Source organism: Gorillibacterium massiliense, assembly GCF_000455485.1.
GTDB lineage: Bacteria > Bacillota > Bacilli > Paenibacillales > NBRC-103111 > Gorillibacterium > Gorillibacterium massiliense.
On record NZ_CBQR020000128.1, the window covers coordinates 1 to 55,701 of the forward strand.

Below are 55,701 nucleotides of genomic sequence, written 5' to 3' on the forward strand. Positions count from 1 at the left end.
GCCCTTTCGCCTTCCTCTCCGTCCAGTAATCCGCTGACACGTTCAGAGTACGCCTTTTTGGTCAGCACATACCGCGATCCGCTGTCCGCTAACATGTAGCGAATCCGCTCCTCCGGATACTCCGGATCGACGGGTACATACACCCCGCCCGCTTTCAGCACGCCCAGTAGGGAGATGACCGTCTCGATACTGCGCTCCATGAGGATCGTAGCAAAGTCCCCCGGCTTCATCCCATGAGCTAACAGCATGTGGGCGACCCGGTTCGACGCTTCGTTCAACTCGGCATAGGTCAACCGCCTTTCTTCTGTTACCACAGCCATCCCGCCGGAAAAACGTTCGGCTGTTTCATAAAACGCTTCGGCCAGCGTCAACTCATCCCGGTAAGGCATGGCGGTAGCGTTCAGCGCTTCATACAGCGCCCGCTCCTCCGCTCCAAGTAAGATCAGCTCCGCCAGCGGCGTTTCCGGCGCCTCTACCATCGCCTCCAGAATCCGTTCATACTGATCGGCAAATTCGGTGATCTTTTCCGGGTTGAACAAAGCCGTTTTATACTCGAAAATGAGACTTAAACCGTCCTCATACTCAACGCCATGAATGGAAAAATCAAATTCGCTCGTCCTACGCTTGCTGTCCTCCCACCGAACCTGAATGCCCGGAAAGTTCATATCCATCGGGGCGTTTTGCAAAATAAACAGCGTTGAAAACAACGACGATCTGCGATTCGGCGAATCGGATTGCAGCTGGTGAAGCAGTTCATCGATGGGATACGACTGATGCTCGAAGGCTTCCAGGCATTGCTGTTTCACGGCTTGCAGCACGTCCCTGAGAGTTTCAGTCTTGGCAGGGTGAATGCGCAGAACGAGGGTGTTCACCAGAAAACCGATCAAGGACTCCGTCACTTGCGGATTCCGGTTGGCATGACCGGTGCCGATCAAGATGTCGTCTTCTCCCGTCAACCGCTGCATAAGCAAATAGTGCGCAGCTAGCAAAACCATATATAAGCTGACGTTCTCTTCCTGAGCCAAACGGTGAAGCTCATCCAAAGTCTGCTTAGACAGCATGCGGTAAACGGCACTTCCCGCAAAATCCGTTTCGTCTGTTTTTGGCAGGTCATAAGGAAGAATGAGCTCGGGAGCAGGCTCGGAAAGCTTGTCCAGCCAATACGATTGTTGACTTTTCAGCTGTCCCAGCCGAATGCGCTCGTTCTGCCAAGCCGCGTAATCGCGGAATTGGATCGCCATCGGCGCAATGTCTGCGCGCGTTCCGCTTGCAAGCGCGGAATAATAAGCCCCCAACTCTCGCGCGAATACGCCGCCGCTCCAACCGTCGGAAATAATATGATGAATGTTCAGGTACATTTTGTACCGATTCGATTCCAGCTTGAACAGCATGACCCGCAACAGCGGCCCCGTCGTCAGATCAAATGGCGTTTGGGCGTCTTTTTCCATAAGCTCCAGGCAATAAGCTTCCCGCTGGCCGGCTTCAACCTGAGTGGCGTCGATAAAGGCAAATTGGCAGTCTCCATGTTCGTGAACGAACTGACGCGGCAATCCGTCCATTTCCGTAAAAGTAGTTCTCAGCGTCTCATGGCGGTCGATCACCCGCTCCAACGCTTCTCGGAAAATGCGGACATCCAATTCACCGGTAAGATCAAAGGTGTTCGGAATGCTGTAAACGATGGAGCCCGGCGTCAATTTTTCGAAAAACCAGATCCTTTCCTGGCCGCGCGAGAGTGCATACGAGTTTTGCGGAGGGAGCACGGGTATGGTTTCTTGGCGCGCCGAGACGGATTGAACCGCCAGTTCGTCAACATACGCCGCCAATTCAGAAATGGTCGTGTAGTCGAAGATATCCTTCAGCTTCAAATCGACTCCAAGGGATTCTCTCAAACGCACAACAACCTGCATGGCGATTAGGGAGTGCCCACCCACCGCAAAGAAATGATCTTCGATCCCCGCACGATCCAGCTTCAAAACGTCCTGCCAAATCACGGCGATTTTTTGCTGCGTCGGCGTTACGGGTTCTATGTACTCGGACGCGTTTTTATGAATCAGATCATGACTTTTTTGTTGAAGCTGCGCTCGGTCCACTTTGCCGTTGGTGTTGAGCGGCAGCTGCTCCAATCGGATAAAGCGGGAAGGAATCATCGCGGCAGGCAGCCTATCCTTAAGAAAGTGGCGCATTTCACGTTCATGGCCGAGAATGGTTTTACTTGTATAAAAAGCGAATATACGGTACTCCCCTTCAGTATCTTGTGTATAGACGACGGCCGCTTCCTCAATAGATGGATGCTCGCAGAGCGCCCCCTCGATTTCGCCAGTTTCCACGCGCATCCCGCGGATTTTGATTTGAGTATCCTTGCGTCCGACAAACTCGACATTTCCGTCCGGGAGATAGTAGCCCAAATCGCCTGTCCGGTAAACCGGGTCATCGTATTCCTGATGGAGCGGGTTTTGCAAAAATACTTGAGCGGTCCATTCCGGTCTCTGATAATAACCTAACGTCATGTAGGGGGTACGGATATAGATTTCGCCCATTTCGCCGATGCCGCAAAGCTTTTGATTTTCATTCAGGATAAGCGCAGATGCGCCTTTCATGGCTTTTCCCACCGGAATCGACTGCTGGCCGTTAGCCAGTTCGCCAATACGGTAAAAAAGCTTCACCATCGTCGTTTCTGTCGGGCCATACAAATTAATAAGCGAAATGCGGTCCGCGAAAATTTTCTGCCACTGGGCTACCGGCTTGACGCCAAGGGCTTCGCCTGCCATCAGCACCAGACGTAGTTGAGGAAGTGCCTTCATGCGATCCGCTGAGTCGAGACTTTGCAGAGCGCTAAGTACATTCCGAAAAAGGCTTGGCACACAGTGCACGATGGTGACCCTCTCCGACTCCAGCCATTTCAGCAGCTTGCAGCGGTTGAGTACCGTGTCCGGATGCGGTAAGCAAACCGTCGCGCCTGCGCAAAGCGGTACCCATATATCGCGCAGCGAGGCATCGAACGTCATGGCCGCCAGCTGGCTGACGCGGTCCTCCGGACCGACACCGAATTCTCCGATTTCCCAGTCGATAAAATGGGCCAAGCTTTTGTGGCAGCCCATTACGCCTTTCGGCTGGCTGGTGGTTCCCGACGTATAGAAGATATAATTCATTTCCCGCTCATCTATGGCGATATCCGGGTTTGCCGAAGAACAGGCTTTGATCGCTTCATTTGTAAAAAGCTTTCCCGCGAAACTGGCTATCGTTTCAGCCTTTTCATCCATCACGACGAAATTTCGAGGGGGTTCCACCGGAAGAATCCGTTCCAATAAAGCACCGTGCTTCGCGGCGGTGATGATCCAATTAGGATCAACCTCGGCAAGGATCATCTTCGTTCGTTCGCATGGCCCGTTGGGATCCAGCGGCACGTAAGCGGCACCGGCTTTGAAGGTTGCCATCATCGCGATGACGGCTTCGATACCTTTTTCCAGGAAAATAACGGCAGGCTCGCCTGCGGAAATCCCGTGATCAAGCAAAAGGTTCGCCAGGCGGTTCGCACGCTCTTCCAGTTCCCCATACGTCATTTCGCTTCCTTCGAAGGAAATCGCCGTGCGAGAAGGAACTTCGGCTGCCATACGCGAAAATCGGTTATGCACCGCAGAATTGGACCCGCTCATGCAGCACCCCGCCCCCTTTCGTGTAGTTTTCTAATTGTTTCCAATTGTTCGCCAGCACCATCAGCGGGTCCACGATGTGGAATCTCCGCTTATCTTTCCGCGAGTATGCATAGCGGCTCAGCAAATGGAACTCCGTGCAGCCGCTTATCCAGCCGTCCGCTTTATAGAGCAGGACGAGTTCCTGTATGCGGGAGAACATATGGTTGATCATCGGATGCTGCTCACCTGCTGTCTTCAGAGAATAAGCAATCTGATGAATCTCATGCTGATGATGCTCGCTCGGATGGATGATATTCGGCCCGGTCAGCGATTTATTGCGGTAGCTCCCTTCCGTTGCCAGCAGCAAATACCGTTTGGAGGAAAGTTGTACCTCCGATTGGATGATGCTGATCAAATTGATCACCCGGGGCATAAGCGATGGCGGCAGCTCATCGAGGAAGGAATGAGCTGTGACGCAAGCCATAATCAAATAATCGACGTCGATTTTTTCCAGTTGACGGCAAATGCTCTCCAATTTGGCGACAAGTGCAGAGGATTCGCCGGATTGCAAGGTGGACGTCCGGTCCGGAAGACTCGGATCGGAGTAGAGGACAAGACGCGGACCTTCCTGTTCCTTGCATGAGATCAAATTTCGCTCGTACACCGTGTTGACGAATGCGGAGGAGGCGTAAGGGCCCATTCCCCCGATAATTCCTACCATCTTTTGTTCCACGATGCGGCCCCCCTTCTTAGCAATTGAATGGCTTCATGCACTTACTTTTGCAGGCTCGTTCGTTTTTTTCCAAATCACCTTTTGCAGCAAAATACCCAGAAATCCTATCGCCAGGACGGAGATGCCCGATACTCTAAAGGCAAACTGGGCACCGAACCGGGTGACCAGAACTCCTCCGAGTAAGGGACCAAGTATGAAAACGAGGCTTGACAGCGATGCGACGATACCCGCAACCCGGCCGATCATCTCTTTAGGCGTTTCCTTTTGCACCAAATAGTTGAAGACCATCATCACCGTGCCGATCCCCATGCCGCCAAGCATGGCGCCGGCTGCGTAGAGCCATTTATTCGTGCCTTCTTGGACCAGTCCCAGCCCAAAGAAGAACACGCCTCCAGCTATGCTGCCGCCTCCGAAAAACCAACCGTACAATCCGTTCAATTGCTTGACTTTCGTGAAAAATCCTCCGACAAGCACAATCCCGATGGATACGGACGCCATGATGATGCCGAGCAGCTCGGAGTGATGCGGTTCGACCTTCCGGAGCAGAACTCCGATCTGCGAGTCGGAAATCAGTAGCACGAAGAGACAGAGCATGTAGAAAATGGTGCTGATCCAGAGCATTTTTTTGACCAACAACACACTCCACCCTTTATGGATGGCTCCGAACAGGTTTTTATGGACGTTGGCCTGCTCTTTCGCTTCCGGCTTGTCATTTACGCGGCGAATTGTCATTAAGATCAAAGCGGATATCGTAAAGCTGACGGCATTGATAGCCAGACATACCTTGGGTGTTGTGATCGTAAGCAATGCGGAGCCGATGAGCGGACCGATGACCTTCGCCATCTGGTTGACCACCGTATTCAGCGTCGTCGCCTGCAGCAATTGCTCTTCCGGCACGACATGGCGGATGAGGGCTTGCTGGGCCGGTGTATTAAAGACGCTTGCCGTTGCGCGTAAGAACACGATCGGTAGAGCCCAATACACATTAGGCGCAAAAATCAGAAACAGAGTAAACAATGCCCGCACCCAGTCGCTGATCACCATGATTTTCTGCTTGGGCAACCGGTCGGCGAGCACACCCGTGTATTGGCTGAGCAAAATACTCGGAATCGCGTAGGTGATCGAAAGCGAGGAGACAATCAGTGGACTTGCGTTCCAGACATAAGTGAACAAGACGATCATCGCCATGACATCGAACCAATCACCGATGCTTGAGATGGAATAGGAAAGGAACATACGTGAAAATACACGACTGCTAAACACCGATGCCGGCTTGCTCGCCTTATGCAAAGTGATCGTTTCTTCTTTCATTTGTTTCCCTCCAGCTTGGGAATTTCGTTGAATTATTTACGTACCGGTATAACGGACTCATTGGCGACTGTCGTCCGAAGGATGCGGGACAAACATTCAGCAACAGGCTCTGTTTCTTCCAAAATAAACATATGGCCGCCATGAAACTGGTAGGAAACAATCGGAATCGTCGCGTAAAGGTCCCATTGCTTCACTTGATCGATCGAACAGAAGCGGTCGCCATCTCCGGCAAATACCGTCATCGGCGATGTCAGTAATCGGCCGTCCGTCGAACGAAAACTTTCCAATGCCCGGCAATCGGCCCGAAGGATCGGAAGAAGCAGACTCAACAGTTCTTTGTACTGCAGCAGTTCAGTAGGAATCCCCCCGAGTTGCTGAAAATGGCCCAAAAACTCCGGATCATCCAAATGCGCCACCTTATTCCGCATCAAATGGGGAGGATTGACGCCCGAGATGATAATCGCGGACGGACGCCGGCCGAGCTCCTCCAGCCGCTGGGCAAGGCGGAAAGCGGTCATTCCGCCCATGCTGTGTCCGAAAAGGACGAACTCATGCGCCAAGAGCGGCAGCATTTCATCCAAATACAGGTCGATCAAAGCATCGAAATCCTCGATCAACGGCAGCTCATTGGCGCCATGTCCCGGCGGATCGACAGCCATAACCTGCCACCCGGCGGGAATCCGTTTCGCCAGGCCGCGGTAAGAATTGGCATTGCCGCCTGCGAAAGGAAATAGGATGAGCTGTCTCCGTTCATCCTTTTGAGCCATTATTTTGAACAACTGCGTTTTCACTAACTCCCTCCTCGCCGCCGTTTACTGTCGTCCCATCCTTGTTATCCGGCTTAATCGCAAAGCTGAGCTCCGCTTTAGCCACCGTTACGCCGTCAACTGATGCCTTGCATTCCAGGATGCCTCCACTGCTAACCAGCTTAACGACGGTGCAGTCATAGATCACTTGATCCCCTGGAATCACGGGTTGCAGAAAGCGGCTTTTGACGGAAGATAGCAAAAATGTATGTCCCATCGCATTTGCCGGATCGGCGCTCAATTGAAAAAGCAGAATCCCGCATTGCGCCATGCCCTCCACGATCAAAACACCCGGAAATATCGCTTGATCGGGAAAATGACCGGGGAACATCCACTCATTTCCGCTCACGTTTTTGATGCAGCGAATGCGCTGACCGGCTTCAAACTCTGCGATGCGGTCCACGAAAATGAATGGATACTTTTGAGGCAGCAGATTGCGTATAGCATCGAACGAATAAGATAAGGTCAATGGAAAAACTCCTTTTTCCCTGATTAGGCGCGGCCGATCAGCACTGCGCTGGCGGAACCGCATAAATCTTGAGCGGTCAGAAGCGCGGCTGCTCCATGCGATAGCGACCATTCTTGCGGTTTGGCAGACAAATGCACCGCGCCGTGTTGATCCTCTACGCCTATTGTGGGCGGCAGCGTGTTGCGTTCCATAGCACCTAAAGCAGCGATGCATTGGAAAATCCCGCTGGCGCCATACATTTCGCCCAGCGTCCCCTTGACTGCCGTAGCCGGCACATCCGCTTTTCCGAGTAAAGCTGCAAAAGCTTCTGCTTCCGCGGCATCCTGCGGTATATAGCCGTTCGCTCCTGAGAAAATCCCCTGGATATCCGGAGTATCAAGGCCGCTAATCTGCAGCGATTGCCTGATCGCCCGGATCAACCCTTTGGCCTGCGGCGAGCCGTCAGCCGCCGGAGCGAAGGAACTGCCCCAGCCGATCAACTCCGCGCGGAGGGTTGCCCCTCGTTTCAGCGCATCGGAACGTCTCTCCAATACGACGACGGCTCCCCCTTCGCCGGGAATCCAGCCGGTACTTTGGCCATCGAAGGGTTTTCCTCCCGCTTCCCAGCATTCGGCGGGGAGCACACCTGAGTGCTCCTGTAGCCACAAAATACGTGGATTCAGTTCTTCCACCCCTCCGACTACAATGCAGTCGGCTCTGTGCTGCTTCAGCAGGTTCGCCGCATAGCCCAGTGCGTCCAAGCCTGCGCATTGGCCTGTCGCAATGGTGGAATTCGCCGCCTTCGATTGAATCCGAATCGCCAAATGGGAAGCCGGAGAATTCGCGAGGGTATTCGGCGCTTCCGCCGGGCTTACATTGCGCGGTCCTTCCGTGATCGCGATGCGATCGTACTCGGCGACCATCTCCATCCCCGCGAAATTGCTGCCTACTACTATTCCGAGGCGTTCCGGATGAGGCATCTCCTCCGCCAGCCCCGCGTCACGGAGGGCTAGTAATGCCGCGCCCATCAAATACTTGGTACTCGGACGTAAAAACTGCAAGCCGCGCTTGCCGAGGAGTTCCTGCGGCTGGTACGATTCCACGGGCGAGCCCCATACCTGCATGCCGCCGAGGTCCATTCTTTCATGCAAGCCAACCCGGCTGAATCGTCCCGACTCCAGCAGTTGAAGCAATTGCTCGGCTCCCATCCCCGCTGCTGAAATAGTGCCCATGCCTGTGATTACAATCGAATCGTCGTCATGTCTCATGATTCACTTCTCCCCAATAAAATGACGGACACGTTTCCTCCGAAAGCAAACGAATTGCTCAGCACGACCCGCACCGGCAGTTCCCTAGCTTGATCGGGAACCACGTCCCTTACGCAATCCGAATCCAAAGTGCCGATGTTGACCGTAGGCGGAATGCGGTTATGATGTACGGCCAAGGAGCTGGCGACGGCTTCGATCGCGCTGGCCGCCCCCATCGAATGCCCTAGCATCGATTTGATCGAACTGACCGGAATACGGTCGGCGTTCTCTCCGAAGACTCTGCGCAGCGCAATGGATTCCGTCAAATCGTTGGCTTTTGTTCCCGTGCCGTGAGCGCTGACGTAACTGACATCCTCACGAGGTAGATTTGCGCTATCCAGAGCGCGTTCGATAGCCAGTACCGCGCCTTCTCCCTCAAAGTGCGGGGCCGTCGGATGGTAGGCATCGCATGACAAGCCATAGCCTAAAAACTCGGCGTAAATAGTAGCTCCCCGTGCAGCGGCCTTCTCATAATCCTCAAGGACGAGACATGCCGCTCCTTCGCTGACCATCGTTCCTTGGCGGTCCTGATCGAAGGGCTTGCACACGTCCGGCGAAATCGCGCCCAAACGGAAAAACGTCGTATAGCAAGCGCGGGACAGCGCATCCGTCCCACCGACCAGAACGGCGTCCAAAATTCCCTCCTGCAGCAGGTCGCTCCCCCAACTTATGGCATAATTGCCTGCGGCGCATGCTGTCGGAACCATAAGGGAAGGGCCTTCTATTCCCAACTCTTCCGAAACTGCTGCCGGGATGCATGATTCCGGGTAATGGCGGATCAACTCTGCCGGCGCTCCCCGCTGCTCACGCAGCCAGAAGTTATGGTCATCCTCGATGACAGAAGCATTGCCCATGGTCGTGCCGAAGCACACGCCGATGCGTTCGGCGGGATACGCCAGATCTTCCCATCCCGCATCCGCTGCCGCCATCTTAGCCGCGGCTACCGCAAGCTGCGTCGTCCTGCCGTACTGCTCCGGATTCAGCACGCTGAAAAAGTCGGCCGGGTCGATATCCTTGACTTCACCGCCGTTGTGCACCTCGAAAATGGAAGTATCGAACGATTCTATCGGGCCAGTTCCTACTTTCCCCTGGCAAAGAGCGTCCCAGAACACATCGATCCGGGACCCGACGGGAGATAGAACACCAAGACCCGTGATAGCAATCCGCCGTTTCATCAACATTCACCTAGCCTTCCGAAGTAACGGCAGCTTGAAGAATATTCCCCACGATACGGTAAGCGTCGTTCAAGGAATGCATCTCGATCAAACCGCTTTCCGGTACGGAGATTTTCATCTTTTTCTCGATTCGTGCCAAAATTTCAATCGCCAGCATGGAGTCGATACCCAAATCATCATTGAAGTCCGCATCTTCCGGAATGTCGTCCATTTCAGCCACTTCTTCTACAATCGTGCGCAATGTCAATTTCCATTTTTCGTTCGTCATTTTCATATCCTCCCGGAAATTTTTATTATTTTGGACTCTCCATGCTTAGGCGCTAAGTCCGCCGTCAATGACTAAAGTGCTTCCCGTGATATAAGCCGCTTTGGGCGACAACAAAAACGAAATCGCATCCGCTACCTCTTGCGGAGACCCCGGGCGATGAACCGGAATCTCTTGAAGGAATCGGGTTCGTTCCTTTTCCGGAATCCGGTCCCACATTTCCGTAGCGATGAAGCCCGGGGCTACTGCATTCACCGTGATGCCGAACCTCGCCACTTCCTTGGCTAACGTACGTACGAAGCCGATCTGCCCGGCTTTCGTTGCCGAGTAGTTGACCTGTCCCGGCACGCCGATCAAACCGCTGACCGAGCTTATGCAAACGATTCGTCCGGCTTGTTGCTTGATGAACCCATAGATCACAGCTCTGGCGTAATTGAACGTCCCTTTCAGATTCGTTTCCATGATCTCGTCCCAGTCTTGTTCCGACATCGTGAACAGCATCTTGTCTCGGTTCATGCCGGCATTTATGACGAGCCCATCTAACCCTCCCAGCAACTCTCTCGCCTTCTCTACGGTTTGGCAGGCTTGGGTGAAATCTTTGGAATCCGCTTGAATCGCAAAAACCCTTGAAGCTTTCTCCCCCAGCTCCGCGAGTAACTCTTCCGCCGCTTCAGCGTTGCTCTTATAGGTAAATGCAACAGTAGCGCCTTGCTCCGCGAGATTTGCGACAGTTGCTCTGCCAATCCCTCGGGATCCTCCGGTTACCAGAATCTTCTGCCCTTCCAATTTCTCAACACCTCCTTTCCCAAATACGCTTGGATCAGCTCTTTCTGCCTCTATATTCAAGGTAATTCTTTTGGAAAAATTATGCACCGAATACCTTCCTGCCCTTCGCCACAAACCATTTGCGTGGCACGCAGTGGGATTTCCAACGGATGTTGCGGAATGAGACCGATTTCCGCGCTGTTCCGCACCGCAATCAAGTTGCGCTGCCCGTTTCGTTCCTCCTGGTAAAACATCAAAAAGACGGAACCGATGTCTTCACGCACCGATTCCGTCTTTTTCAAAAGCCTTTATTCATCACATCTCTATAATCCTTGGCTTCTCTCCACTTTCCTTCCATTTTGAATGAAAAGAGGAAACAGCAAAAGCGCGCCTGCAATAATCAAACCGCCACTTAGCTCATATACCGCCAAGAGCGAAAACGTATCCTTCAAATATCCGGAAACGAACATGCCCAGCACCATCATCCCCATAAAAACAGGCATGATCGCTCCCGATACCCGACCGATAAAAGCCCCCTCGGTATTTCGCACAATGAGCGTCTGGATTCCACTTTGAATACAAGGATAAAACAAACCGCTGATCACCAAAAGAATAATGGTCAGACCAATCTTCGTTGACGCGCCTATTCCTACCGTACAGAAGGCAGTAACCAGCAAGCCTAATAGGAGCAACAATTGCGGTTTCAGCTTTTTGGCTATCCCCATTACGGCAATTCCGCCTACCAACATGGCTGCACCACTGGCCATAACCAACCACTGCAGAAATTGTTTGTTCTGCCCCAATTTCTCGATAACGATGAAGATTTGAAGCGGCTGAGTCACTCCCGATGCCAATCCGATAGCAGCGAAAGATAAGCTGAGCGTTCTTAAGGATTGATTTGCCCAGATATAGCGCAGCCCGGCTGTCAACTCCTTGATGAAGCCGCCAGTATTATTCGCCTTCGGTTCCTCCGTATCACGGGGAAGCGTTGATAAAATGAACGAAGACCCCAGGAACAGAACTGCCGTCATGATGAGTGAAACTTTAATCCCAAACTGAATAAAAACAAATGTACCAACGACTGGGCCCAAAACGGTAAAAACAGCGACAAGGGTTTGGGACATCGCCATTACGCTTTGCAATTGTTCAACCGGCACGTGCCGCTTGTACAGCTTCATAGCTGAGGGCTGTGAAAATTGAGAAAGGCTGGCGGAAACAAACGATCCTATGAGCAGTGCGATCCATCCGCCATTCATGACGGCAAGCAGCACAGCCCCGACGGACAAACCAGACAGCACATCGCTCCAGACCATTGTGCGCTTTGGGCGCCAACGGTCGGCAAAGGTTCCGCCAATAAGGCCAAATAGAAAGATTGGAGCGATTTCCGCAACTGAAATCAAGGAGACATAAACCGGATTATTATTCGTCAAATCCGTAACATAAAGAAGTACGGCATAATTCCGGATCCATATTCCCAGCTGCAGCAGCACCCTGGACAAAATAACAGTTCGAACATAACGATTGGTAAACATGTTTAGCATCCTATTCTTGTAGTATTTTTGATCAAATTGGTTTTACTAATTTACTAATTTACTAAAATTACTGCTTCAGTGTATCTTGGATTTCATCGTTAGTCAACCCATTTATGATGGCCGCTTTTCTATCCTTTTCATTTATCAAGATAAAAGTACTCATAAAAACAGGCCAGGCATTTGCCTGACCCAATTGTTATATGGCGTAATAATTGTTGAGACTACATCTTTCAAATCATAGATTCCGCAGACAACAGCTGCTTCATCAAACTATAACCGCTAAGCATGGCCCCGCCATATCCAGATCCCGACCGCGTCCATGCACCGGTGAAAAATAAACCGTCGACAGGAGTGGATTGAGACAGGCTTAAATGCAGCGACTGTTCTTTCATTTGCGCTGCTCCATAGATAGCCCCTTTCGCATGTCCCGTATAGCGTTGAACCGTTTTAGGCGTGGCCAATTCACAAAAAGCAACTTTTGATCGTATGCCCGGATATCGCTTTTCCAAACGGTCCAAATAGAGATTCAAAATCGTTTCCTTTTTGGCACGATACTCGGACTCGGATAAATCATCCCAATCCTCAAAATGGCAAAGCTGCATAACGGTCAGCGTCGTTATCTGGTCGTCTCGGTTATAGCCAGGAACTATGTTTTCATACGCCGTGATACATAGGGGCAGCTTATCATATTCTCCCTTAGCCATTCTGGATTTTGTAAGATTGGTTTCTTCATCCTCATATAGAAAAATTTCGTGGCACTCTTCCCCGTATTCAAGCGCAAAATTCACGTTAAGGATCAAATAAGCTTGTAATGCCGAAACGCTCGGCTTTATATTTTCGACTTTATTTCTAAAACGCATAGGCAACGACTCAGCATTCTGCACCATCTCCAAAGCGTTCTTAGGACAAATGCCGGAGATCACATGTCGAGCATAAAAAATATGCCCTTTTTTCGTTTGCACGCCGTACGCCCGTTGATGATCGACAAGAATCGTTCGGACTTCCGAATTCGTTTCTACTTGCCCTCCGTTTTCTACAATCATCGCTCTCAAGGCATCCGAAATCGATTTCGATTTCCCAGCCGGATAATACCCGCCATAAAGATGGTAATCCGTCCAAACGAATGCGAAATTAATCAATAATGCTTCGTCGGGATCCAGACCCATGTATATATTGCAATAGGCAGCCAATAAGGCTTGGCACTTTTGGGGGAGACGCAATTGATCAAACGCATCCTGCAATGTGACTTCTCTGTAACGGAATAGCATCGTTTTCGCTCTGTGAGTATCCTTGCTGTCTTCACGTATTTGCTTTACCATTTCGAAAAATTCGCATAGCCCTTCCCGATCATCTGGAAAAATATCGCATAGGCTTTGCAAATAATCGCCACAATCAGACTTTACGCTGAAACTGAAGCCGGGGAAAACAGCCCGGTACAAGGTCTTTGCCTCAAAAAACTCAAGTTTCGTTCGAAGACCCAAATCTTTTAGGATGGAGTCCGTTGCTCCGCCTTCATTCAGTCCGCTCAGACAATGAAGCGATACGTCGAATTCCCATTTCCCCCTGAAAAATGAAGTGGCAAACCCGCCATACAAAAAATGCTTTTCCAAAATGATCACTTTTTTCCCGTTTTGGCTAGCCAATGCACCCGCAACCAATCCCGATAATCCGGAACCTATTATTATATAATCGTAGGTTTGATCAGTGGTCTTGCTCATAAAGTAATCGCTCCTTGACTATCGTTTTCACTCTCGCATTCAGCGTAAATCAACGGCAGCCATTGTGCACCGAATATCGCACTGTTCCACACCGCAATCCTGTTGCGCTACCCTTTCGTTGTTCCGCAAGGAAACAAAAAAACGGATCCAGTATTAAACTGGACCCGTTTTGCAAAAAATGAAGATTTATTCATCACAACCACTCATCTACTTGTGCGGTGTTAAAAAACATTTTTTATCAAGAGGCATTTTCAAAATAATTGAATGTGTCCTATAGCCATGAAGATGGATAAGGGACACCCATCCAATTTTTTAATAATCTAAAACCATCGTCCTTCTTAATCCACAACTAATACTCTTGCATTCGTGCGCTTGATCGCTTTGGATGACGCCCATGCTCCGAAAGATGCGCTCACGATACTGAAGGACGCCATACCCGCGCTAACGCCCCCGTTCAGGACAAGCGGCAGTTGTACGATTCCGTACGTGGACAATACCTGCTCAAGTACGATAGGTAACGCGTAGATCCCGACGAATATGCCCGCGATGGCGCCGATCATGCTTAAAACCGCGGTACCGATCGTGAGAGATAACCGAATTCGGCTGGAGGACATTCCGATCGATTTGTAAATGCCGTATGTCTTACTCTCATTGCGGGTATGAATGCGGTACGAGCTGTAGATGATGATGAAGGCAACAAGCAGGAAAAGAAGTCCGATAACGCTCATGGGAATGAGCAAGATGAGCGCCCCCTCGTTATATACCGAATGGAGGAGCGTCTGCTGCGAGACGACGGTTACAGCGTCCTTGAACCTGGCATTGAGTTCGCTAGCGACAGCTTCGGCCTGCGAACTATCCTTCAACCTTATAAAGCAGTCTAGAGAGCTTCCATCGGTTACCGATAATTCGTTCGATGCAGGCTCTGTAGTATCGGCCACTAATCGGGCCGAGTTGGACATGTTTGCAATGGCCTGATAAATGCCGGTAACTAGAAGTCGACTTCGCTCTCCCTGAATATAGACAACGATCGTGTCGCCCACATCCTTGTTGAACTTGCGCGCCACGTTAACCCCGATGGCAAGCTCGTTTTTATTAAGTGGATTTCGGCCGGATAATGTAAAATATCCGAATTCATCATAGTTACCCTCGAGCTTATTGATCACAATTCCGGAAGAGTCCGAACCGGATTCGCCTTCCACTATACCGGATTGACTATGAGCCCACGCGCCGGATTGGATCCGATCGTCGGACCTCAGCACCCGATCGAATACTTCGCGATTGAAGCCCGACGGATTGAATACGGTCGCAACAACATCGGAAGAATCATAGCCCCATTGTCCCGCCGTCTTCTGAATGGATGCCACGCTGTTTGTGATGACATAGCCGAACACAAGAACAGCGGATGTCAAGATAGCCATGATGAGCATAAGCAGAGAGCTTTTCCGATTACGCAAAATACTTCGCATCCCAATAACGAGGGAGACGGGAAGTCTGCCAAAACCCCAGGAAGGGGAGTTCGATGCGCTTAGTCTGCGAGCCTTCTTGCTATGGTCCGCCTCGGACATGCCGTACCGGATTGCCTGCATGGGTACCACGCGTCGCGCCTTGCCACCGTAGATGAGAACGCACCCGATAACAGCCGCCAGTACCAGGCAGCCCATCAATACGGCGCTCCCGCCGTCACTCACTCGAATTCCGGTGCTCTCCGTTCTCAAAGACGACATGGTCAGCCCTATTAGGACACGGGAGAAAATACCGCTGATCAACGCACCGGGAATGATGGCGATAACAGCTAAAATGGCGTATTGCAGGACATAGACGAGCACCATGCTGTTAGACCGCATCCCCATCGCTCTTAGCACCCCCAACGTTGAGTAATTCGCTAGAATCGCGTCAGAGATAGTGAATCCGATCGTCAGCAGCGCTACCAGCATCATCGCGGTGCCAAGGAAAATCATAACGAAGCCGATTAATTTGTTCATAATAAAATAGAAGGCGGTTATCTCTTCGTAATCCATCTTCGACTCCAGATAAGGCTTACCAAGGAAGCGTTCGAATCGCTCCCAGTATTGGGTGCGTTGGCTGTAGTCATCATAGCGGATTCCCACCATATAGGACTCATTCCCTGGCATCGTTCGAAGCTCATGCTCATAGTCAGTTGGATTCATCCATATTCTTGCCGTGTTCGAAAAGGGTCCGCCATAAGGGAGATCAATGACGATCGCAGACACGCGAAGCTTCAGCGGAACATCCACTTGCTTCATTACGATGGTGTCCCCCACTTGAATGTGATGAGAATAAGCCAAGGAAGTAGGGACCCATACAGTCCCGGGAGAAGGCAATGTCCGGGGATCACCGTTGTCGGAGGCAAATGTGAGCTCGTCTACGCCTAACGGCATCGCTGGAGTATCCATCATGTTGAAATAAAGATTCGGAATCTCCTTGCCCTTATAGATGATCCCGGACAACGTCCGATATTCCAGCAGCTTGGAGGTTTTGACCCCTTTCTGAGATGCCCACCAATCGTGAACGGCTTGCGGATCATGGAGATCCTTCTCCATTGTCAACAATTGATGGGAACCGTTCACCCGTTCATGCAGATTGGCGAACAGATTGCCCGTGTTGGCTATGACGGTCGTTGCAGTTGTTATCATCAAGGTTGCCAGTAGAATGAGCAGTACGATGAACCCGTTCTGTACTTTCCGCTTCTTCAAATACGATAGGCAGAGCGTCCAGACTGCGTTCATTAGGCACTCTCCTTCTCGGTCACGAAGGCGAATATCATCTTCTCCCGATCTTCGATGCTGCTGCCCTCCTCGAATTTATCGAAATCCATCATTCGGCTTACTTTTCCGTCGCGAATCAAAATGAGACGGTCCGCCCGACAAGCCGCTTTTATATCGTGCGTGACCATCACGATCGATTGGCCTTGGCGGTTCAGGCTGGTCAAAATATTAAGCACAGATTCGCCATGCTCGTAGTTGAGGCTGCCAGTCGGTTCGTCGGCAAACAGAATGTCAGGCGAATTAATGAGCGCCCGAGCGATCGCCGCACGTTGCTGCTGTCCGCCAGAGGTTTGGGATGGGAGACGACCGGCTTGCCCGTCTATCTCCATCTTGGTCATGAGCGCCAATGCCTTCTGCTTGACGCTTGCTTTGTTCTTGCCTGCGATATAGCCGGGCAATGCAATATTGTCCAACAAAGACAGATCGGGTACCAGATTGATGCTCTGATAAATGTACCCGATGTTTCGGGTCCGGAAATGGGCCAACTCACGCTCCTTAAAGCCGTCGATGCGTTGATCTTGGAAGTAAACTTCACCCGCCGTCGCTTGGTCAAGACCGCTGAGCAAGTACAGCAGCGTCGACTTGCCGGAACCCGAACTTCCCATAATGACAGTGAAATCCCCTTCGTAAATATCCAAGTCGATGTTGCGAATGGCATGATACTGCTCGGTGCCGGTGGTATAGGTTTTGCATAAGTTCAATGCGTGCATGATGACTTTCTTGTCCATCGCTTACTTGCCTCCCCATTCATGTCTTGCAATCTATGGTAAGGCTTCTTTATTGACGAGAGCTTATCAAGTTATAAATAAAATCTTACAGAAGGATTAGCTTAGCGGAAGAGTCAGATAGAATGTGGTTCCTTCACCTTTCGCACTTTTGAATGATATGGAACCGCCATGCGCTTCGATGATCGTTTTACATATCGATAAGCCAAGACCCGTCCCTTCTGCCCGGGAAGCGGAATGAGATTCGGAGGGTTTTCCTTTAAAGTACCGGTCGAAAATGAAAGGCATGTCATGCGGTGAGATGCCTTGCCCCGTGTCGGTAATTACAATCGTCAGATTTTCCGGCGTATGGTCGAAGCTAATTCGGATCGTATCGCCGATAGTCGTATGCTTGAGCGCATTGGTGATCAGATTAGAGAATACCTGCTCAAGTCGAACGGTATCTACTGAAATGAGGACATTCGGAATGAATGATGGCCCGATAAATTCCATGCCGTTGGTTCGAACGACATGAGCGAGGGGCTCTATAATGGAAGATAAGACTTCACCGCTGTACTGCTCACGTAACTCAATCGAAATTCGGCCCGATTCCCTCAAAGCGTGAATGAGGAGATCATCCACCAGCCTGACTATCTTGTCCGTATTAACTTGCATGACCCCGAGATAATCCATGATCGTCTCCTCGTCTGCGCAAGCCCCTTCCCGAATAGCGTCGATATAAGCTTTTACGATCGTGAGCGGCGTCTTAATATCATGGGAAATGTTCGAGATAAGCTCCTTGCTCTCTTGCGATTGCATCTTTCGTTGATGGTTCAAATGCAATATTTCTGCACGCATGAGATCAAAAGACGCTGCAAAAAGCACGATCTCGTCCGGTCTGCCGCCAAGGTTGATCTTCTCCTCGAAACGTCCTCTCACAATCGCTTCCGCGTGAAGCTTCAATTGTCCTACGGGGAGGAGAATACGCCGCCTGAATTGAATGACCGCCCATACAAGGAGTACGATTAGCATCAAAACCGAACCGAGCATCGTTAGGTAAGCAACAAGCGGGGCTGTGCGGTTAGGTGACGCGAATGCCTCACTAGCCGGGACCGAAAATATGGCGTTTCCGACCTGCTGGCCGATGGATTCACTAACGACTGGGAACGCTATCGAGAATTGATCATGCTCGTCTCTAGCTTCGTGCAAATCGTAGTGTAAATCATATTTAAGATCGATAGCGGGATTGACGATCGGAGACGATGATGAGGAATCGAACACAACCGTGCCGTCTAGTCGGACAAGCCGCATTTGCAGCCCATTTTGCCGGCATAATTGGACTAATCTAGAATTGGCGTTCGGATCGTCAGCAAGGAGCGTTCGGGTTGCATGCTGATCCAGATAAAACATTACTTCACTCACATGCAACCGAACTTGATTAATCACCCATCTGGAATTGTTCGCTGATTGATGGTTATCCTTACTCGTGAAAAGTATGTAGGTACCGCTGCCAACAATTAACGCCAGGCACAATAAAGCGGTAAGAAGCCATCGGATTGCCAAGCGATTTAAAATCACAGGAACACTCCCCGAAGCCGAAGCTTATTAAGTTACACTGAATTTGTAGCCGACTCCCCATACGGTCTTCACTAACGAAGGCTTGGATGGGTCCACCTCGATTTTCTCACGAATACGACGAACGTATACCGTCACGGTATTATCATCGCCGACCGATTCGTAGCCCCACACCGCATCGAGCAATTGGCTCTTCGTGAATACCTGATTCCGGTTAGCGGCCAAATAATAAAGAAGCTCAAACTCCTTGGCGGATAAACTGATCTCTTGCCCGTTCAGGCATACGCGATAAGCCTTTTTATCGATCGTAAGATAACCGAATTGCAGGAAATCCTTATTATTCCGAGCAGAGGGTTGGTTCGCCATGCTGTCGTATCTGCGAAAGTGCGCACCGATGCGCGCCGTAAGCTCGCTAAGCGAGAACGGCTTCGTCATATAGTCGTCCGCGCCGAATCCGAGACCCATTACCTTGTCCGTGTCGCTTCCTCTCGCGCTTAAGATCAGAATCGGTGTATCAGCACACTCCCGGATTTGTCGGCATAGCTCGATGCCGTCCATATCCGGGAGCATGAGATCAAGAATAATGTAATCCGGATGCCACGTTGCCATTAGTTGCAAACATCCAGCTCCATTGCCGGTGTAAGCAATCTCGTAGCCGGCATTCGTCAAGTATTGCATCAATATACGAGAAATATCTTGCTCATCTTCTACGATAAGTATCTTTTTGGTAGAGTTCATGAGCATCCTCCATCGACCTAGTCGGAAATATTTGTAACCAAAGTATACTATAAAAATATAAATGAATTATGAACGCGGTCACATTCTTCCAGAGAAGTGGGTAGCATGGACCTGATAAGTTGGCAGCCTTATAGATCGATAGACTTCATATCATGACAAGTTTCCCATCGATAAATATAAAAACGGCTGCGCAGTCTTCAAGGACTGAGCATCCGTTTTTGATTTTGATGATTATTATTTTTCGGTACTCCGTTTCTGATCAATCTTGTTTCGCCGATTAATAGGTATGATTTTTTCATAGTTTCTGAGTGTTTTCGCAATGTACCTAACACTCACTCTTCTTTATAAAAACCGTGGAAAACCAAATAATCCATAATTCTCTTTACTGACTCCTCCACGCTTAAGCGATTTGTCTCAATCGTTAACTCCGGGTTAAGTGGCGGCTCATAAGTGCTATTTAGACCCGTAAAATTTAAAAACTCCCCAATAATTGCTTTCTTATAAAGACCTTTTGGATCTCTTTTTTCACAAATCTCCAACGGGCATTTCACGTGTACCTCTATAAACTCATTTTCGGCAAACATCGAACGAACTTTTTCGCGGTCACTTCGATAGGGGGATATCAATGCAGTAAGAGCAACTACCCCCGCTTCGACAAATAACTTAGAAACCTCGCCAGTTCTTAACGTTTCAATCTGTCTATCTTTTTGGGAAAAACCCAGGTCATTATTTAGTCCGGATCTTAAATTATCACCATCCAGCGTGAATGTTTTAACCCCCTTTTGGAATAATCTTTTGTCCAACTCTTTTACCAATGTTGCCTTACCAGAACCCGACAAACCGGTAAACCATAGGACTCCACTCTTATGACCATTCCTTTTTTGGCGAGCAAGCTTATCAATGTACATGTTTTCCCATACCACATTGCTTGTCATATTGGTCCTCCTGTCATACGTTCAATCAAGCCTTATACGGATAGACTAAAAAGTAGACACGGAGAACCGAGAGTAGGAATCAAAATATCCACATTCGAGGTGACCGTGATAAGGAATTCGGTTTGCGGAGGCAACGAATAAAGCTTGGGTGACCGATTCTACTATAATGAAAGGGGTACATTATACACTTTTATCATATTCGTGGAACCAGATTGACCAAGTGGTAGGCCGGCTGTTACAACCAAATAATCTCCATTCCCTACGATCTGATTATCGAGACAATATTGTAAGCCAACATTCATCAACTCATTTTCTGTTTCTACTGCTGCAACTAACGGAAAAACCCCACGGCACAAAGTAAGATTGGCAGCAGTTGAATGGGTTGAAGTCACAGCAATAATAGGTTGTTGTGGCCGATACTTGCCTACCATTCGAGCAGCAAAGCCAGTTACTGTTGGTGTTATAATGGCCTTTGCTTGAATTTCATTTGCAATTGAGCTCACAGATTGGCTAATTGTCTCTGTAATAGAAAGCGGAGTAGTATCTCTAGAAATTTGACGTTGATATTCTTTTGAATGCTCGGCACTTTCGGCTATTCTCGACATGGTTTCTACGGATTCAACTGGATACTTTCCTACAGCGGTCTCTCCAGATAGCATTACTGCATCGGTACCATCAAAAATGGCATTTGCCACATCTGTCGCTTCCGCTCTTGTTGGTCTAGGGTTTATCTGCATCGATTCCAACATATGTGTAGCTGTGATAACTGGTTTTCCAACGGAGTTACATTTGTTGATAATCATTTTTTGAATTTGTGGAACATTCTCAACGGATATTTCAACACCAAGATCCCCTCTGGCAACCATTATTCCATCAGTAACCTCGATTATCGAATCAATATTATCTATACCCTCTTGATTCTCGATTTTGGAAATAATTCGAATTTGGTTTGCGTCATTCTGTGATAAAATTTCTCTTATCTGTAGGACATCCTCTGGTTTTCTTACAAACGATGCAGCAATAAAATCCACACCCATTTTGATACCGAATAAAATATGCTCAATATCCCGCTTAGTTACGCCAGGTAAATTCACACGCATTCCAGGTAGATTTACGCTTTTCCTAGACTTTAAAACTCCATTATTTTTTACAACACAATGTACATCTTCGTTTTCTATTTTCAAAACATTTAACTCAATTAGTCCATCATCCACCATAATAATCGAACCGATTGTTACGTCCTTAGGAAGATCTTTATAGGTTACAGAAACACGATTGTTGTCACCAACTATTTCTTCAGTTGTTAAAATAATTGAATCGTTCTCAACCAGGTTATACGAACTTTCCTTTAACTTGCCTAAACGAATTTCCGGGCCTTTTACATCTAAAAGAGTAGCCACTGGGCGATTAAGTTTTTGGGACTGTGCTTTAATCGTTCTTATTCTGTTCCCGTGCTCTTCATAATCACCATGGGCAAAATTTAACCGAGCAACATTCATACCCGCCGTAATTAATCTATCCACCATCTCTGGAGACTCACAAGCCGGTCCAATCGTACAAACAATTTTCGTCTTTCTCATTTCCAGTCGCCCTCTTCCACTTCCATATTTTAATGAAAGTTTAGTCCAAGCGTTGTTATAAATCAAATTAATGTTTTTGCCTTATATATAAAAAATTATGTGTTGAACAGTTTACCTTATTTATATCTGACTAACTCAATATGAAGTAAGAATCTAGTCTTCCAAGGTATAGACTTCCAATTTTTTTTACTCTATTCTAGAGTTGTGGAGGAACTTTTATGAATATACACGCTCTTCGCATCTTTAACATTGTTGCTAAACGGCTAAGTGTAACTAGAGCCTCGGAAGAACTCTGTATTAGCCAACCAGCTGTTACGGCACAAATTAAGAACTTAGAAAAAGAGTTGGGCAATGTAAAACTGATTCATTCAACAAAAGGAAAAGGAATTGAACTAACCGATTTAGGAGAATTACTCGCGCGCCAAGCAGAACGTCTATTCTATTTAGAATCTGAAATTGAAGAAGTTATCGCAAATTACCAAAAAAGTAATTCTGAACGTCTCAAAATTGTAGCAACGTATCTGCCTGCAAACTTGTTATTACCTGAGTGGGTAGCAAAATATAAACAAATTAATGAGCAAGTTGAAATTGTAATTAATACATCGAACTCCAAAGGAGCATTCGACCAGTTGCTTCATTACCAAGCCGATCTTGCGATATATGGCGGTCTAGCCGAGAATCACCCTTCAATCGACTGGGATGAGTTGTTTAAAGACGAACTATGGTTTATCGTTCCTCCAAATCATCGACTAGCAAATAAAAATGTCTGTCTAGCCGAAATGATGAAAGAACCATTTATTTTAAGAGAAGAGGGCAGTTCCACACGAGACCGCCTAATTTCCTTATGTAAGGCTTATAATGTACAGCCACCGGTTATTTCTCTTCAATTCAATGGACTTAGTGAGACCATCCATGCCGTAATGGCTGGTTACGGAGCAAACTTCGTTTCCGCTCTAGCTGTACACAAATATGTACAACACGGGGTAGTAGCAAGAGTCTATGTTTCCGATGTCGATCTTAAGAATACAATCGCGATCTGTACTAGGAAGAACGACCGCCTTTCAGAACAAGCTAGAGACTTCATTTCCTTAATTAAACAAAATTACATATTTTCAAAGCAGTTACTTTAACGAAGAAATAGGGCAATGTTAGCGCCTTAAAACATAGAAAATGCAAAAAGCATGCAGATGTTCTGCATGCTTTTTATTCAATTCATAACTTCATAAGCACTCGCTTTCTTGATCAGTTGGTGAAACCCAAGTACGGCTAAGCAGGATAGCTGATACCCGTTCATCAGATGGACGACTCTGCCAAGGCCGAAATCGTGTGCCCTGCCCGGTTAATGTGAATCAAGATTTTTTTGCTTTTCCTGGGTTTTACCTGGACAGCAGATTGTAGAGAACCGCCGCCACCTGCGCACGGGTAGACTTACCCTGTGGGCTGAGCTTTCCGCCGTCCTCGCCGGAGACAATGCCACCCTGCACAAGGGCTAGCATTGCGTTTCTGGCATAATCAGAGACGGATGCTCCGTCGTGGAAGCTGGAAAGTGTGTTGCTGTTTTTCGCCTTTGGCAGTTCGCCCAGTTTATCCAGTGCGTGGTAAAGCAGCGTGAACATATCCTGACGGGTGATTTTCCCCTCCGGAGCAAACTTATTGTTGCCGACGCCAGCAGCAATCCCCAGTTCCTTCGCCTTTGCGAGATAGTTCGTGTAATAGGTATTGCCCGCATCGGCAAAATTGCTGCCGAAGCTGCTGTCGGGTTGGATTCCATAGGCCCGCATCAGCATCACAATGAATTCTCCGCGTGTGACCTCCGCGTTCGGGTTGAACGATCCTGCCGCTATGTCGGCCGTGATGCCCCGGGCGGCGATGAACGTTATCGGCGCATAGTACCATGCAGAGGATTTTACGTCATTGAAGCTGATCTTATTGTATCCCACAGCGTACTTTGAGAAATGGGACACGGTAAAATCCAATGATTTTGTCCCGCTGTTATAAAAGCTGCGCACAGTCTGAACCTTGCCGGTGCTGTCAAGGTAGTACGCGACCACGGCGTTGGGATCCTCATCGGCCCCAAGAGTGTACGGGATGCTGATGGAGGCGGAACCGCCGTTGAAGCTGGAAATCGCGCTGCCGCCTGCCGTCACCGTGAAATCATATACCGGGCGGTTGCCTACCTTCATCTGTGCCTCAGCGGATAGCGTGGAGGCATCCACCTTGGTAATCGAAAGGTTGACGTCATTTAAACCCGCGGCCCTGCTGATGGAATCTATCGCAGCGGCGTCAAATGTTACGGTGGCAACTCCGGTGACAATCCTTAGTTTGGTATTGGTATTTTTAGCAATGTTGGAGAGTGCCGCCGCTGGAACGGTCAGGTTTGCGGAAACCGTTTGCGCTGTCGATTCCAGTTTGATCGTCACCATGTCGGCACCAGACTTTTTCGCGGCTTCCACAAGGTCGTCCATAACCTTTTCGCTCACAGAACCTGTGGTTTTGCCGGATGCGTCTGTTGTGCCTTTGACGGTTGCTTCAGTCGAACCGTCGGGTGTAGGCGTGGAAGTTGCACCGCCGCCACCGCCGTTCGGAGGTGTTACATGTCCTGTGCCAAGCAATGCATTGCTCAAATTAGTCTTGACAGCATCGTCTTTTATAAGCGCAATACTGTTAAGAGCCATGTCGATATCATAGGTTTTCTTCGTTTGCTGAGCTTTTGCAACGGCAGCCTTTGCGGCTTCTATCACAAGGTTGGCATAGGGTTCTTTTAGCAGATACAGGTCCGCAACTTTGGGATAATTCTTAATATTAAGGCCAATTCCGTATTCCATAGCAAGTCTGGCAGTCTTTGATCCGTCGGAATCATTAACCAAAATTGTCATACCCATCCTATCAAAATTTGCCGGTCTATCCTGTGAGGTGAGGGATGACCACGGAATCGCAAGGTCATAGGTAGTCGTTTTTGCTGTATCGTCGCGCTTTATTTTAGATACCAGTCCATCCGGCTTAAACGCTCCGGTGGTTCGGCCTGTTGGAGCTGCCCAGCACCACGTATGAACGGTTGCTTTGTCATTGTCGAGGGCAAATCCCAATTCGCTCGTGTAGGTTTGGCCGCCATCAGAAGCACTCTTATCCGTATTGACGGCTACCTGTATTCCGTCCCCCTGCCAGATATCTCCAGAGCCGCCGACAAGGTAGTGTATATCATCTTTAACGACGAGATACAAATACAAGTTCTTTTCGTCCCACTTGAAATTGCCGGTCATACTCAAATCGTCCGGACCGTTCCACTCCTCCTTTCCTTGTCCAATCTGACGCTCAGAATTCGCAATCGCAAATGGGGTGCTTCCATATTCAAGACCGGTCTTGCCATCATAACGGTCTGCAAAAGACGCGTCTACCCTTGTAGATAGTTCAATCTTTTCTCCGCTGTCTAGCGTAACTTCGAAAACGAACGGGGCGCTGCTTCCGTAATAAGGCAGGTCCAAACTAATATTTTCGCCGAATTTGAGTGAGTTGAATCTTACCGGGGTAAAATCAGCCGCGTATTCTGCGGGAGAAGTCATTTTAAGCGTTCCGCTCATCACTGTATCTCTTGCCACAGCTATCAACGCTAACTTTTTATCCGGTCCGGTTCCACTGAGAAGTCTTAGTATCATCGGCGTTTTTATGTCGGAGCCGTACACATAGCCGCCTAGCTCGTCAACATAATTCAAGCCGCCGGTACGGGCGTAATAGTTGTTGCTGAGCTCCACTCCTTTACCTGTATCATTTAAATACGCATGATTTGTGACGTTATTCGTCTGGAAATAGGAGGTGTACACATAAGCGCTGCCGCCTTTGACGCGTATGCTGGGATCTCCGGGATTAGAGAAGTTTGTCTGCTGCAGACGTACATTGCCGTTATTAACCACAACGCCCTCAGAAACATTGCCCCAGAATGCACTGTTATACAAAGTCAGTACGGCCTTCGGGTCAACTTTTGCAGTATTTACGCTATCTCCCATTAAAACATAGGACCTATTCGGCTGAGGATTATCGCTATTCTGCGTAGTAACCAGCTCGGAGTTGATTAATGTTATCTTAGTCGACGGGCTTGCGTCTTCCACAAACAGACCGAACGTACTTCCGTCTGTTCCGTGACCGATTACTACGATTTCTTCGGGATTCTTGCCGGTTATTTCATCTTTCAAAAAATGGATGCCGTTTTTCGAGCCAAAAACGAAATTGTTGAAAATCGTCTCGTTTTTCACATCGCCGAATTTGAGCGCGCTGTAGTTGCTTCTCTGGAATGCGTCGAGCTGCGCTGCCGGGTATCCCATAAGCCCCTCGCTTCTGACGCCGTAATGCGGATTGAACTGCATATTTCTGATATATCCGCCTTCCGCTCCGCCACCTACCCAAACTCCCGCTCTTGCGAGCGAACCGGCGAAGTATTCTACGTAGTGACCGCTGGTATCGTATGAAGCAAGGTCGATTCCTTTATCACCGAGCGGTACGGTAACATCAATAATATATACGTCACGGCCTTTTCCCTGTATCAGGAACGGAGTTTTTCTGACCTCCATGCCGGCGCCGCTACCTTTGATGACTAAATTTTTCTGTACAATGTTAAGTCCTCTGAGACCGGCGTTTGCCTCAAGCTGTATAAGCGAAGCACCGTTTCCGTCGCCAGTGCCTTCATACGTTGTAAATATCGCGGTTCCGCCGCCCAGCGTATGGTGCTGAACGTCCCATGAGCCTCTGAGCTCAACCCCCGAAGGAACAACAATGGGATGATCGATAAGATATTTGCCTGACGATAAATATACCGTGCCACCGCCATACGTTTCTTTCATATAGTTGAGCACGGTTTGCAGGTCTGCGCTAACGTCAACTGTCGGATCGGTGGTGCTGCCTAACACATTGCCTTTTATGGCTCCGTCGGTAGTAAACCTGACCACCCATTCGCTGCCTGCTTTGGGCTGTTTGGCTATATCGGTGGATATATTTTTTGGCATAGGCTCAAATTGATACTTTGTGCCATTGTCTATTTGAACCTTTGCCGCGCCATTGCTCTCGTCGGTCACCTTCAGGCTGCGTGTGCTAATCGTATCCCCGAATCCCGAATTAAGTGACTTGAACGTATTTACGTTTGCGCCAAGATAGGCGTGACCTGCAGATTTCATAAATTGGCTTTGGGTGAGCAGCACATTGCCGCTATTGAGCTTGAGAGCGTAATCGCCATAATCATCGAACGTACAGTTCTCAAATGATATGACGCCGTCTTTGCCGTCGCTGACAATGGGACCTTTGAAATCTACGCTGTTGAATTGTACGGATTTGTTGAAATCACTATGGAAATATGCGGCACGTGTGCCATCCCCGCTGGCTGCGAATACGGAATCCGATATAAGTAATCCGTACGAGTTGACGTCTTCAACATCTAAAGCAGTCCCGCTGTTTTCGATATGCAATCTGTAGAATTGTGCATTCGGACTATCAGCAAAGCCATATTCTCTGCCTACCCACATCCCTTTGTTGTAACCGGAAATATACAAATCGGATACGTATTCCCAGTCGGAGCGGTGCATCTGAAATCCGGTGCCGTGCTCTCTCGTATACGCAGTCACTTCTGCAAGCGAAGGTGCGCCGGCAAGTCCGGAATTTGCCCAATATTTAGGGTCTATTTTAACATTCTCGATACGTCCTATGTCGGTGCATACATGGATTTCAATTCCTGTACTGAGCGCCGTTATGTAGCTGTTCATTACATAATGCAGTTCACTTGGCGCGGAATAAAAGCCGTTATAAGAGTTTACAAGAGTGACGTTTTCTACTGTTGCGCTGTCCCCTCCCCTATGGAATAACGTCCAGGGGTATTTAACCGCTTCGCCATTATTAATTACCTGCTCCGGATACCAAATGGACAGGTTGGTTACGCCTGTGCACGCATCCATATCGATAAACCTGTCGGCTACACTGTCCTTGGTAGTGCGGACTGCGTTACCTGCCTGCGGATCTATCCATTCACTATCCACATATCTGTCATAATTTGGCGAGTTTTTACCGGCATAAACCTCAAGAATCGTGCCGAGAACCTTGCCGTCATTTTTTTCCGGGTCTGCCCAATCTCCGCGGAGCTGCACGCCTCTTTTGACATCCAGCACACGTTCATAGGATTCCGTTGTTGTACCGGTCTTTGTCTTAACTGACTTCGTACCGGTGGCCGTTGAGCGGAATTCATAATGGCCTGCCGGGATATAGACTACGCCGCCGCCAGCGTTATACGCCGCATCAATGGCAGCTTGAAAAGCCTCTCTGTTGTCAAAGCCTCTTTCGGCTTTTGCCCCATAATCGGTAACAACAAAATTGGATATCACGTAATCTTTTGTAGGATACACGGGTGTGAGCGCTTTCGTTACGTTAAGTCCGGTAGCATCAAAATGAATAACGGTCAAATCAAATTCTACCGTACTCGTTTCGCCGCCCTTGCTCACCGTCGCCGTAAGTTTTACGGTCGCATCGGTATCGCCTGAACGGGTTACTACTCCTGTGTTGGTAATCGCAGAATGATCTGTGATCCATGAAATATCCGTATCATACAATCCCTTTACCGGAAGGTTAAGGTTTGTTTTCACATTATCTTTATCGATGTTTGCGCCTTTGATTTTGTCCCATGTCAAATCGCTTACCGCTTCCGCTACTTCTTCCGCCGGAGTCACTGTTTTTGCATCCGTGCGGATGAGCGTGCCGGTGGAAGCCGCGCCGGTATTGTATCCCGCCTTCTGCTTGGCGCGGGCAAAGAAGTAGTAATCGGTATCTTGTTTCAAACCGTCAAATGTTCCGCTGTCCTGCCAGCCGTTTGCCGGGGCTGTATTGGTTTCGCTTTTCGCGTATTGTACGTTTTGCCCGTTACCCGGAGCAGCTGAAGACACCGTAATGCTGTTGGCTGATTTTGCGATCGCAGTGGGAGCATCCACAGTTGCGCCCGGTCCAGGTATGGGTGAGTAAGGGTTATCCTGGAAACGCGGGTTTTTTATGTATACATCGCCCGTCGGAGCCTTGTCGAATGTAAGATTCATCCTTAATCTTTTTGCGTCCTTCAAATCTGCGGGAGAATAACGGTAATCATAGTTATGTGCGTTATTCCACGCGATTTGCGTTGAAACCGTAATCCATTCGCCAACAGACTTTGTTTTGATTTCACTTGTGCTAACCAATAAACGCGCACCATCGTCAAAATCATTGGGTGTGCTGCCGGCAGTTAAGGACATCACGACAAAGTCGCCATTTCTATCGTTTTTGATTTGCTCCAAAAATGACTTGTCGGTTACCTTCATATCGAAAACAAAGAATTTATTGGCATAAGCTGACAAATCCTGATTAAGGTCGTTAAAATACAGGTATTTATTCGTTCCGAAATCATCGTGCCACTTAATCTTTGTCACAGCTTCTCCATCCACGGTAGCATTTTCCATACCGCCGCCGTTGAAGAAATCCTTCCATACCCTTGCATCTACTGTCGGTTCATATACGGGAGAGGGGGAATTGGGGTCGTTGCTGAAGCGTACATCGCGGATATACATCATTCCGCTTACATCGGCCGTTCCATTGATGAACCGGAGACGTATGCCGGTCAGTTGCGAAAGGTCGTGGTTGTTCCCGCCTTCATGTATGGAAGTCAGCGGAACGACAACCGTTACCCAGTTATTAGCGCTCGCGCCCTGGATTTTGCCGGCTTCCGAGTTTCCGTTGAGCTGGAGAAAGCTGCCGTCATTCGTTTTTGTGTAGAGCCGTGGATATAACTCGCTGATATTTTTCAGCAAATCCGCGTTGTCCGCCATCATGTCAAACATCAAATAGCCATATTTACTGACATCTGTAGGCCAGCCGCTTTTGATGTCTAATCCGAGAGAACTCCCAGAAATCGCTGAAATTTCAAAAGCGTAACCGCCGACCGGCGCGGTTTCCACGCGCTTGGCTGTAGCGACGCCTTCTTTTATGGCGATGTTCTGCTCAAAGCCCCAGGCATACACAAGGTCGGGTGTAGTCCCGCTCGCCCCACTCCCCCCGCCCGCTAGGTCGGAGATTGTCTCACTCGCCAATACGGGAGCCGGTTTATTCACAAATACAATTTGAAGCATAAGCACTGCTGTCAGTAATAGACATAACGTTTTTGCACTTCGCCATTTGAAAATCGTTTTTTTGCTTTTCACGGTAGCATCTCCCTCGTCTTATTGATATACTAAACGGTTAGTAAATCTTAAGAAGTGTAGGTTTATGCAACCGTTTACATATATCGTATCATCACATTTAACATTCATCTTGTCAATAACCATAACAAACACTTTGTGTTTGATATATTTTAAACGCGTTTTTCGTCTAAATATGACATATATATTGAATATTCTACTGTCCCTATCCATATAAAAGCGCATAACAAAGAAACCGAATTTTCGTTATGGAAAAACCATTATCCGGCGGAATGATCAGAATCTTACAAGAAAAACGAAGCGTTAAATACCGCTTCGTTTTTAAAACCTTATTCAATTCGTCTGAAATCGCGCGTTTATCAATCGTATGGGGCTTTTACCGGCAAGAGTAAATCCAGCGGGTACTGATCTGATTTCATCATGAAAAAGGGCTTCTTGCGGCTAAATCTGCCTGCAAGAAGCCCTATGTTATTTAATCGGAAAACCGAGGGTGGTCATCAGCGCATTGGCCGGTTGCGTCGAATCAAGCCGGCTGTACTGAACAATCACCGGCACGTCACTCTCCACTTCCATGGCATATGGAACTCCTGTTGGAATCGTTTCGCCGTCCTTCTGCAGGTGAGCGGTACGAATGTGCTTCGTTCGCTTTGCCGGAACGGAGTCTGCCATCTTTTCCAAGGGAGGGCGGTCCTCGAAGTATACCGTCACCATAATGGATGCGTCGCGATCGTGAGGATTCAACACGCAGATGGATTCGTGGCTTTTCAATGAGCCGGTGCTATTCGGTGGAATGTATCCGTCCGGGATATACCAAACCGTATGGCCTTTCTCATGGGTAGACATAGAAGACTCCTCCCGTTATCGAAAATGGGTTTACCGGTTCTCCCTCATCCAGACCGCCATCTACCAAGCCGTGATTCCCCATAAACAATAGAGAATAGCACGGATTGAAACGCAGACCGACTTCGTGGCGGGGCGATAAGTTTTCTCCTTATTTTCCCATGATTCGGAGTCCATCCGCAAGCCATTATGCGTATTTGCTTCAGACATCTCAATCCTAAAGTTATAGCTATACCGGCATGGGAATGATGCCCTTGAAATAGCAAAAAGCCTGAACCATTAAGGGTTCAGGCTGATGACAACTTTGTTTTCTGGTGAAGGAATCATCATGTGTGGCGTCAAAATTAGTGAGAAATTCACAAGCAAGATCCCTTATAGATTAAGGGATATTTTCATAATTTATGAGAATCTCGGTCGCCTCACCGATACCTGTAAAGCGATTTAGTCACAATTTGTGAGAAATCCCACTATTTTGTAATGCATAAATATACAACATTATTCAAATGAGGCAAAACGTTGTAAAAGCATCATTGTCCGTAGTGTTTGGCATCTTCATTTTGAGCAAATCAGATACAAGGCAAAAAAAAGACCCGATCAATAAATGATCGAGTCTGATGTAGATCAAAATATATTTATATTACTTGATGAATGTCGCACCACACTTGGAGGCTCGCCAAAAGTTCCGGAATATATGTACCAGCAAAAACAAATTTCACGTTAACTTCTTTTGATAGGAACTTTAGTAAATCAAACAACTCCAACCTGTGTCCACAATATTCAATCTCTTGAATGTCGCTATCATAAGATGAGAGCTTTGCTTGTTATGAAGCATAGCTATAAGTATTTCTATTAATTGCCCTTCAGATTGATATCTTGCAACAACTGGTACATCGAGAGAGTTGAGAATTGCAAGCAAAATCGATTTTGGAGACTTCAAAATAATAAAAGGCAATTTGATATAAACCGCTGACTCATGCTCGTGGCAATATCTCTTCATAAAAGTGGTTTTTCCGGTTCCTGATGAAGCTGTAATAAAGCAGAAGACTGTGTCAGTCACTGTCCTTTAGAAAATTTGAGATGCGAGGTTAACAATTTCGTAGACTAATATTCCATCTTTTCACCGCCCAAATACCGTGGATAACAAAAGTATCGCCACAAAGATGGAATTTTATACATATCCTATTGTTACTAAATAGCTGGATTATTTGTTACTACTTACGTCATTTGAAACTCTCCCCGAAACATAGAGCATAGCGAGGCAAGGATAGAGTGATCACTTAATCAACGTGGAAATGACGCTACGAATGCGCGCAAAGTAAACCGCCCCGTCCCATGTTCGGAAGTAACCGGAGATCTTTTGCTTGACCTTCACCATACGCACATCACGCTCAGCCTGATTGTTGTCGAAGGGGACTCGCGGATCGAAGAGAAAGTTGAGGATAGCGGTCTTGTATTCTTGCAAGCGATGGCCGAGATTGCCGGCTTTACTCTTCATCTTTCGGCCCCTTGGCCCTGTCTTCTCGCGAACCGGGTCATTCTGCCATTCGGCCTCACCCCGGACCAGAATGGAGTCGTATTGCGACTCCAGCCGTTTGAGCAATGCCCCTGGAATGGGCTCTCCTCGTTCACGGCACGTACAAGCAATCTTCCAGCAAATCTGCAAAAGTTGTTCATGCGGCCCGACCATCGATGCTTGTCGTACTCCGAGATGGCTTGAAGCTCTCGCAGCAGATGCGCGCAGCACAGTTGCCGCTCAAATTTAAACTCATCTCGAAAATATGCGGCGTAGCTGTCATGAACGACCACGCCTCCGTAGTCTGCAAGAATATCGCTAGCTTTCATGCCTTGCGATCCACGGCTGGTATGTAAAGTAAGCAATGTGTAAGAGACGTTGGAGGCAACGTGCATCCAGTTGGTCGTTCCTTGGATACGCAGTCCCGTTTCGTCGCAATGGATCACCGCACTTTCCTTCAGTCGTTCGCGAATAACATGTTCGATAGGTTCCAGCTTGCTCGACGCGGATTCTAGGTAGGAAAGCAGTGTTTTGTCGAAGGGGCGGTACCCGCACAGATCTTCGAATAACTGACCAATCCGCTCAAGCGGCAAGAGTTGATAGACATTTAAATATACTGTCCATGCGGCGAACCCCGTCCCGTATTGGGTGGGGGCCTCAATGCCAGCCGGTGCCGTTACACGCTGCATATGATGACAGCATGACAAACGTTGTGATGGAGACGATGCTCGGTCACCACGACTTTTGGTGCATGGATGTCAAACTCTTGGCGTTTCTCGTACTGAACCCCCTTCATGCCAACGAGAGTCGTCTGACATTTCTCGCAGTGAGAAGGAAAATGGTCTACGATATGGTCGGGTGTGGCGGATAATTGTAGCGTGCTGCCTTTGTGACCCTTTGGTGCTCCTTTTTTACCACCCGATTGTCTCAAAGGTTTGCGGTAACCGTCCGAGGAAGGTGGTTTACTGCTTGTGATCGAGTTCTGTCCGAGTTGACGCCGCAGTTCCTTCACTTCTTGTTGTAGCTTAACGATACTGTCCGTCAGCATCTTTAACGTGACATATATCTGCTCGCGGTCGCCGTTAACGATTTCCCTCAGTTGTTCATCACTAAAATTGATCTCCATAAGTGCGGCCGCCTTCCATACTTTAAGGTATCATTCAATACCCTAATTTTGGAAGTATTACACAAACACCTAAGTAGTAACGATTATTTGCGCTATGAATATGAATAAACTTAACTCGCAAACTGGATGGAGCATTGATTAGTGAACTGATAAATTTAATTCCTCGAATTTGTGCGAGTAATGTTTTTTATTGTTAAACCCTACATAATCCATGCCAACACATGGAGATAAATCACCGTCTAGAATATTAGTATCAACAAAACTGATTTTTTTCAATGCATTTAATCTTTTAATAAAAGATAGAGAATCAATTTCTCCACATTTAAACAGCTTTAAAAACTCCAGATATTCCAATTTAGATATATAATCATAATTTTTAATTTTTTTACACGATTCAAACTCTAGTGTAGTTAGATTAACAGGTAATTCGTCCAAGTATATCAAATTTCGGAGATAACCGAGTTCAAGTTTATAGAGTTTCTTCAAATTACCAAAGCCTTTAAGAGACGTTATTTGTGATTGAACAATTCGTAAAGTTTCTAAATTGTGCAAGTTGGAAAGTTCTTCAAGATTACCCATCTCACTTCTATAATTCGTTAACCAAAGCCTTTCTAGATTCCTACACTGATTAAGATTAATAATCTTTGAATTCCAAGTTAGCGAAAGGGTTTTTAGATTATTAATCGCTGATAAGTCAACATTAACCTTGTTTTCTGAAATCGAAAGACTCTCTAACTGCGGTAATTCATATAAAACAGTGAAATCCTTTAAATTAGCGGCATTATAGATACCAATATCTTGTATATGAGGGCACTCTGTCAAAAAGTTCAAGTTATTTTCCTTGTACAGATAATCATTAATCATTATTTTATTAATATTATTTCGGTTTACATATTCAATACATTCTGATAATTTTTCTTCATTAATTACAAGGGTGTCATACTGTTGATTTAGGATAAACATAAATCCATCTTTCATCGAATAACCAAAATCCATTGATTATTCCTCCCCAAAAATTTCTAAAAATCTTAATCTGAGTAGAACCTTTTTACTTATTGAGTTCATGGAGACTTGGCAGACAAGATCAGTCGCGAACGTTGTAATAGAATCATGCCTGCCACTCCATAAAAGTTAGCCTTTCATGCAATTATAATAAGGTTCTTAATATTCGTCTCCATCTTCTTCATAATATTTTTGTCCAGGACTTTGGATTAAATTATAGATACTTGAAGATACGGTACCTAAACCACGAGCTATCATCTTAAGGTACTCGGCTTTAAATGCTGCCCTACCACTTGCTGCCCACTCCCATTCAACATCTACAACAGGATCGTTATTTGCTAACGACACCCTATTAGCTGATGTCTTAGACCTCATATAACTTCCTTTTCCAACATACTGCATCCCACTTTGAAAAGTTATTACATAAGACCCTGTTTGACCTAACGGATTACTTCCACATTTATTATGAACTAGGACATGTTCACTAGAAACAAAATAAGTATGCCAATCCTCCACTTCAAAGTTATACGTCTTTACTGGTTGTTGCAGTTTTTCCAAATCAACCGAAGAAATAATTACTTGCTCACCTGAAAATAGGACGACCTTATCTCCTTTTTTCAAGTCCCCAGCTTTTACCCACCCTTTATCATTTACCCAGAATGGATGTGTAGGTGTTGCATTGATTTCCTCATCGCCTATTTTAATATGGGTAATTTCGGAGGTTTCATTTAAAAATACTTCTTTAACACGTTTTAAACCTTTTTCTCCTGTAGCTACATTTTCGGAGTATACTTCATCCCCAACTTTGATATCTTTAATTTCTTTATCGCCATCTTTTGTAGATATCAGTGTATCTCCGGTAAAACAAACTATTTCACCATAGAATTGCTCTAAACCTTCATCAGTTGAATTACCAAAACTAAATACACTAATATAGTTATCGTAATTAGAACTAATTAATGTTCCAGCAAGTGCATAAATTAACTCAATTGAACTTAGACCTGAACAAATTCCTGAAGTGAAATCAAGATTAGAATTTATAGTACCATCACGTTGCAATATTCTGATAGCATCCTTTAAATTCTTATCAGATATATATTTATTCCTTACATCCATCGCTCTTTGATGCGCCAGCGCTCTTACAGCATCAGTTGTTGCATTGGCGTATAGAGTTGATGCTGAATCAATTGCTTGTTTATCCTCCGCAGTGAGCGGTAAAGCTAAATCCACAGTCCAAGAATGGCCGGTTGGGTCCGAGTATATTAATGGATTATTACCCACATACGTATACAAATTCAACGTCAGGGGATTCGTTAGTTTCCCCTCATACGTATCCTGTGTGATGAACCGCTATATTCTACGAAAAAAGCGGCGAAATCAATAGATTTACACCGCCGTCCCCATCTATCATTATACAGCATTTTCCTTTGGTATTGCAGGCAAGACATACTCCGTCTTATTCTTCATCATCTTGTAAACGATGTTTACCAGCTTCCGCATAATACAGACATTCGCCTGCCCCTTCGTCTTACCCTCGGATTGCTTCTTGTTGTAATAGGCAAGGAAGATCGGGTTACGTGGTTCCTTGTAGCGGCGAGATAGGGCTAATTGGCGGCAGGCTAATTGAAAGAATAGTTCGTGTAGTTCCCGATTCCCTTGAGAAGTCTTTACTTGCTTCACAATCCCACCCGAGCCGACATCAACAGGAGCTATCCCGCAGTATCTCGCAAGCTGATGTGGTGAAGCGAAACGCTTAATATCCCCGATCTCCGCTACAAAGCAAGCCGCTGTTACCAATTCCACTCCCGTCAACGTTTCCAGCTTGTAGCCTAACTGCTCCATTAGCGGCTTGATCTCTTGTTCCACTTGGGCGATCTCCCGCTTGTGAAAGCGAATTTCTTTGACCAAACTCCGTACTATGAAATCCCGTTCATCCTGAAAATCGTTCTCTAGCTGCCCATCTGTCTGAACCAAGGATAGAATTTGCTCTGCCTTCTTCGTAGAGCAGGCATAGTTGCTTAGTTTCTGTAGGAAATGCGTTAACTCCTCTACACTCATGCCTGCCAAGTGGCGGGGCGAAGGATAGCGGTGGAAGAAACCTAATGATGTTTTCCCATCCAGTTCGGAAAAAAACTTCTTATATGTCGGATAGTGATGCCCTAGCTGAGCATGTAGCTTACGGATGGAGAAGGCCAACCCCTTCATGCTAGATGTCCGTCGAGATAAAAGCTGCTTCACCGCCCACACATGGTCAATCGGGTTTGCTGCTGGTAGGCGGTCATATTCCTCCATTAGCACTGCCGCAATACATTCCGCGTCCCATGCGTCCGACTTTTTCACAGTATTATGGCTTTTACGCTTTGCACTTGAAAGCTTGCTGCTCACTTCCTTGACAATAAACTTCTGTTCCTTGAGATAGACCGTCAGCTTCCGCCCGTAGTTCGTCGTATCCTCCAACCCGAAGATGATGGCAGTATAATTTCCTTTAGCGGCATGCTTGTGGATTTCCTTGACCATCTGCGGGAAGGCAGCGGGTTTGTTGGCAAACGTAACCTCGCATACCTTCTCCCGAAAGAAGTTCATAGCTACCGCCGTATGCTGTTGCTTATGCGGGTCTACCCCCACGAATAGATATTCCAAGCGTTCTCTCATTCTTGATTCATCCTTTCACTCTGCAAACATGTGGTGGATTGAGTGATTGGCAAAGGGCAGCTCGCAACCTCCAGTATCGAGCGTTAACCGTTGCCGATTCGCAAAGACAAATGAGCAATACCGCCCTTTATCAATCACTCAATGGATTCTGTTGTCATAGAGCTTGGGGGGATTATGAATAGATTCGCAATCTGGGTACAAGCGTTCACCGAATAAATTACAGTGCGCAGCGACACTACAGCGTTCCCTATTCTCCCTTACTTGCTCTATACGACATGAATACACCTAAGTTAAGCGTTACATAAATCTAAAGTATCGGTTGATGCAAGCCTTTGGCCTCAATATGCCCATAGCGATAAATCCCCCGATAGAAGTCCTCGCGGTCAAGGATGCGCTTGACTTGTACCTTCGTGAAGGGCTTACCTTGAACGGTTCTGTAGCCCGCTTGATTCAGTTCTGCGGCGATTTGAGACAATGACCATAACAGATGTTCTGCCTTGATCTTGAACAGCCTACGCACTGCCCCAGCCTGTTCTGGGTCGATGGTGAGCGTCTTTTGTCCTTTGGCGGCTGAATAGCCGAACGCCACTCTCCCGCCTGCATAACCGCCCTCCTGCGCCTTTTTACGACGTCCTCGACTCAGCTTCAATGCGATCTCTAGCCGCTGGTATTGGTCTAGCAGTTCCATCATGCCGTTTACCAGGAAGTCCGATGGATCGTGAGCATAGATACTGTATTGGGGCTGCTCAATGGCTTTCACATCAACTTTATGCCGTTTTAACTCCCGTTGAATCAGCACCTTCACGATATCCGCCCGCCAAAGGCGGCTGGTGTTCAGGACGACAATATATTTCACGTCACGCCATTTCAGGTCAGATAGCAACTCTTGAAGCCCATCCCGTTCTATTGTCAGTTCGTCCTCATCCACCTTTGCCCCTGAAATGCCTTCATCCTTGTAGATGTCCAGCAGTTCGAGGTTGTGGGCGGCGCAGTAACGTTGAATATCTTCCGTTTGGTAGGCTAGGGAATAGCCATCCTTTACCTGTCCCTGTGTAGAGACGCGGACATAACCAACAACCCGATCTTTCATGCAATATCACCGCTTCATTTACTTCGTCTACTTTACTTCCCCTTTTTTCCTCTTCCCTAATTACTTTCCCCTTTTAACGTTCTTAATATATAAATATTACATTCGAAGTGATTTGTAACATCGTGATGTAAAAATATTTTAGTTTATTTTCACGAGCATGCAAACTACGTTTCGTTGGAGTTCATTTGTTTAGGAGTCCTATAATTCACTCTAAGCCCTCTTGTGATATTCAATATGGGTTTATATATCCTTAATCCACCAAATGAAATCCGGGTCAATCTGGAGGTTCTAGGAACCCCTTATCCTACGGATTTGAACTTAGCATTAGGATGATTAGCTGAAATTGCTTGGCTTCGTTCTCTCCCGCCCGCCAAATGAGTGGTGCGTGGTGCGCGGCGGGGTTAATAAGCAAAAAAAAACACATGGAGTTGATACACTCACATGTGGTTCACGGGTTGTACTGCTGTAAACAAATAACCGATATCATTTTCTCCTGTATGGCTAGATTATGATTCAAGTCCATCCAATTTCTTCATTATCAGGTGAATCCAATTAGGGACTATTCAAGTGTCTCTCAAACCCTTGAGATAGCCCCTTCACATTTACCTAATGAACATGCGTTAAACTGATGTCCATTTTCATATGATTTTCAATTAAGGTAGAACTAAATGTTTTTAATTGCTTGATCTAAATTCATCAAAAATTATATTTATTTTTTTATCAATAGAATAAACATATATCTTTTTAGGATTGCTTTTTTCTAAAGCCGTTGCCTTCCCGATAATGTAACCTCCGCTATTTTTTTCTGCTCTTGTGTAATATAACTTTTCTATGGGATAACTTGAAACCAAAATATTATTTTTACTAAAATCATTATTTGGTATCTGAAAGCCCCATTGCTTGGCCCTCACTGAGTTAGTATTTTTATCTATTATTTCAAACCAGAAACCAGTAGCATCAATATTTGCCATTATTTCCTCTTTTAACTTCAACTCTACATATACTTGTTTGTAATAATAAATATTCCAGTAGTGACGACCAACTACAAAGATTGCGACGATAATCAACGTAATGGATATGACTAATATTTTTTTAATAATACACTTACCTCCATTGAATTCAGACTTAATAGTAATGAATTTTACCTGAACTATCTTTATAATAATGAACTTTTCCAATAGGATCTCTATTTGTTCTTCTATACTCTTTAAATGATTTTTGAGAGTGAGATAATCTCTGAGCATATTTGGGTGCTTCTGATCCAAAGGTCGTCACTACCCAAAACAAATTCGTTACATCATATGCCAGATTACCATCCCAAGCGTTTACGCCATCTGTGATAGTGTTATTCTCCAGAAATGTTATCGCAAGATTTTTATTGTACTTATCATGAGCCCAGCCAGATTGCGTTACAGGATCTGAACCATCGTAATCAACCAAACCTGAATTACACATAAGCAAATTTAAAGACTTGAAAGTTTTCGAATCTAAATCACCAATATATGTGGCACTACTTCCAGATTTTGTAGTAGTCCCGTCAGGGTTTGCAGTAATATACTCCTGTTGATTCTTAGCTCCTTCGTCCAACATAATTTCAGTTGGCGAACCATGAAACACTAAAGATACCCCATCAATTGAAACTTTTTCACCATCAATTATACCCATTTTATTCCATTCACTAGTGAATTGAGCCTCATTATTAATCGCAATCAACCAACTAGTTGTGCCATATAAATTCGCTAGTCTTTGTGCTTCTGATGCGGCTTGCCCACTAAAATTACTAGGATCATAGAATACATAACTATCATTTCCACTTGGATCGACTCTGTTGATCGGATTGTTATTACAATATACATACAAATTTAAACTCAGCGGATCAGTTATATCCCCTTCATACGTATCCTCAGTAATAAAGCGCCCTGTATCTGGACTATAATATCTTGCTCTCAGGTAATAGAAGCCCGTCTCCTCATCGTAGATTTCACCTGCGTACTTAAACGGATTCGACATCGTCTCTGAACTAGAGAGCAATTTTCCCCATGTGTCGTAATCGTAGCTATTCAGCACATTGCCGTTACTATCCGTGATTTTAACAACATCACCGTGGCCATTGTACCAGTAGTAGCCTTTTTTTCCTGATGAACTATCTATCCGGTACAGTAGTTCTTTGCCCCATATGTTTCTGGCCTTTACGTTACCGGCTGTATCTAGCTCCTCGATATTTTTGCCGTTAAGATAGACGTAGCGGGTTAAGTCGCCATTTACGGTCTTGGTTGCCCGGAGTCCGTCTCCGTAATAACTGTAAGAGGCAGTGGTTCCCTTACTATTGTTATACGTCAATATGCGGTTGAATGCATCATATGTGTATAAACGTTTGCTTGAATCTATTTCTAAACCTGATGATGAATCTAGCGTTTGTCGGTTCCCTAATTCATCGTACCCATAGGTAGCAGTTCCCGTTGGTAACGTCTCATTGATCAGACGGTTTAATCCATCGTATGCATAGGTGCTTGTAGTTCCATTTCGCGTGATGCTGCTGATATTCCCAAATCCGTTGGCGTAATTTAAGTTTTCACTCCAGGTTTGGGTAGCATTTTTGAAGTGCTTAACCGTCTTTAGTTCACTAAACGCATTGGAACTTTCCTCTTGGCTGAGCCCACCTGGATAAATGGTTTCATCCTTGTTTTCATCGACAGCGGTTGTATACCGGTAACTTACCGTTCCCATACCTGGATATGTTACCGTTGCCATTCGCATCAAGTTATCATACGTATAAGTAGCCTGTTGATTGTCCGGATATGTTATCGCCTGCAATTGATCCTGATCATTGTAGGCAAATCCGTAATCACGTCCAACAACGGTTTGTCTGATTTGACGGTTCCATTGATCATATCCGTAGCTAAGATTCTCCCCCGCTTTAGTAGTAATGCCATTCAACAGACGGGTCGATGAATCATATGACATCTGGGTCCAATCTATCTCCGTTCCAGATGAGTTATTGACCGATAGCTTATCAAGTTCGTTATACGGTGTATAGGTATAGTAGCTCGTTTGGCCATTGCGATCAACCGATCGATTAAGTAGCCCAATATTGTTGTAATGGTACGTCTCTTGTTTACCAAATGCATCTGTTTGTGAAAGCAGGCCGCCTATCTCGTTATACGTGTTTCGGCTCTGCAGTTCTGTATTGATATACTTCGCGCTCAGTTTTCCTAGATGATTGTACATGTACTGATACTGTTGGCCTTTATCGTCTTCGACAAAGATTAGATTTCCTGCACCGTCGTAGGCATACTTCGTTGTTTGTGTCGTTCCTTGATCCATAACACTCATTTCAGACGTTTTGCCTAGCGGTGTGTAGGAATAAGTTGTTGTACGGGTTCTAGAGGGACTTTGTTCCACTACCTTTTCTATTCGTCCTAGTTTATCCTGATACGTTGTGGTCTCTTTACCATCCGGATCCGTCACACGGATTACACTCTGCAGATAGGCAGATGAGCCATCGGTTCCATAAGCTGCGTTCGCATATTGATAGTTGGTTTCCTGGTTCAACGCATTTACGCTTTTAATGATCTGACCGTTGTTCCCGTAATAGTACTGTGTCTTTTTCGTGTCGTCGCCATACGGGAGCGTTTCTGTTTGAAGTTTGCCGGTTGAGTTGGTATGGTTCACGACAAGCGTCCGTCGTGATGCGCCTACCGCTTGTTCTTGCTTTTCAATGTCTCCGAACGGTGTATAACGGATAATGGTTTGCATGCCGTCCGGCGACGTCTCAGAGACAGTACGGTTTGCATCATCATAGCTAACCTGCGTCGTTTGAGCTGGGTTAGTTTTTGCAGCTGATGGCGTAAAGGTTTCGCTCAGCACACGGTCTTTGAAATCATACGTGTAGCTTACTTTGCTAAAGTCAGGGTTTGTTTGCAGTTTCAGACGATCCAGGCCATCGTAGGCGTAATTGGTCACCAATTGTGTCGGTGACTCCCATTTTCCGAGGGTGACACTGATCGTTTTCTGAATGACATGAAGTCCGTCAGCACTATACACGAGATCGGTTATCTGCACCGGGTCTCCGACATACTGGCTGCCCTCCGATGATGTCTCGATGTGTTGAGGCTGCAAAAAAGGATTGAAATTCGAATAAGTTGTCGTCACGATATCCGATTGCCCATATTTGGGGAACTCCGGATTGCGGTAAGACGTTTCGGTTATCGTCTTAGCCAAAGTCCCATTCGGATTGTAAGTATACGATGTTTGCACAGTTGTAAGGCCATCTGCAGAAGTTGTAAGGGTCGTGCCTATCTGATGATACGGTCCACTGTACGTGTTTTCCGTTGTATTCCCCAATGGATCGGTCTGTTTGGTAATAAATCCAAAGCTGTCATATTCCATTGTGCTAGAGACTGCGAACTGATTGAGACCTTTTGGTACCATGCTTTGATATAAAGGATTGTCTAGGTAATGGATCAGGTCCAGCGGCCGCGGGTCATCCGCTGCACCGGAGTCGTAGCTATACACGGCTGATGGATTGGTTTGATCCTTGTCATAAGTATAAGTCGTGGATTTCCCAGACACGGCCCTATACCGTGTAGTTCCGACTGTCTCGTCTATTCCGTTCGTTAAGCTGTCTGCGGCCGTATATTCCTTGACTTTAACCGGTACGTTTATATCGTTCATCTGGAATACAAAGCCTTGCCTGTCGGTATAATCCCCCATATCCATCGTTAATAACGTGTGGCTGGTATCCCCTTGACGGAAGCTTGTACTATGGTAAAGTCGATCGATTACCCGATAGTTGGATAAACCAGGGTTGTTATAAGTAAAGTTCCGATAGAAATAGTCTTTGGGATGTTTCCATATTTCTTGTGCTTTCGCGGGTCCGTCTTCACTTACATCCAGACTTAATACTTTGTTTTGCTGCAGCTCGTTCTGGTAGCTAAAGGTGACTCGGGTTACCGAATGATAGCCCGTGTAGAGTAACCCGAAGTTATCCAAATACATGCGGATCGAGCCTCTTGCCGCATCACGTGCCGTATAACTGCTTAGCTGTGACCAAGTTGGATCGTACCATCGGTAATCATAACTGGTCGTAAAGCCGGTATCGGTGGAAGTATCCTTCAGCAGCAAATATTGAATCTCTCCATAGCTTTGCAGGTCACGCGCTACTACGTCGGATGACTCCATTTGATCTTCGTCCAACTTTGGTTCTGTTGCCGACGTGTAGTGGAAGGCATAATCGTCCTCCATATTATAATCGGCTTTTGTAGTAGAACCCGGTGTGTAATAGGTGTACGACGATAGCGTCCGGTTGCCTATAGCATCGAAGACGGAAGTAAGACGTGTGTATGAAATGTCTGTCTCCTGCGATCCATACGTTTCGACGGCATCATACAGACCTGTTGTTGCGTTATTCACCACCTTGATTCCAAGCGTTTGCCGTAGCGAGCCTGTCATCGAGACAAAATCCGACTTATATTGAATATCTCGCAATACGGTTCCGGTTTGATTCTTTACCACTACCTGCGATATTCGCTTGGCGGCAGAGCCGGATTGGATGGGCTGTTTGATGATCTCGATCGTCCGCTGGGCCGTATCCGTTACGGTTACCTTATCCCCGGCATACACAAACGAGATGCTGTCACCAAGGAAGTTGGTAATAGACTGCACTTTCCCTGTTCCAGTAAACGGATCAATCACAAAGTCATAGGTAAGTTGGTTATTTACACTTAGTAAGTAGTGGTTATCTGCAGTGACTTGATAGGTCACATTTGCGTACGGATGATTGGAAGGGATAGGATTGCCGTTTTCAAAAATATAAGTACTGCTATCCAGTAGCGTAAAGGTAAGCTTCGGCTTTTCTGTTCGAATTCGGCTATAGAAATCCGTTAAATAGAAGGGTTGACCTTCAGCTAAAAACTGACTTGGTACCTCCAGCCATTCAATTTCTTCTTGATAAGCCTCCGCTGTCATCTCAGGCAGGTTCAGTTCCCAGCCGGTAGCCACATAGTTTTGACCAGCCTGTTGCCATGCAACTGTAGGTTTGTTGCCCATACAGTCGGTTCCGCCGTACAACGTCTGGATGTTGTACTCTGTACAAGTGTAAGCTGAGCCGGATTCATCCTTTACATCGAAGGATTGGGTTCCAGGGGTCGTGATTTTGGCATTCATCGAGTTATAGGAACGGGTTAAGAAAAAGCTTAAGCCGTTTCGTCCTTCTAAAAACAAATCGGTAATCTGTTGGTTGCTTGTCCGGTAAATGGGATCGATCACGCTGTCGCTGTTTTCCTGATATCGATAGTCCGCGATAGGAGATTTAGTCGCCGATTTATCCGTAGAGCCCGTTGTAGATAACATCATCATGGCGGATCTAGACGTGCTTCTGCCTCCATATGTACTGCCGGTAACGCTAGCTGTTTCGTCTGCATTTTCACTTGGTTCATCCAGTGCTATGAAGTCATCCGTAACGTTCATATCTGGTATGGATGATTCATTGCCATATACACTGCCGACAACAGAGGATTCGAGACTTCCTTGCTGCACAGCATTTGTTGCCTCAAGATAATTGCGTTTCACCAGCGGAGCAAAATCGTCTATCCAACCTTGCTCTTGGGCATTTAGATTTGCATAGATTTCAATCGCATGAGACTCGTTCCAATTGTGTTTATCTAATGCCTGGTGATTCGTTAGCAGCGCATTTAGTTCCGGGTAGTAGTAGGCTGCCAGTTGCTGCATCTCTAAGGTGAAATAGTCTTGAATGAACAGGACTTGATCTGTTGTAAACCGTCCGGCAGCTTGTGGGGCATGTTTGGGAATAGGAATCTGTTTGGGATCTTCTGCAGTAGTATCTTTGGTGGAGGTTTGATCTTGTTTATGAGAACCGATGGTCGCATCTGACGAATCTCGGTTAGCAGAGACAGGCGATAAGAAAGAAAATAGTATCGCAGCACAAAGAATGGTGGAAGTTATTTTATACCCGAATCGTTTTCGCATATATCCTCCTATATTTTCATTACTTTCTCTTCGTACTATGATCCAAGAATCTGTCAGACTCATGGCCCGACAACTTTTAATAGATTGCCATTATTATCGTAAACATAAGTTTGTAAAAATTCACCAGTATCAGCATTCGTAATACTCCGCAATAGTCCAGCTTGATCGTAGTTGTACTTCACATTCAGCCTACCAACCTTCCTAAGGTTCTTTCCGTCTCCTAATTGGCCGTAAGCGTTACGCCCCCACGCCCACACCGTTCCATCCTGTTTGACCGCTAGGGAATGGTTTGATCCTGCAGCTATAACGGTGACATAGGTCAAGATGCTCACTTTCACCGGAATGGCAGTGTAGGTGTTCAACGTTTCACTGCCTAATTGACCGCAAACATTATTCCCCCATGTCCACACCGTTCCATCCTGTTTAACCGCTAGGGAATGGGCTGCTCCTGCAGCTATAGCAATGACATTGCTCAAGCCGCTCACTTGCACAGGAGTGGGACTGTCTTTGGTCGTTCCATTGCCTAATTGGCCGGGATAATTATACCCCCACGCCCACACCGTTCCATCCTGTTTGAGTGCTAGGGAATGGGCTGTTCCTGCAGCTATAGCGATGACATTGCTCAAGCCGCTCACTTGCACCGGAGTAGTACTGTTGGTGGTCGTTCCATTGCCTAATTGAGAGTAAGCGTTAAATCCCCACGCCCACACCGTTCCGTCTTGTTTGACCGCCAGGGAATGAAACCTTCCTGAAGCAACAGCGATGACGTTGGTCAAGCCGCTCACTTGTACAGGAGTAGTACTGTTGGTGGTTGTTCCATTACCTAATTGACCGTAAGCATTATACCCCCACGTCCACACTGTTCCGTCCTGTTTGACTGCTAGGGAATGACTTTCTCCTGCAGCTAGAGCGATGACATTGGTCAAGTTGCTCACTTGCACCGGAGTAGTACTGTTGGTGGTCGTTCCATTGCCTAATTGGCCGTAAGCATTATCCCCCCACGTCCACACCGTTCCGTCCTGTTTGACCGCTAGGGAATAGTTATACCCTGCAGCTACAGCAATGATATTGGTCAAGCTGCTCACTTGCACCAGAGTGTTAGTGTTGGTGGTCGTTCCATTGCCTAATTGGCCATAATAGTTATACCCACACGACCACACCGTTCCATCCTGTTTGACCGCTAGGGAATGATCATACCCTGCAGCTACAGCGATGGAATTGGTCAAGCTTCTTACTTGCATTGGAGTGAAATAATTGAAGGTCGTTCCATCACCCAATTGGCCGTTTTGATTATTACCCCACGTCCAAACCGTTCCGTCCTGTTTGACCGCTAGGGAGTGGTGATACCCTGCAGCTACAGCGATGACGTTGTTCAAGTCACTTACTTGCATCGGAACAAGGCTGTTTTTGGTCGTTCCATCGCCTAATTGACGGGAACCGTTATCCCCCCAAGCCCACACCTTTCCATCCAGTTTGACCGCTAGGGAATAATCTACTCCTGCAGCCACAGCGATGACATTAGCCAAGCCGCTCACTTGCACCGGAGTAGTTCTCACGGAGGTCGTTCCATCACCTAATTGGCCGACTTGATTTTTGCCCCATGTCCAAATCGTTCCGTCCTGTTTGACCGCTAGGGAATGGTTTGTTCCTGCAGCTACAGCGATGACATTGGTCAAATTGCTCACTTGCACCGGAGTGGTACTTCTGGCGTACTTTCCATTGCCTAATTGACCGTCATCGTTATCACCCCACGTCCACACTGTTCCGTCCTGTTTGATCGCTAAGGAATGACCCATCCCTGCAGCTACAGCGATGACATTAGTCAAGTTGCTCACTTGCACCGGAGTTGAACTGTCTTTGGTCGTTCCATTGCCTAATTGACCGTAACCATTATACCCCCACGTCCACACTGTTCCGTCCTGTTTGAGCGCTACGGAATGTTCATACCTTGCCGCTATAGCGATTACATTGGTCAAGCCGCTCACTTGCACAGGAGTGGTTTCGGTAGTTGACGTTCCATTACCTAAGCCATAGGCGGCGCTCCCCCATGCCCACACCGTTCCATCTTGTTTGACGGCTAAGGAATAATTATACCCTGCCGCTATAGCGATTACATTGGTCAAACCGCTCACTTGCACAGGAGTGGATCTATCTGAGCCCGGTCCGCCCGTTCCAATGCCTAATTGACCGCGATAGTTGCTTCCCCAGGCCCAGACGGTGCCATCTTTTCTCAAATTCAACGAATGTCCGTCCCCACCAGCAACAACAAGAGAGGTCGGTGTTGGTGTTGGTGTTGGTGTTGGTGTTGGTGTTGGTGTTGGTGTTGGTGTTGGTGTTGGTGTTGGTGTTGGTGTTGGTGTTGGTGTTGGTGTTGGCGTTGGCGTTGGCGTTGGCGTTGGCGTTGGCGTTGGCGTTGGCGTTGGTGTTGGCGTTGGCGTCGGCATTGGCGTCGGCGTAGTTTTATCAATGTTACTAATCGTTATCGTTTGCACCGCTTCGTTTCCTGCGGCATCTTTCGCATAAGCGGTATACGTTCCATTATCAGAAACAATAAACGTTCCACCACTGCTAATACTTGTACCACTTGAAGCAAAGTAGCTTGCCACTTGTGATCCAGATGCATATTTCAATACAGAAACACCACTGGTATCCGTAGCCGTAACCGTTACGGTTACATTTGTATTCGTCGCGGCTGTTGAGTTCAGCAGAAGTGTAATAACAGGAGGTGCTGTATCGATATTGCTAATCGTGATCGTTTGCACCGCTTCGTTTCCTACGGCATCTTTAGCATAAGCAGTATACGTTCCATTATCAGAAACAATAAAGGTTCCACCACTACTAATTGCTGTTCCGTTTGATGCAAAATAACTTGCGGTTTGTGTGCCAGATGCGTATTTCAAAGTCGCAGTTCCACTTCCTGTATCTGTTGCAGTGACAGTGACTGAAACATCGACATTGGTTGCCGCAGTCTTGCTTGGTGTCAGCATAATCGTTGGTGCTGTTTTGTCAATGTTGTTAATGGTGATCGTTTGCACTGTTTCGCTTCCTGCGGCATCTTTGGCATAAGCGGTATAAGTTCCATTATCAGAAACAATAAACGTTCCACCACTACTAATACTTGTACCACTTGAAGCAAAGTAGCTTGCCGCTTGTGATCCAGATGCATATTTCAATACAGAAATCGTATTCGTATCCGAAGCTGTAATGGTAACTTTTACATCTGCATTTGTCGCGGCTGTCGTACTTGGTGTAAGTGTAATCATAGGTGCCATTTTATCGATGTTACTAATTGTGATCGTTTGCACCGTTTCGTTTCCTGCCGCATCTTTGGCATAAGCGGTATACGTTCCATTCGCAGCAACGGTAAACGTTCCACCACTACTAATGGCTGTTCCACTTGAAGCAAAATAGCTTGCGGCTTGCGTGCCTGATGTGTATTTTAAAATTGCGATTCCACTTCCTGTATCTGTTGCCGTAACGGTAACTTTCACATCCGCATTCGTTGCTGCGGTTGTACTTGGTGTAAGTGTAATCGTAGGTGCCGTTTTATCGATATTATTAATTGTGATCGTTTGCACCGTTACATTTCCTGGCTTATCTTTTGCATAAGCGGTGTACGTTCCGTTAGCCGAAACGGTAAACGTTGATCCGCTACTAATGGACGTTCCACTTGATGCAAAGTAGCTTGCGGTTTGAGAACCAGAAGCATATTTCAACACAGAACCTCCACCAGCATCTGTTGCCGTAACGGTAACTTTCACATCCGCTTTCGTTGCTGCGGTTGTACTTGGTGTAAGTGTAATCGTAGGTGCCGTTTTATCGATGTTATTAATTGTGATCGTTTGCACCGTTTCGTTTCCTGACTTATCTTTTGCATAAGCGGTGTACGTTCCGTTAGCCGAAACGGTAAACGTTGATCCGCTACTAATGGACGTTCCACTTGATGCAAAGTAACTTGCGGTTTGAGAACCAGATGCATATTTCAACACAGAAACTCCACCAGCATCTGTTGCCGTAACGGTAACTTTCACATCCGCATTCGTTGCTGCGGTTGTACTTGGTGTAAGTTTAATCGTAGGTGCTGTTTTATCCACCGACAAACTGATAAAAGTTGATGCAGGAACACCACTTGAGGTTGTTGTACCATTGCCAAAGCCAAATTGACTATAACTGATACTTCCCCCAGCCCATAACGTTCCAGCCGATTTGAGGGGTATCCCTCCACTTGCACTCATTGGCGTTGCCTTTGCCGCACTTGCTTTTTCTACAACACCAATTGATAGTCCTGATAAAATCATAGCAATTGTCATCAACAAGCTTAGTATCTTTTTAATTGTCGATTTCATTTTATTCTCCTCTCGTTACCTATATAGGTTAAATTTCTCCCAATTGATATTGTTGATATAATAACAAAAGAAACTTTTAAAGCGTTTTCAACAATTACATTAAATAATTTTGTCGGCATCCCCCTGACATTGTTACCTGAAAACTATGTTAGTGCTGTTCTATAAATTCTCGTATGTAATAGTATTGTCTTCCGTGGTAATTGTTACATTTCCAGTTAATGGTGGTATATACTTTTCGTATTCGTTTATGGTTTCTCTTATACGCCCTTCCACAGAAGGTTTGGTTAATGCTCTTTTTACGTTTGAAAACGATTGCGATTGTATTCATATCTCACCCCTCTCGAATATCCTTGTTAAAAGTAAAGAAGGATTAAAAATTATTCGCCCCCGATATAAATGATGTTTGGGCGAATTTTCTACATATGCCACCATGAATGTTTTTACAAAACAACAGCTTTTAAAATTAGGGATAAGGGAGAGGAGCTAGTATGTGGAAGCATCTGAATGAAGACGTCTACGTATCGTGAAGCGATTGGTAAAGAAGAAATTGCTAGAAAACCACCCAATAATGTCCCTATTATTTTTCCTTGGTATATATCTCAACTATATTTCGAGACCCCTATTCTATTATTTCAAACATATTATTTTATATATCCTCCTCCTTTTACAATATATGACATATTCAAATCAAAACACGTTCCTTGATAAAACAAAATTCACAAATTTGTAAAATATCACTATCAATATCAAAGCCCCAAAAATACTACCCGAATTATTTGAGCGAATGAAGCAGAAAAAAAATAACCCGCCACGGAGGCGGGGTCAAGGTCGTGCTATATGATAAAAGGGGGGCTGTTGGAATTAAGTATAAGAATTGAATCTTAACCCAAGCCTGTCCAACCGCTCGATCCCGTGAATGCCCCAATCAATAACAAATGCTTGAATAACCTATAGTTGTCGTACTCTGAGGATTGAATATTTCCGAACATAGATATGCGCATGATCGGAGGCTTTTGTGACACATTTGGACTGGTTAACAAATAGATTAATCCAAATGACATGAAAGATGACCCGTGCATAATATCGTACAAGCGACTAGACGGGTAAGAGTTCTCCAAAAGCGAATTGATAAGTTTCACAAGCAGATTACGTTTTTTTTGTAAGGTATCAAATTTACTTTGCAAGGATTTATCAGTAGGCATATACCAGTTCTGTACGAACGCCTGAATCACATTGCGACAAACAATACTTTCATTAAAAATGCCGAAGTTTACAGGTGAGCACGCCACAATGATGGAGGTTTATACATTTCCCGATTGTTACTATATGGTTGGATTCATAATTTCTTTTATAATCTTACAATTTGAATATGAGCATCCCAATGTCATCTAACTCCGCCAATATATGATTAATGAAACCCAGCCCTTTCTCCAAGCCCCTCTTGAGACTGTCATATAAACCACCGCACCAGCACTTCCTTGAATGCCCGCTCTTCTACCATCTTTAGTAAACCTTCCTCGGTGATTTCATAGTTCATGCCACCTGACACTTTATTCAACCGCACTTTCCCCTTAACCTAAATATCATCTCCTTATCGTAGATATATCTCTTGCGGCCGCCTTTCAGATGTATAACCAGCTTAGGTTTTAATGCTCCTAATGCTTCAAGCGATAAGATTCGCTTTTCACCTACCCGTAAAATCTTCATTACCTCTTCCCGATATAAGCCAAGTTCAACTGAACGTTTTTCTTTATACTCTACAATAATGGAATTAAGTTGGTCTTTATCTAAATAACAACACTTGAAGTTCTTCTCTCCTGAAAAAGACGTCTTCAACTCTCCAGAAAGAATTCTTTTTATTAGTTCGACAGCCGAAAGCCCAATAGTATTGTATTTTTTTAGTGATTTGCTAAATGCTATTGGGCTCTTACTTTCATCAAGTTTCGATAAGAAACATTTACCAATTAACTCTTCAACTTCAGTTTTCTTGATCATTAAGTGCTGGAACCCTTCTATCGAGTGCTGCTCTAGGATACCTTCCCTGATGACCTCTCTAACGATTTCTAAACTTAATCCGAGCATCCGTGAACATTCAGACTTGCTGACATATTGTCTTCGTAAATTCAGTTGTTCATCTAGACTTTTCTTATCCACGAAATATTTATCATTCTCACTCTTGAGTAAAAGAGTATTCCCGTTTGCCAACGCTAGAATCTTATCGTTTGAAAAGTAATTTTTTACCTCCTCCTTTCTAACAAACTCTCGATTTTCCAACAAACCTTCGTTCTCTTTAAATACAGAGAAATCCCTCCGAACCCTTCCATTATTTAACTGAGATAGCCAAAATTGATCATAGGCTTCCCTAAGCCAACAAAACTTTTCGTCTTGTAATAATCTTTCGAATTCACCTTTTCGAAAGTACATAACTTTTGCAGGCAGTTGAAATAGGTGTTCAAGGACTTTGTTGAAATGATATGGAAATTCATCATACATCCAAAAAAAGCTTATTATTGCATGATGTATCTCTTCATTATTTCTGCTAGCCCCCTTCTTGTTGTGATAAATCTTTATTCTCTGGCTTATATCGAATGGTGAAGGCATCCCTTCAAGTAAAAGTAAACTACTATAAAGAAGTTGATGGACACTCTCAACTGGCAAATCCCTTCTATAAAAATGTACTTTGTACTTTTCTTTAAGTTCAAACACTTCAAAGTTAACCCATGATGGAGTCTCAAAATTAACTATTGGTGAATCAGAATACAGTTTGCTGCAAACTGAACATTTGTTCATCAATGCTGCAGTTATTACCGCATACGATCCACAAGAGTAGCATTTGTCATTAAGAATGATCCCATGTTTCTCACATATAGAGACAGATCTCAGAAACCACTTTGCTGGAAATATGGAACCCTCTTCAAGACATTTTGGACAATACTTAATTTTGTTTCTTACCAACGCCTTTTTGGCCAGATCGGATCCCATAACGTCCAAATACAGATTACTGGTCATGGAATATAGATAATCAACTCTCAGACTTGTAAATTCTGAAATTCTATTAAGTTGATCTTGTTCAAATAAATTATTTTTATACGATGTATTGTTCAAATGGAGTAATGAGGTAAGTGTCGTAACGGAATTATAGCCGTTAGATTTTGCCAAGCGATATAGGTAACTTATTAAGCTCTCATCACGCTCCGCTTTAGGTCGAATTAGGAAAGTCACGATTAAGCTCCTTTCAATTTCCTATCGTGTAAGGTCCTTCGTTTTCTGAGCTCGTCCTTGAGATATTGAACTCTAGCAAAGTATCGTTCCTTGTCCGAATTAGGATCATGAGAATCTTTGCGATAATACTTAACAAGTTCTGTTCCATCTTGAAGAAGAACAAAAATCGTTTTGGGATTTAATTTAGACGCAAGAATAAGAACCGGGACTATTGTGTTGTCCTCATCAATTTTCTCTAGTGGTACGAAAGTTTCTCCTTTGTAAAACACTGAATCCCCTATTCGAATAGCTTTATCTGGGTATAAGTGATAAGCATCGTTCATATCTATCAACCTCCTATTATTTTTACTATATTTATTACCTAGTTTTGTCGTTTTGATACATATATATATCATTTTTAATTTCGATAGATATGCACGTATTTTTGTGAATCAGAATTTTGTCTACACTTCAACTGTGAGGTGCTGACAAATGAACAATCCTGATATCGTTTTACGGTTAGTTGGTCTTCGGATTAAGGAAATAAGAAAAGCCCAGTCCTTATCCCAGGAAGAGCTTGGGGAAAAAGCGGGCTTTCATTTTTCCTATATTGGTAGTGTAGAGCGTGGAGAGGCAAACATCACTTTGAAAAATCTGGCAAGGATTAGCTCATCACTAAACGTGAGCGTAGCGGAACTCCTCAGATATCAAGAATCTTCTGATCGATATATCAACGAAAGCAAGGAATTACACATCGCAGAGATAATTGAAATACTTATGAACCAGGATGATTCGGAATTAATCAAAATCAGAAACATCATAAAAGAGGTAATTAATTAATAGAGAAGCCCATAGCTTGCAAGGCAAGTTCTTATACTTGTTTGGTCTCTGGGTTGGAAAATTACGATTTTCCAGTTTTCCAGTTCTACTTTCGATTAGTCCTAAAGAAGTGACAAAAGCGAAGAATTTATTGATGGAAGTTTTTGATAAATCGAGTTCACACCTTTGCGATTCAACATCCCCAAGTTTCTTGCAGAAACCCAGGCGTGATGAGGTGCGCCAGTGACGTGAAGCGGATTTTCTTATCTTGCCAAGCTTTCTCTGCTATCTTAGCCAGTTGTGTTGACATACGATGTCCACCTCTGCGTGTGGGGTATGTTTCGCTGGTAAGAGCTTACTCTGCCTTGCCGCTTCCCCTGTACGCGGCTATCCCGCGCTCCGAGTACTACCAGCAAGTCCGACTTCCACCGCGGCATCTACCTTCCTATGGATGGTCCTTTTCAGTTAGCGTACTCCGCTTTTTTTCACGAAGACCGCGATGGATCTCCCTAGTTCCGTGATGCTTCCTGTTCCGCCATGCCGTGCTCTCAGCCCCCGCCGGGGTCTCCGATTTCCTCGCCTTTTACGGAAATCTACTATAACCTTCCAAGTATTCGACCTTGTCGGCCCCGTGACATCTCACGAGGCTCAATCGCTTCACTTGCGTTACGGCCTGGTCGTCGCTCTGTCTACGCTTAGGCCGCATCGTTACCTTTGCGTGCTCAAGACTCGATTCCGGGTAGGGCGGCTCGTTCCCTTTGCCCGGGTGGGAATTGCACCCACTGAAAGCACCCAGCTTACCTAGCACCGAAGTAGGATTTGAGATCGGCATCAATGACGAAAGTATATCCGTCCATCACGTCCTTACCAATCTTCTGCAACGCCATATACGCGCTCTTTCCCGGACGAAATCCAAAACTGCAATCCAGAAACACTTCTTCAAAAATGGGTTCTAGTATGCGTCTTGCCGCTGCTTGTACAACTCGGTCTCCTACGGTAGGAATGCCTAGAGGTCTTTGGGTTCTGTCCCCCTTCGGGATATAGACTCGTTTTACCGGTTTCGACCGGTATGTTTTCGTCCGCAACGTGTGCTGAAGTGCTTGTACATGGCTCTCTAACTCGGACTCGAATGAATTAATGGTCATTCCGTCCACTCCTGCGGCTCCCCTATTGCGTTTGACCTCTCGGAAGGCTTCCTCCAGATTGGATGTCGCCCATATCTTGTCGATAAGACTGTACCATCTGCGCTTCTTTCCTTTCTCTTCTCCTTCACGGAAATGCCTGACTTGTTGCGTCTGTTCCTCCATGATTCGTTTACTTCCCTTCCATCCCCGGTCGTTTAGCCTTTTGGCAGTGTTCCGGTTGTTTGGCGGTACTCGCCTCAGACGGTCTACCCGTTTGTTCGACCTCGGCCCTTCGCGCTTCATGGCTCTCCGACTTCTGTCTGGCTCATGGCGGGTTTTTTTCAGCATTTCTCTTTTACGGTTTCGGGCTTCGCACAAGTCTCCGCCTTTTGGGTCGGAGCTTGCATCGATGACTTTTTTTTATGCGCAGATTCACTTGCCTTTGCGGCCTTTCCAGCAAGAGTTCTCACTACTATCCCTACGTCTGACTTCTCACCGTCCTTAGCCTTGCCTTGACCTTCACAGCGGCCTTCACATCGTTGGTAAAGGGTTACCGCTTCCATGGAAACAATTGGGTCATGTCAATTGACTTTCCCCCGAATCCAGTCCTCATAACTTCCAGAACATAGGGTGGTACAGGACTTCCCCTTCATTTGCAGGTCATCCAGCTCTGTCAGCCAACACGGTTATGCCGCCTGTTCCGGGTTTCACCTTCGCATCCTCCCCACCTATCCTCACGGACTACGCTCTATGCGTCAGCTATGTGCTTCCGCCACCTTGCGGCGCACTGGAGACTTTCACT

The 55,701-nt window shown here is 46.2% G+C and carries 36 protein-coding genes; 2 read left to right on the top strand and 34 right to left on the bottom strand.

Going from position 1 to position 55,701, the window contains the following annotated elements; translation table 11 throughout:
• The 18 genes from TJ79_RS16775 to pyk form a co-directional block, all read right to left on the bottom strand.
• Positions 1 to 3,653 (bottom strand): non-ribosomal peptide synthetase (locus TJ79_RS16775; RefSeq protein WP_040951502.1); only part of this gene is annotated, 3,653 nt, incomplete at its 3' end.
• Positions 3,625 to 4,365: an aspartate/glutamate racemase family protein gene (locus tag TJ79_RS16780; RefSeq protein WP_040951503.1), complete on the bottom strand. Its 741-nt coding sequence runs from the start codon at positions 4,363 to 4,365 to the stop codon at positions 3,625 to 3,627. The genes TJ79_RS16780 and TJ79_RS16775, both read right to left, overlap by 29 nt.
• 33 nt (positions 4,366 to 4,398) lie before the next feature.
• Complete coding sequence (locus tag TJ79_RS16785; RefSeq protein WP_052339683.1) at positions 4,399 to 5,676, bottom strand: MFS transporter; 1,278 nt, start codon at positions 5,674 to 5,676, stop codon at positions 4,399 to 4,401.
• A 32-nt stretch (positions 5,677 to 5,708) separates the two neighbouring features.
• Positions 5,709 to 6,467, bottom strand: coding sequence for a thioesterase II family protein (locus tag TJ79_RS16790; RefSeq protein ID WP_155987928.1), 759 nt, complete (start codon positions 6,465 to 6,467; stop codon positions 5,709 to 5,711).
• On the bottom strand, positions 6,427 to 7,062 hold the full coding sequence (gene fabZ, locus TJ79_RS16795; protein ID WP_420319396.1) for a 3-hydroxyacyl-ACP dehydratase FabZ: 636 nt from the start codon (positions 7,060 to 7,062) through the stop codon (positions 6,427 to 6,429). Before fabZ ends, TJ79_RS16790 begins: the two co-directional genes overlap by 41 nt.
• A complete protein-coding gene (locus tag TJ79_RS16800) occupies positions 6,975 to 8,198 on the bottom strand; it encodes a beta-ketoacyl-[acyl-carrier-protein] synthase family protein (RefSeq protein ID WP_040951505.1) in 1,224 nt (407 codons plus the stop codon). Before TJ79_RS16800 ends, fabZ begins: the two co-directional genes overlap by 88 nt.
• Complete coding sequence (locus tag TJ79_RS16805) at positions 8,195 to 9,412, bottom strand: beta-ketoacyl-[acyl-carrier-protein] synthase family protein (protein ID WP_238323044.1); 1,218 nt, start codon at positions 9,410 to 9,412, stop codon at positions 8,195 to 8,197. The genes TJ79_RS16800 and TJ79_RS16805 overlap by 4 nt, the downstream gene beginning before the upstream one ends.
• 10 nt (positions 9,413 to 9,422) lie before the next feature.
• A complete protein-coding gene (locus TJ79_RS16810; RefSeq protein ID WP_052339684.1) occupies positions 9,423 to 9,680 on the bottom strand; it encodes an acyl carrier protein in 258 nt (85 codons plus the stop codon).
• A 45-nt stretch (positions 9,681 to 9,725) separates the two neighbouring features.
• Positions 9,726 to 10,463 (bottom strand): 3-oxoacyl-ACP reductase FabG, encoded by a 738-nt coding sequence (gene fabG / locus TJ79_RS16815; protein ID WP_040951508.1) that lies wholly within the window; start codon positions 10,461 to 10,463, stop codon positions 9,726 to 9,728.
• 56 nt (positions 10,464 to 10,519) lie between these two features.
• On the bottom strand, positions 10,520 to 10,744 hold the full coding sequence (locus tag TJ79_RS16820) for a hypothetical protein (RefSeq protein ID WP_040951509.1): 225 nt from the start codon (positions 10,742 to 10,744) through the stop codon (positions 10,520 to 10,522).
• Positions 10,745 to 10,765: 21 nt separating this feature from the next.
• Positions 10,766 to 11,974 carry an MFS transporter gene (locus tag TJ79_RS16825; protein ID WP_040951510.1) on the bottom strand — a complete coding sequence of 403 codons (1,209 nt, stop codon included), beginning with the start codon at positions 11,972 to 11,974 and terminating at the stop codon, positions 10,766 to 10,768.
• A gap of 230 nt (positions 11,975 to 12,204) precedes the next feature.
• Positions 12,205 to 13,692 (bottom strand): phytoene desaturase family protein, encoded by a 1,488-nt coding sequence (locus TJ79_RS16830; protein WP_040951511.1) that lies wholly within the window; start codon positions 13,690 to 13,692, stop codon positions 12,205 to 12,207.
• Positions 13,693 to 14,030: 338 nt separating this feature from the next.
• The gene (locus tag TJ79_RS16835; protein ID WP_040951512.1) at positions 14,031 to 16,439 is read right to left on the bottom strand and encodes an ABC transporter permease; all 2,409 of its coding nucleotides are present in this window, start codon (positions 16,437 to 16,439) and stop codon (positions 14,031 to 14,033) included.
• The gene (locus TJ79_RS16840) at positions 16,439 to 17,206 is read right to left on the bottom strand and encodes an ABC transporter ATP-binding protein (protein WP_040951513.1); all 768 of its coding nucleotides are present in this window, start codon (positions 17,204 to 17,206) and stop codon (positions 16,439 to 16,441) included. Before TJ79_RS16840 ends, TJ79_RS16835 begins: the two co-directional genes overlap by 1 nt.
• A gap of 96 nt (positions 17,207 to 17,302) precedes the next feature.
• Positions 17,303 to 18,604 (bottom strand): sensor histidine kinase, encoded by a 1,302-nt coding sequence (locus TJ79_RS16845; protein WP_155987929.1) that lies wholly within the window; start codon positions 18,602 to 18,604, stop codon positions 17,303 to 17,305.
• 183 nt (positions 18,605 to 18,787) lie between these two features.
• Positions 18,788 to 19,495, bottom strand: a complete 708-nt coding sequence (locus tag TJ79_RS16850; protein ID WP_040951514.1) for a response regulator transcription factor — start codon at positions 19,493 to 19,495, stop codon at positions 18,788 to 18,790.
• Positions 19,496 to 19,827: 332 nt separating this feature from the next.
• Positions 19,828 to 20,430: an adenylyl-sulfate kinase gene (gene cysC / locus TJ79_RS16855; protein WP_040951515.1), complete on the bottom strand. Its 603-nt coding sequence runs from the start codon at positions 20,428 to 20,430 to the stop codon at positions 19,828 to 19,830.
• 161 nt (positions 20,431 to 20,591) lie between these two features.
• Positions 20,592 to 22,010 (bottom strand): pyruvate kinase, encoded by a 1,419-nt coding sequence (gene pyk, locus TJ79_RS16860; protein WP_040951516.1) that lies wholly within the window; start codon positions 22,008 to 22,010, stop codon positions 20,592 to 20,594.
• 218 nt (positions 22,011 to 22,228) lie between these two features.
• On the opposite strand from pyk, the gene TJ79_RS16865 reads away from it, so the two are divergent.
• A complete protein-coding gene (locus TJ79_RS16865) occupies positions 22,229 to 23,140 on the top strand; it encodes a LysR family transcriptional regulator (protein ID WP_040951517.1) in 912 nt (303 codons plus the stop codon).
• A 246-nt stretch (positions 23,141 to 23,386) separates the two neighbouring features.
• Here TJ79_RS16865 and TJ79_RS26795 read toward each other — a convergent pair whose 3' ends face one another.
• The 15 genes from TJ79_RS26795 to TJ79_RS16930 all read right to left on the bottom strand — a co-directional run bounded on the left by TJ79_RS26795 (position 23,387) and on the right by TJ79_RS16930 (position 53,300).
• A complete protein-coding gene (locus TJ79_RS26795; protein WP_081756953.1) occupies positions 23,387 to 30,202 on the bottom strand; it encodes an S-layer homology domain-containing protein in 6,816 nt (2,271 codons plus the stop codon).
• A 465-nt stretch (positions 30,203 to 30,667) separates the two neighbouring features.
• A complete protein-coding gene (locus TJ79_RS16875; protein WP_040951518.1) occupies positions 30,668 to 31,042 on the bottom strand; it encodes a sensory rhodopsin transducer in 375 nt (124 codons plus the stop codon).
• A 736-nt stretch (positions 31,043 to 31,778) separates the two neighbouring features.
• Positions 31,779 to 32,096 carry an ATP-binding protein gene (locus TJ79_RS28685; RefSeq protein WP_155987930.1) on the bottom strand — a complete coding sequence of 106 codons (318 nt, stop codon included), beginning with the start codon at positions 32,094 to 32,096 and terminating at the stop codon, positions 31,779 to 31,781.
• A gap of 216 nt (positions 32,097 to 32,312) precedes the next feature.
• Positions 32,313 to 32,639, bottom strand: coding sequence for an IS66 family transposase (locus tag TJ79_RS28455; RefSeq protein ID WP_272944752.1), 327 nt, complete (start codon positions 32,637 to 32,639; stop codon positions 32,313 to 32,315).
• The gene (locus TJ79_RS16880) at positions 32,531 to 33,241 is read right to left on the bottom strand and encodes an IS66 family transposase (RefSeq protein WP_052339687.1); all 711 of its coding nucleotides are present in this window, start codon (positions 33,239 to 33,241) and stop codon (positions 32,531 to 32,533) included. The genes TJ79_RS28455 and TJ79_RS16880 overlap by 109 nt, the downstream gene beginning before the upstream one ends.
• The gene (locus tag TJ79_RS26085) at positions 33,229 to 33,678 is read right to left on the bottom strand and encodes a DUF6444 domain-containing protein (protein ID WP_052339688.1); all 450 of its coding nucleotides are present in this window, start codon (positions 33,676 to 33,678) and stop codon (positions 33,229 to 33,231) included. Before TJ79_RS26085 ends, TJ79_RS16880 begins: the two co-directional genes overlap by 13 nt.
• 138 nt (positions 33,679 to 33,816) lie before the next feature.
• On the bottom strand, positions 33,817 to 34,674 hold the full coding sequence (locus TJ79_RS16885) for a leucine-rich repeat domain-containing protein (RefSeq protein ID WP_040951519.1): 858 nt from the start codon (positions 34,672 to 34,674) through the stop codon (positions 33,817 to 33,819).
• 165 nt (positions 34,675 to 34,839) lie between these two features.
• On the bottom strand, positions 34,840 to 35,910 hold the full coding sequence (locus tag TJ79_RS16890) for a polymorphic toxin-type HINT domain-containing protein (protein WP_202903335.1): 1,071 nt from the start codon (positions 35,908 to 35,910) through the stop codon (positions 34,840 to 34,842).
• A gap of 180 nt (positions 35,911 to 36,090) precedes the next feature.
• Entirely contained in the window at positions 36,091 to 37,332 is a 1,242-nt protein-coding gene (locus TJ79_RS16895; RefSeq protein ID WP_040951521.1) for an IS110 family RNA-guided transposase, read from the bottom strand.
• A 307-nt stretch (positions 37,333 to 37,639) separates the two neighbouring features.
• Positions 37,640 to 38,422 (bottom strand): recombinase family protein, encoded by a 783-nt coding sequence (locus tag TJ79_RS16900; RefSeq protein WP_040951522.1) that lies wholly within the window; start codon positions 38,420 to 38,422, stop codon positions 37,640 to 37,642.
• Between the two features lie 674 nt (positions 38,423 to 39,096).
• Positions 39,097 to 39,489, bottom strand: a complete 393-nt coding sequence (locus TJ79_RS16905) for a hypothetical protein (RefSeq protein WP_155987932.1) — start codon at positions 39,487 to 39,489, stop codon at positions 39,097 to 39,099.
• 58 nt (positions 39,490 to 39,547) lie between these two features.
• On the bottom strand, positions 39,548 to 45,409 hold the full coding sequence (locus tag TJ79_RS16910) for an RHS repeat domain-containing protein (RefSeq protein ID WP_040951524.1): 5,862 nt from the start codon (positions 45,407 to 45,409) through the stop codon (positions 39,548 to 39,550).
• A gap of 59 nt (positions 45,410 to 45,468) precedes the next feature.
• Positions 45,469 to 49,503 (bottom strand): RCC1 domain-containing protein, encoded by a 4,035-nt coding sequence (locus tag TJ79_RS27765; protein WP_238323045.1) that lies wholly within the window; start codon positions 49,501 to 49,503, stop codon positions 45,469 to 45,471.
• 1,806 nt (positions 49,504 to 51,309) lie between these two features.
• On the bottom strand, positions 51,310 to 52,977 hold the full coding sequence (locus TJ79_RS16925; RefSeq protein WP_040951526.1) for a TniQ family protein: 1,668 nt from the start codon (positions 52,975 to 52,977) through the stop codon (positions 51,310 to 51,312).
• A gap of 2 nt (positions 52,978 to 52,979) precedes the next feature.
• On the bottom strand, positions 52,980 to 53,300 hold the full coding sequence (locus TJ79_RS16930; protein ID WP_040951527.1) for a hypothetical protein: 321 nt from the start codon (positions 53,298 to 53,300) through the stop codon (positions 52,980 to 52,982).
• Positions 53,301 to 53,448: 148 nt separating this feature from the next.
• On the opposite strand from TJ79_RS16930, the gene TJ79_RS16935 reads away from it, so the two are divergent.
• The gene (locus TJ79_RS16935) at positions 53,449 to 53,796 is read left to right on the top strand and encodes a helix-turn-helix domain-containing protein (RefSeq protein ID WP_040951528.1); all 348 of its coding nucleotides are present in this window, start codon (positions 53,449 to 53,451) and stop codon (positions 53,794 to 53,796) included.
• A gap of 776 nt (positions 53,797 to 54,572) precedes the next feature.
• Here TJ79_RS16935 and TJ79_RS16940 read toward each other — a convergent pair.
• Positions 54,573 to 55,082 carry a reverse transcriptase domain-containing protein gene (locus TJ79_RS16940; RefSeq protein ID WP_081756960.1) on the bottom strand — a complete coding sequence of 170 codons (510 nt, stop codon included), beginning with the start codon at positions 55,080 to 55,082 and terminating at the stop codon, positions 54,573 to 54,575.
• Between the last annotated feature and the right edge of the window lie 619 nt (positions 55,083 to 55,701).

Excerpts from the sequence above, each read along its gene's own strand:
- TJ79_RS16825 (WP_040951510.1), bottom strand. The coding sequence starts at position 11,974 with ATGTTTACCAATCGTTATGTTCGAACTGTTATTTTGTCCAGGGTGCTG.
- TJ79_RS16805 (WP_238323044.1), bottom strand. The coding sequence starts at position 9,412 with ATGAAACGGCGGATTGCTATCACGGGTCTTGGTGTTCTATCTCCCGTC.
- TJ79_RS16885 (WP_040951519.1), bottom strand. The coding sequence starts at position 34,674 with ATGGATTTTGGTTATTCGATGAAAGATGGATTTATGTTTATCCTAAAT.
- TJ79_RS16935 (WP_040951528.1), top strand. The coding sequence starts at position 53,449 with ATGAACAATCCTGATATCGTTTTACGGTTAGTTGGTCTTCGGATTAAG.
- TJ79_RS16835 (WP_040951512.1), bottom strand. The coding sequence starts at position 16,439 with ATGAACGCAGTCTGGACGCTCTGCCTATCGTATTTGAAGAAGCGGAAA.
- TJ79_RS16875 (WP_040951518.1), bottom strand. The coding sequence starts at position 31,042 with ATGTCTACCCATGAGAAAGGCCATACGGTTTGGTATATCCCGGACGGA.
- TJ79_RS16900 (WP_040951522.1), bottom strand. The coding sequence starts at position 38,422 with ATGAAAGATCGGGTTGTTGGTTATGTCCGCGTCTCTACACAGGGACAG.
- fabZ (WP_420319396.1), bottom strand. The coding sequence starts at position 7,062 with ATGGTCGCTATCGCATGGAGCAGCCGCGCTTCTGACCGCTCAAGATTT.
- cysC (WP_040951515.1), bottom strand. The coding sequence starts at position 20,430 with ATGACAAGCAATGTGGTATGGGAAAACATGTACATTGATAAGCTTGCT.
- TJ79_RS16930 (WP_040951527.1), bottom strand. The coding sequence starts at position 53,300 with ATGAACGATGCTTATCACTTATACCCAGATAAAGCTATTCGAATAGGG.
- TJ79_RS16830 (WP_040951511.1), bottom strand. The coding sequence starts at position 13,692 with ATGAGCAAGACCACTGATCAAACCTACGATTATATAATAATAGGTTCC.
- TJ79_RS16785 (WP_052339683.1), bottom strand. The coding sequence starts at position 5,676 with ATGAAAGAAGAAACGATCACTTTGCATAAGGCGAGCAAGCCGGCATCG.
- TJ79_RS16865 (WP_040951517.1), top strand. The coding sequence starts at position 22,229 with ATGAATATACACGCTCTTCGCATCTTTAACATTGTTGCTAAACGGCTA.
- TJ79_RS16850 (WP_040951514.1), bottom strand. The coding sequence starts at position 19,495 with ATGAACTCTACCAAAAAGATACTTATCGTAGAAGATGAGCAAGATATT.
- TJ79_RS16895 (WP_040951521.1), bottom strand. The coding sequence starts at position 37,332 with ATGAGAGAACGCTTGGAATATCTATTCGTGGGGGTAGACCCGCATAAG.
- TJ79_RS16940 (WP_081756960.1), bottom strand. The coding sequence starts at position 55,082 with ATGGAGGAACAGACGCAACAAGTCAGGCATTTCCGTGAAGGAGAAGAG.
- TJ79_RS16840 (WP_040951513.1), bottom strand. The coding sequence starts at position 17,206 with ATGGACAAGAAAGTCATCATGCACGCATTGAACTTATGCAAAACCTAT.
- pyk (WP_040951516.1), bottom strand. The coding sequence starts at position 22,010 with ATGAGAAAGACGAAAATTGTTTGTACGATTGGACCGGCTTGTGAGTCT.
- TJ79_RS16800 (WP_040951505.1), bottom strand. The coding sequence starts at position 8,198 with ATGAGACATGACGACGATTCGATTGTAATCACAGGCATGGGCACTATT.
- TJ79_RS16910 (WP_040951524.1), bottom strand. The coding sequence starts at position 45,409 with ATGCGAAAACGATTCGGGTATAAAATAACTTCCACCATTCTTTGTGCT.
- TJ79_RS16880 (WP_052339687.1), bottom strand. The coding sequence starts at position 33,241 with ATGCAGCGTGTAACGGCACCGGCTGGCATTGAGGCCCCCACCCAATAC.
- TJ79_RS26085 (WP_052339688.1), bottom strand. The coding sequence starts at position 33,678 with ATGGAGATCAATTTTAGTGATGAACAACTGAGGGAAATCGTTAACGGC.
- TJ79_RS16810 (WP_052339684.1), bottom strand. The coding sequence starts at position 9,680 with ATGACGAACGAAAAATGGAAATTGACATTGCGCACGATTGTAGAAGAA.